The following is a 55,281-nucleotide window of genomic DNA, read 5'->3' as shown; positions in this document are numbered from 1 at the left end:
GGCCTGACCCTGGTCGCCCAGCAGGCCGCCCTGCACCGCGGTTCCGCCACCGCCACCACCCGCCCCGACTCCCCCGGCTGCCGCTTCGAGGTCCGCCTCCCACTGCTCCGCGACCACGCTCCGACCCCGGAACTCCCGTCTCCGCTCGCCTGGTTGGGCGCACCGGAGCAGCCGGCCGGGTAGTCCGGCCGAGGTTCCACAGGGTTTCCACAAGAAGCGCCCGTACGGTCGCCTGCACGGCCGGGCGGTCCGGCCGTGAGGTAGTGGGAAGGGGAGTGCCATGCGGATCAACCGGACGGTCGCGGCGGCCGGGGTGCTCGCGCTGGCGGGCGCACTGCTGGCGGCGGGGCCCGCGCAGGCGGCGAGCGGGACGGCGCCGAAGGGCGACGGGGCGAAGGCGATCTGCAAGCGGCTGCCGAAGACCGAGGAGCGGATCGACAAGGCGCTCACCCGCCTGCACGGGGACGCGACCGTGAACGGGTCGGTCGCCCGACTGGAGCAGCGGGTCGACAACGCCAAGAAGGCCGGCCACCCCGAGATCGAGAAGTACCTGAACGACCGCCTGACGGTCCGCCGCAGCCTGGTGTCGACCCTGGACGCCCGCAAGGCGGACCTGAAGTCGGTCGCGGACTGGTGCGCGAAGAACGCCCCGGCGGCCGCCAAGTGACCCGCCGCCCCGCCGCCACGGCCGCCCTGGCGGCGCTCACGCTGGCCGCGGCGGCCCTGCTGACGGCCTGCGGCCCGACCGCCGCACCCGCCGACGGCCCGGACAGCGCGCAGGTCCAGCAGATGCAGCAGAAGGTGGACGCGGCGGACAGCGCCGCCGCCCAGGCCGACGACAACGCCGGTCAGGACAACTGAGCCACGTCGAGAACCCCGACGGCCCGCACTCTCCCCGGAGCGCGGGCCGTCGGCCCGTCCGCCCGCATGCCCGGACGCCCGCATGCCCAGATATCCGCATGCCCAGATATCCACATGCCCGGATGACGAGACGGAATCGTCCACCGTTCGACCACCTGCGTGGCGGAACTTGACGCGCCGCCACCGGGTCGTGAAGCATCGGCGGCATGAACCCCGGCACCTTCCTGGTCTGCCGCCTGCACGTCGATCTGCGACGCCAGGCGAGCGACATGTGTGCCTGTTGACCTTCCCCGCCTGACCTCCGCGCGCATCCCCGTGAGTTGAACCGGGCCCTGCCGCGACCCCCCGCAGCACCCGCATCCGCCCGTTCGGCGGTGCGCCCTGCCGTCCCGTTCCCGCCGCCCGCCGTCCGCCGTTCCCCGGCGCCGGCCGTCGCGGCACATCCGGAGGAGAGCCATGCCCACCGATCTCGCCGCCCCCGCACCCCCGGAGGCCGGATCCGCCCGCCCACCGCTGTCGCCGAACGCGCTGCGCCGCCTCGTCCGCGACCTGGCCGAACGCCCGGAACGCTGGCTGCACCGGGTGCGACTGTCCGGAGAGGACCGCTGGTACGAGCGGCTGGAGCTGGCCCAGGACTACGAGGTGTGGCTGATCAGCTGGCTGCCGGGGCAGTCGACGGGGTTCCACGACCACGGCGGCTCGCGCGGGGCGTTCACGGTCGCGCTGGGCGAGCTGGAGGAGCTGGCGCTGGCCGGCCCGGAGCACGGCCTGACGGTGCGCCGACTGACCGCGGGCACCGAGCGGGCGTTCGGGCCGCAGTACCTGCACGATGTGCGCAACACCTCGCCGGGGCCCGCGGTGACGCTGCACGCGTACTCGCCGCCGCTGGCGCGGATGTCCCGGTACGAGCTGCGGGCCGGCGGCCTGGTGCGCACGGCGACGGAAGGACCGGAGCAGTGGTGACGACGGTGGACCAGTTGGTGGCGCGGGCCCGCGAGGGGATGGAGCGGCCCGGGCCGGAGCAGGCGTGGGCGGCGGTGACGGCCGGGGCCCGGCTGGTGGACATCCGTCCGGCGGCACAGCGTGCCCGGGAGGGTGAGATTCCGGGGGCGCTGATCATCGAACGCAACGTGCTGGAGTGGCGGCTCGACCCTACGGGCAGTCACCGAATTCCCGAGGCGACCGGACATGACGTGCCGTGGATTGTAGTCTGCTCGGAGGGCTACGCCTCCTCTCTCGCGGCCGCCTCACTAAGGGAGTTGGGGCTGTTCCGGGCGACGGACCTGGCCGGCGGGTTCGTGGCCTGGGCCGCGGCCGGCCTGCCCACCCGTTCGGTGGATCAAGGTTTGCGGTGATCGCGACCCGGGAAGCCGGACAGACGTATTCAGATCAGTGTTCGATAATCCGCTCGGCCATCGCTAGGACCCTTCCGTGATCAGATTCGAGGGCGCCGCCAAGCGCCACCCCGACGGCACGGTTGCCGTCCGAGGCCTGGACCTCGACGTACCGGCGGGCCGCACCACGGTCCTGGTCGGCCCGTCCGGCTGCGGCAAGACCACCATCCTGCGGATGGTCAACCGGATGGTGGTGCCGACCGGCGGCCGGGTCCTGCTGGACGGCGCCGACGTCGCCACCCTGCCGGCGGCGCAGCTGCGGCGCGGCATCGGATACGTCATCCAGCAGGCCGGGCTGTTCCCGCACCGCCGGGTGATCGACAACGTGGCGACGGTGCCCCGGCTGCTCGGCTGGGACCGCAAGCGGGCCCGGGCCCGGGCCGCCGAACTGCTGGAGCTGGTCGGCCTGCCGCCGGAGACCGCCCGCCGCTACCCGGCGCAGCTCTCCGGCGGCCAGCAGCAACGGGTGGGCGTGGCACGGGCGTTGGCGGCCGACCCGCCGGTGCTGCTGATGGACGAGCCGTTCAGCGCGGTCGATCCGCTGGTGCGCGCCGGGCTGCAGGAGGAACTGTTGCGGCTGCAGGCCGAGTTGGGCAAGACGGTGCTGTTCGTGACGCACGACATCGAGGAGGCGGTCCGGCTCGGCGACCGGGTGGTGGTGCTTCGCGAGCACGGCGAGATCGCCCAACTCGCGGATCCGCACACCCTGTTGACTGCTCCGGCGGACGCCGGGGTGGCCGCTTTCCTGGGCCGCGACCGGGGCTTGCGCGGCCTGGGCCTGCGCCCGGCCGCCGATGTCCCGCTCGCGAAGCTCGAACCTGTCCACGAAGGCTGGCAGTTGACGCTCGATCAGGACGGCCGCCCGGAGCACTGGCTGCACGACGGGCAGCGCCACCCGGTGCCGGTGTTCGCCCCGGCGCGGGACACCCTGCGCTCGGCGCTGGACGCGGCGGTGCTCTCCCCGTCCGGCCACGCCGTGGCGGTGGACGCCGACGGCCGGGCGATCGGCACCGCGAGCCGGGCCGCCGTGGTGGCCGCACTCGCCGCGCCGGGGACGCCGGAGCCCGACGCGCACGACTCGGGACCGCCCGCGTCCGACGCGCACGAATCCGGGGCGCACGGCTCGGGGGCGCACGGCTCGGGGGCGCAGGTGAACCATGCTGGACGGTGAGCCGCTGGTCCGCTGGCACTGGCTCGGCGACCACCTGGGCTACTTGGCCGGCCTGACGGGCGACCACGCGGTGATCGCGCTCGTCCCGGTGCTGATCGGCCTGCTGCTGGCGGTGCCGCTGGGCCTGGCCTGCACCCGCTGGCCGCGGCTGTACCAGCCGCTCGCGGCGGTGTTCAACGTGGTGTACGCGCTGCCCTCGCTGGCGGTGTTCGTGGTGCTGATCCCGTACACCGGGCTGGCCACCCGGGAGACGGTGATGGTGCCGCTGACGTTCTACGCGCTGGCGGTGCTGCTGCCGACCACGGTGGACGGGCTGCGGGCGGTGCCGGAGCCGGTGCGGCAGGCCGCCACGGCGATGGGCTACGGGCCGTGGCACCGGCTGGCCGCCGTCGAACTCCCGGCCGCCGTGCCGTACTTGATAGCGGGTCTGCGGGTCGCGGCGGTCTCCTCGATCTCGCTGGCGGCGGTCGGCGCGCTGATCGGCCGGGGCGGCCTCGGCTACCTGTTCGTGGACGGCTTCCAGCGGACCTTCCCGACCCCGATCCTGGCCGGGATCGTACTGGTGGCGCTGCTGGCGCTGGTCTGCGACCTGCTGCTGGTCGCGGCCCGCCGGCTGCTCGCGCCGTGGGCGACGGGGGTGGCGCGGTGAACTGGTTCGGCTGGCTGCACGACTTCTTCGCCGACCCGGCGCACCGGAGCGGGCCGGACTCGATCCTCGACCGCGTCCTGGAGCACCTGGCGTTCTCCGCCGAGGCGCTCCTCCTGGCTACCCTGCTCGCGGTGCCGCTGGGCCTGCTGATCGGCTACACCGGGCGCGGCCTGTTCCTGGTCACGGCGCTGACCGGCATCGCCCGCGCGCTGCCCACCCTGGGCCTGGTCACGCTGGCGGTGCTGCTCGCGGGCGTCGGCGACACCGCGGTGCTGCTCCCGCTGACGGCGCTGGCCGCGCCGCCGCTGCTGGTGGCCACCGCCGAGGGCATCCGCGGCACCGACCCGGACGTCCGCGACGCGGCCCGCGGCATCGGCCTGACGCACCCGCAGACGCTCTTCCAGGTGTGCCTGCCCGCCGCGCTGCCCACCCTGCTGGCCGGCGCCCGCACCGCGGCCGTCCAGGTGATCGCCACCGCCACCGTCGCGGCCTACGTCGGCCTCGGCGGCCTGGGCCGCTACGTCATCGACGGCCTCGCCACCCGCGACTTCCCCACCACCGTCGGCGGCGCCCTGCTGGTGGTGCTGCTGGCCGTCGCCGTCCAACTGCTGTTCGCCCTGCTCATCCGGTACGCGACGCCACGCGGCGCGCGCACCGCCCATGTTGACGAACCCGCGGGCTCCCCCGCACTTTCGAAGGAATCCATATGACGACCCGTCCGGTCCGAACCGCCGTCGCCGTCGCCGTGCTGATGCTCGGCGCGGCGGCCTGCTCCTCCTCCGGCGGGGGCGACCCACTGGCCGCGAAGTCCCCCGCCGCGCAGGGGGGTTCAGGGAAGACCGTGGTGGTCGGCTCGGCGAACTTCCCGGAGAACGTGCTGCTGGCGTCGATCTACTCGCAGGCGCTGCAGGCCAAGGGCGTGAAGGTCGAGGAGAAGTTCAACATCGGCAGCCGCGAGGTGCTGTACGGGCAGCTGCAGTCCGGCGCGCTGACGGTGCTGCCGGAGTACAACGGGGCCCTGCTGGGCTACCTGGACGCCAAGTCGACGGCGACCGGCAAGGATGCCGTGAACACCGAGCTGACGGCGAAGCTGCCGGCCGGGCTGGGGATCCTGGACTCCGCGGCGGCCGAGGACAAGGACTCGCTGACGGTCACCCAGGAGACCGCCGACCGGCTGGGCGTGAAGTCGATCGCCGACCTCGCGGGCAAGGCGCAGGACCTGGTGATCGGCGGCCCGCCGGAGTTCAAGTCGCGCCGCGAGCAGCAGTTCAAGGACGCGTACGGGCTGACCTTCAAGGAGTGGAAGCCCACCGCCGACACCACCGCCAACGCGCTCAAGGACGGCACCGTCCAGGTCGGCAACGTGTTCACCACCGACCCGAAGATCGTCCAGCTGAAGCTGGTGTCGCTGAACGACCCGAAGAACCTGTTCAGCTCGCAGAACGTCACCCCGCTGGTGAACAAGGCGGGCCTGGACGCCACCGGGACGGCCGCGCTGAACGCGGTCTCGGCGAAGCTCGACACCGCCGGGCTGACGGCGCTGATGAAGCGCGTCGCGGTGGACAAGGAGGACCCGTCGACGGTCGCCAAGGACTGGCTGAAGACCAACGGCCTGAACTGACCCCGCACCGCCCGTCGGCCCCGCACCCCGCTGTCCCGGGTGCGGGGCCGACGGCACGTCAGGACACCTGGTGGGACGGACAGTTAGGAGTCTTGACAGATGAGTGGTCCAGACCAACCATGGGAGCGTTGTTTTTCCCGACCGGAACGCATCGTGGGGGTGTGACCACCGGCCGGGGCTTCGTACGCCCCGCACCACCCCGGCACTCCCTGTACCAGGCCGAACACCCTTGCCCCGTGCCCGAACTGCGGCACGAGGCCATCCTCCCATGCCTGATGGAGCCTCGATGCGCCTTCACCGACCACTCCAAGCGCTGCTCGCGACGGGCGCGATGGCGGCCGCCTCGCTGGGGCTGATCTCCGCCCCCGCGCAGGCCGCCACCCCGCTGCCGCAGCGGGTCTTCGCCCCGTACTTCGAGTCCTGGACGGGCGAGAGCCCGGCCGCGCTGGCCTCCCAGTCCGGTGTCAAGCACCTCACCATGGCCTTCCTGCAGACCGCCGCCAAGGGCAGCTGCACCGCGCTGTGGAACGGCGACACCTCGATGCCGGTGTCCAACTCGACCTTCGGCGCCGACATCGCCACCATCCGCGCGGGCGGCGGCGACGTGATCCCGTCCTTCGGCGGCTACACCGCCGACAACACGGGCACCGAGATCGCCGACTCGTGCACCGACGTCAACCAGATCGCCGCCCAGTTCCAGAACGTCATCACCACCTACGACGTCTCCCGGATCGACCTGGACATCGAGGACAACTCGCTGACCAACACCGCGGGCATCGACCGCCGCAACAAGGCGATCAAGATCGTCGAGGACTGGGCCGCCGCCAACGGCCGCTCCATCCAGTTCAGTTACACCCTGCCGACCACCACCAGCGGCCTGGCCTCCAGCGGCCTCGCGGTGCTGAAGAACGCGGTCACCAACAACGCGCGCATCGACGTCGTCAACATGATGACGTTCGACTACTACGACAACCAGCCGCACGACATGGCCGCGGACACCCAGACCTCCGCGCAGGGCCTGTACAACCAGCTGGCGAAGCTCTACCCGAGCAAGACCTCCGCCCAGATCTGGGGCATGATCGGCATCACCGAGATGCCCGGCATCGACGACTTCGGCGCCGCCGAGACCTTCACCGTCGCCAACGCCACCACGGTCTACAACTGGGCCGTCTCCAAGGGCATCAACACGCTGTCCTTCTGGGCGCTGCAGCGCGACAACGGCGGCTGCGCCGGCACCGGCGGCCGTGACGACTGCTCGGGCATCGCGCAGAACAAGTGGGACTTCAGCCACATCTTCTCGCAGTTCACCAGCTCGACCACCCCGGCGAACGACTTCTCGGTCGCGCTGAGCCCGGCCACCGGCTCGGTCACGGCGGGCGCGTCCACCTCGGCGACCATCAACACGGCCGTCACCTCCGGCTCCGCGCAGGCCGTCAACCTGTCGGTGTCCACCGTCCCGGTGGCCGGCATCAGCGCCTCGCTGAGCGCCTCCACCGTCACCGCCGGCAACTCCGCCACGCTGAACGTCTCCACCACCGCGGCCGTCCCGAACGGCAGCTACCCGCTGACCGTGACCGGCACCGGGGCCGGCGGCACCCACTCGGCGACGTACACCCTGACCGTCACCGGCGGCACCACCGCCTCCGACTTCTCCCTCGCGCTCTCCCCCGCCGCGGGCAGCGTGCAGGCCGGCGCCTCCGCCACCAGCACCGTCAACACGGCCGTCACCGCCGGCACCGCCCAGACCGTGGGCCTGACGGTCTCCGGCGCTCCGGCCGGCGTCACCGCCACCGTCAGCCCGGCGAGCGTCACCGCCGGCGGCTCCGCCACGCTGAACATCGCCACCACCGCCTCCGCCGCCCCGGGCACCTACACCCTGACCGTCACCGGCACCGGCGCGGGCCGGACCCACACCGCGACCTACGCGCTGACCGTCACCGGCGTCACCCCGCCCACCGGCCTGGTCAACGGTGACTTCGAGACCGGCAACCTCGCCCCGTGGACCTGCCAGAGCGGCGCGGCCGTCGTCGGCAGCCCCGTCCACGGCGGTTCCAAGGCGCTCCAGGTCACCCCGACCGCCGGCGCCACCGGCGAGTGCGACCAGACCGTCACCCTCGCCCCGAACCACGCGTACACCCTGACCGCCTGGGTCCAGGGCCCGTACTCCTACGTCGGCGTCAGCGGCGGCGCCACCGCCTCCACCTGGGCCAACGGCACCGGCTGGACCAAGGTGAGCGTCCCGTTCACCACCGGCGCCTCCGGCACCGTCACGGTCTACCTGCACGGCTGGTACGGCCAGGGCGCGGTCTACGGCGACGACTTCTCCATCGCCTGACGCTCCGCCCGGCAGCTCACCTGACGCCTTCCCGGTGAAACGCCGCGCCCGGCCGGTGGCTCCTCCTCGCCACCGGCCGGGCGCGGCCGCGTCCGCGGTCAGCTCCTGGTCCGGTACAGCGGCAGGAAGGACACCAGCGCCAGCACCGAGCAGCCCAGCACGATCACGCCGAGGGCGGTCGCGGACGGGTGGCCGCCGACGCTGCTGAGCGGGGCGACCAGCGAGCCGCACAGGAAGCTGCCGGTGCCGAGCAGCGCGGACGCCGAACCGGCGGCGTGCGGGGCCATGGTGAGGGCCTGTCCGTTGGCGTTCGGCATGATCACGCCCATCGAGCCCATCAGCACCGCGAACGCGGGCCACACCCCGGCCAGGCCGGTGTCCCACACCGTGGTGCACAGCACCACGGCCACCCCGGCCGCCACCGCCACGGAGAGCGCGGAGACCAGCAGCACCGGGCCGGGGAAGCGCTGCACCAGCACCCGGCCGTTCAGCTGGGTGACGGCCAGCAGCGCGATCGAGTTGACGGCGAACACCAGGCTGTAGGTCTGCGGGGAGATCCGGTACACGTCCTGCAGCACCACCGACGAGCCGCCGACGTACGCGAACAGCGCGCCGAACGCGAAGGTGCTGGTGAGCAGGTAGCCGAGGAACGGGCGGTCGCGCAGCAGTCCGCCGATGGCGCGGACGGTGGTGCCGAGGCCGTCGCCGTGGCGGAGCTCGGCCGGCAGGGTCTCGCGGATGCCGAGCGCGGAGCCGACGGTGAGCAGCGCGCCGAGCACGGCCAGGACGAGGAACGTGCCGCGCCAGTCGGTGACGTGGAGCAGCTGGGCGCCGGCGACGGGGGCCAGGATCGGGGCGAGGCCGGATATCAGGCCCATGGTGGCGAGGAATCGTATCATCGGGACGCCTTCGAGCCGGTCGCGGACGATCGCCCGGGCGATCACCAGCCCCGCGGAGCCCGCCACGCCCTGCAGGGCCCGGCCGGCGATCAGCATCGGCATCGAGCCGGCGAGGGCGCACATCAGGCTGGCCGCGGTGTAGACGGCGAGACCCGCCAGCAGCGGGCGGCGCCGGCCGATCCGGTCGCTGAGCGGGCCGAACAGCAGTTGGCCGAGGGCCATGCCGAGCAGCGAGCCGGTCAGGGTCAACTGGGCGGCGGGCGCGGTGGAGTGCAGGTCCGCGGTGAGCTCGGGCAGGGCCGGCAGGTAGAGGTCGGTGGTGAGCGGCCCGAGCGCGGCGAGGCTGCCCAGGACGCCCACGGTGGCCGCCGCGAACGGGGCCTTGCCGTTCGCGGTGTCGGATCGGCCGGGGGCTGCGGGGACGGTCTGGTCGCCGTCGGCGTCGACGGTCGGGCCTGGCATGGTGCTCCTAGGGGTGGCGGGTATGCGCACCGTCCTATCGCATCCGCCCGGCCGCCCGGTAGGGCGGGTCCCGTCGTTCAGCGGACCGGCACGCCGCCGGGCCGGGCGCTGGCCACCACGGCCGCGTCCTGCCAGCCGTACAGCTGGTCCCCGACCAGCGCGACGTCGTACAGGCCGCAGTGCGCAGTGGCGCGCTGCGGGGTGTCGGTGGGAAACCAGTGCGCCCGCAGGTGGACCGCCCCGACCGGCCGGCCCTCCGTGCACCCGGCCGGCAGCGCCCGGTCCGGCAGCGTGGCCCGGATCAGCCGGTCGCCGTCACGGGTGTCCGTCAGGAACGCGATCCGCAGCGCCGTGTCCGGCAGCCAGGTCGGCACCCCGCTGTCCTCCGCCTTGGCCGCGGCGCCCGTCGGGTACCGCAGCGTCTGGTCCATCCGGTCCTGGGCCTGCTGGATCGCGGCCGGCGCGAGCATCACCATCAGCGCCGCAACAGCCGCTCCCCCCACCACCACCGCCGTCGCCTGCCGAGCGCCGCCCATCTCCGCCTGCCCTCCCGCCCGTGTCCCGTCCTTTCCATCCTCTCCGGGCCACTCCCCACCGACCATGCGCACCAGGTACCGAACCTCCTCGTCCCCGAGGCTGACCCCCCACCTCCGGCCCCCGACTTCCGACGGACCCCGCCCCACCCACAAGGGGGACCCCGCTCCCCGTCGCAGCGGCGCCCGCCGGGCGAGGACCACCGGGCCGTGGGCGTTCGGCGCGGCCGGATCCGCCCCGTGCAGAGGGGGCTCAGCGGAACTCGTGGACCACCTGGATCCTGCCCACCAGGTGCTGGTTGAACTCGTCCAACTCCTCGGCGGGAACCCACAGTTCGAGGATGGTCCGGCCGCCGGCCTGCTGGACGGGGTAGCGCTGGAGGAAGGCGGTCTCGACCTCGAAGCGGGTGACGTAGCCGACGCCGGACGCCGGGACGTTCCAGTCCCGGGCGATCCGGATCGCGTAGTCCTCGTTCATGACGGGGTAGAAGATCGGCTGCTCGGGCAGCCGCGGCGGCCAGGCGCGCCAGCCGGACGCGGCGACCAGGGCCAGCTCCTCGGGGCCGGTGGGGCGCCAGAGGGTGGTGGTCGGCTGCTGTTGCGTCGTCATGGCGCCACCGTAGGGGCGGCGCAGCGGCCGTGACCAGCGAATATCAGCGGTAGGCGGACTCGCCGGTGATGGCCTCGCCGAGGACCAGGGTGTGGATCTCGGAGGTGCCCTCGTAGGTGAGGACGGACTCGAGGTTGTTGGCGTGCCGCAGGACGGGGTAGGCGGTGGTGATGCCGTTGGCGCCGAGGATGGTGCGGGCGGTGCGGGCGATCTCCAGCGCGGTGCGGACGTTGTTGAGCTTGCCGAAGGAGATGTGCGCGGGCTGGGCCCGGCCCTCGTCCTTGAGGCGGCCGATCCGGACGGCGACCAGGTAGGCCTTCTCCAGTTCCAGGGCCATGTCGACGAGCTTCTGCTGGGTGAGCTGGAAGCCGCCGAGCGGGCGGCCGAACTGTTCGCGGTCGCGGGCGTAGTCGACGGCGGCCCGGTAGCAGTCGCGGGCGGCGCCGACGGTGCCCCACAGGATGCCGTAGCGGGCCTCGCCGAGCGAGGACAGCGGCGCGCGCAGGCCGCGGGCGTCGGGCAGCATCGCGTCGGCGGGCAGCCGGACGCCGTCGAAGGCGAGTTCGCTGGTGACGGACGCACGCAGGGAGAGCTTGCCGGGGATGTCGCGGGCGGTGAACCCGGGGGCGCCCTGCGGGACGAGGAAGCCGCGCACGCCGTCCTCGGTGGCGGCCCAGACCACGGCGACGTCGGAGACCGAGCCGTTGGTGATCCACATCTTGGCGCCGTCGAGGATCCAGTCGGCGCCGTCGCGCCGGGCCCGGGTGCGCATCGCGGCCGGGTCGGAGCCGACCTCGGGCTCGGTCAGGCCGAAGCAGCCGACGGCCCGTCCGGCGGCCAGCTCGGGCAGCCAGCGCAGCTTCTGCTCCTCGGAGCCGAAGGCGTGGATGGAGCGCATGGCGAGCGAGCCCTGCACCGAGACGAAGCTGCGCAGCCCGGAGTCGGCGGCTTCCAGTTCCATGCAGGCCACGCCGTACTCGGTGGCGGTGGAGCCGGTGCAGCCGTAGCCGTCCAGGTGCATGCCGAGGACGCCGAGCTTGCCGAGTTCGGGGGCGATCTCGCGGACCGGGAAGGTGCCGCGCTCGAACCAGTCGGCGAGGTGCGGCCGGATCTGCCGGTCGGTGAAGGCGCGCACCGTGTCGCGGATCAGCCGCTCGTCGTCGGTGAGCAGCTCGTCGACGCCGAGCAGGTCGAGCGGGTCGGGACGGCGGGAGGCGGATTGGGGCGTGCTGGCCATCGGGCGGGCTCCTCGGAGGGTTGCGGGGAACGGGGCTACCGAGGAGTATGCCGCCCGCCCGGCCCGGAGTCTTGACGCGGACAGAGCGAACTGATTCCCTGTCAGATCAGGAAACTTTCCTAACAGTTGAGCGGCCGGGCGGCCCCTCGCCCGGCCGCGTCCGCGACTCCCGGAACGGTGACCCATGGCCAAGCCCGCCCTCGCCCGCCCGCTCCTCGCCCTCGCCACCACCGCCGCCCTGGCGGCCGGCGCCCTCGCCCTGGCCCCCGCCGGCCAGGCCGCCTCGCCCGACCCGGTCGGCCTGAACGCCCCGTACGAGTACCTGGGTTGGGGCAGCCCGCAGAACCCCGTGCAGGTGATGCAGGCCACCGGCGCCACCCAGTTCACGCTGGCCTTCATGCTCTCCGACGGCGGCTGCAACCCGAAGTGGGACGGCTCCCGCGCGCTCACCGGCGGCAGCGACCAGAGCACCATCGACGCGATCCGCGCCGCCGGCGGCGACGTGCTGGTCTCGTTCGGCGGCTGGAGCGGCAACAAGCTGGGCGAGAAGTGCAGTTCGGCGTCCGCGCTGGCCGGCGCCTACCAGAAGGTGATCGACGCCTACCGGCTGAAGGCGATCGACATCGACATCGAGAACACCGAGGCCTCCGACGCGACGGTCCGCCAGCGGGTGATCAGCGCGCTGAAGACCGTCAAGGCCAACAATCCGGGCCTGAAGGTGTATGTCACCTTCGGCACCACGCCCACCGGCCCGGACTCCACCGGCACCGACCTGATCAAGAAGGGCGCGGCGGCCGGCCTCGCGGTGGACGGCTGGACGATCATGCCGTTCGACTTCGGCGGCCACAGCGGCACCATGGGCAGCGTCTCCACCAAGGCCGCCGACGGCCTGAAGAACGCGGTGGCGAGCGCCTACGGCTACGACTCGGCGACGGCGTACCGGCACATCGGGATCTCCTCGATGAACGGGAGGACCGACGAGTCCGACGAGACGGTCTCCACCGCCGACTTCACCACCGTCCTGAACTACGCCAAGAGCCACCACCTGGCCCGCTTCACCTTCTGGGCGGTCAACCGCGACCGCCCGTGCCCGTCCGGCACCTCCGCGGGCGACACCTGCAGCGGCATCAGCCAGTCCGCGTACGCCTTCACCAAGGTCGTCGCCTCGTACCACGGCTGAGCCCGTGTCGGCCGGTGCCGCCGTGGGGGGTGGCGCCGGCCGACACGCTGGTGCGGCGCGGCGGGAATGCCCGGCGGCCGTGGAAGGCTGACGGGACCAGGAGGTGTCCCACCATGGACAGCAGCAACGAGCAGGGCTGGCGGATCGAGCACGACTCGATGGGCGAGGTACGGGTGCCGGCGGCCGCCAAGTGGCAGGCGCAGACGCAGCGCGCCGTCGAGAACTTCCCGGTGTCCGGGCAGCGCCTGGAGCGCGCCCACATCGCGGCGCTGGCCCGGATCAAGGCAGCGGCCGCCGTCGTGAACGCGCGCCTCGGAGTGCTGGACGAGCCGGTCGCGGAGGCGATCCGGTCCGCGGCCGAGGAGGTCGCGGAGGGCGGCTGGGACGCCGAGTTCCCGGTGGACGTGTTCCAGACCGGCTCCGGCACCTCGTCGAACATGAACGCCAACGAGGTGATCGCCACCCTGGCGGGCGAGCGCCTGGGCCGCCCCGTGCACCCGAACGACCAGGTCAACGCCTCGCAGTCGTCGAACGACGTGTTCCCGTCCTCGATCCACATCGCGGCCACCGGCGCCGTGGTGCACGAGCTGATCCCGGCGCTGGAGCACCTGGCGGGGGCGCTGGAGGCGAAGGCCGGGGAGTTCGCCGAGGTGGTGAAGTCCGGCCGCACCCACCTGATGGACGCCACGCCCGTCACGCTCGGCCAGGAGTTCGGCGGCTACGCGGCGCAGGTCCGCTACGGCGTGGAGCGGCTGACGGCCGCGCTGCCCCGGGTCGCCGAACTGCCGCTCGGCGGAACGGCGGTGGGCACCGGCATCAACACCCCGGCCGGGTTCTCCGCCGCGGTGATCGCCGAGGTCGCCCGGGCCACCGGGCTGCCGCTGACCGAGGCCCGCAACCACTTCGAGGCGCAGGGCGCGCGCGACGGCCTGGTAGAACTGAGCGGCCAGCTGCGGACGATCGCCACCGGCTTCACCAAGATCGCCAACGATCTGCGCTGGATGGGCTCCGGCCCGCGCACCGGCCTGGCCGAGATCAACCTGCCGGACCTGCAGCCGGGTTCCTCGATCATGCCGGGCAAGGTCAACCCGGTGCTGCCCGAGGTGGTCCTGATGGTCGCCGCGCAGGTGATCGGCAACGACACCACCGTCACGGTGGCCGGCGCGAGCGGCAACTTCGAGCTGAACGTGATGCTCCCGGTGATCGCCCGCAACGTGCTGGAGTCGGTCCGCCTGCTGGCCAACGCGGCCCGCCTGCTGGCCGACCGCACCGTCACCGGCATCACCGCGAACGCCGAGCGCACCCGCGAGTACGCCGAGTCCTCGCCGTCCGTGGTGACTCCGCTCAACCGGTACATCGGCTACGAGGAGGCCGCGAAGGTCGCCAAGCAGTCCCTGGCCGAGCGCAAGACCATCCGTCAGGTCGTCGTCGAACGCGGCTACCTGGACCGCGGACTGCTCACCGAGGCCCAGCTCGACGAGGCCCTCGACGTCCTGCGGATGACCCGCCCGGCCGGGCGGGGCTGACCTCAGCGCCGCAGCCCCGCCTCCGCGGCGGCCGCGATGTCCGCCGTCGCCGGGTCGCCGTGGCGGCGCAGGTACCAGGCCAACCAGTGCAGGGAGTCGGCGAGTTGGGCGCGCTGGTGGCCGCGGGGCAGGTGGATCAGCTTGACCGCTTCGCGGACCAGCGCCGGTACGGGCTCGGTGTTGCGCAGCCGGGCCTCGCGGAGGGCGAGGTTGGTGAGCGCGTGCACCAGGCCGGTCAGGTGCGCGGGGCCGGCGAAGGGCAGCGACCGGTAGCGGGCGACGGAGCGGCGGGAGGCGTCCCGGGCCGCGCGGCGCCGCCTGCGGTCCGCGTACCGGATGCTCAAGTTGTTGAGCATCCGGGCGAGTTCGCGGTTCTCGCGCTCCCCGCCGGTCCGGTCCGCGACCGGTTCCTGGAGCTGCACCGCCTCCCGGGTGGCGGCCAGCGCCGCCCGGTGGCGGCCGAGCGCGGCGAGCCTGCTCCCGAGGGTGTCGAGGCTCTCGGCGAGCAGCGGCGCCACCGGCGCGCCGCGCTCGGCGAGTTCGGCCCGGTGCAGCCGGACGGACTCCTCCAGGACCCCGATCGCTTCCGCCGGGCGGCCGTCCCAGCCGAGCGCCAGGCCGAGGTCGTGCAGGACGGCGGCCAGCGTCGGCCGCGTCCGGACGTCGGCGGCCGGCAGCTGCCGGGCGAGCGCCAACGCCTGCCGGAACGCCGTCACCGCGCCCGCCGGGTCGCCGTGCTCCGCCCGGGCGTGCCCGTGCCGGGTCAACTCGGCGATTCTCAGCGGCTTTTCGCGTGCGGCGTCGGGCGCTGCCCGGTGCTGCCCCTGGGCTGCTCCGGGTTGCGGCGCGTCCGACCCGCCGTGCGCTGCTCCGGGTCGCGGCCGGTCCGACCCGCCGCGCGCCTCCCGTCGCGGTCGGCCGTCGGGGCCGACGCGGTAGCCCCGGGCGCGCAGCGCGGCGTCCAGGTGGGCGACCAGTTCGGGGTTCTGCCGGGCGGCCTGGCGGCGGGTGTCGGCGAGTTCCGCCAGGATCCGGTCCTGTTCGTGGTGGCGGCCGGTGTGCTCCAGTTGCTCGACCAGGCTGAGCAGCGCCGCCCAGTACGCGACCCGGTCCGGGCCGCGTCCGCCGCCCGCTGCCCGGTATCCCGCGACGGCCTCGTGGGCGACGTCCACGGCTTCCCGGTGGCGGCCGGCCTCGCCGAGGGCGATGCCCAGGTCGGCGAGGGCGGAGGCGAGTTCGAGGTCCCGCTCCGGGCCGGGGTGGCGGGCGGCGAGCCGGCGGCGCAGCGCGACGGCCTCGCGGGCGACCTCGACGGCCTCGGGGCGGGCGCCCGTCCCGGCCAGCTGGTTGGCCAGGTTCTCCAGTGCGGCGGCCGCCGGCGGCCCGAACGTCCGGAGGTCGTCGTCGGCCAACTCGCGGTAGTGGGCGAGTGCTTCGCGGGCGGGCGGCAGGGCGCGGGCGCGTTCGCCGCGGTGGCCGAGGGTCAGTGACTGCCGGTACAGCGCGGCGGCCAGCGCGGGCAGGTACTCCGGGCGGTCGCGCACCAACTGCCGTGCGGCGGACACGCATTCGGCCAGTGCGGCGTCCAGTTCGGCGGCCCGCGCCGGGTCGCCGAGCAGCGGGGCGCACCACCGGTGCAGCGCCTCCACCAGGGCGGGCAGCGCCGCGTCCCCGTCCCGCCGGACCTGGTGCCGGGCCGTCTCCACGGCCGCCCGCAGCTGCCGTTCCCGTTCGGTCATCCGGTCCTCCCCCGTGGCTCCACAGCGTGGCTGCCCGCCGGGCGCCCGCGCCATGCCGCCCCGCCCCGGGCTGTGACCGTTCCCCTACTCGCCGTTCACTTTCCGTCCACTGCGCCGGACACGGGTCCGCCCCGGCGGTCGGGCCGGGGCGGACGGGGAGGTCGCGCGACGATCAGTGGCGTCGTCGCGCCGCGCCGGAGGCTCCGGCGAACACCATGCCGACCGCGGCCAGCGCCAGCAGCGTCATGACGCCGCCGGTGATCGTGTTGGTCAGGATGGTCCGACGGATGTGCGCTCCGCCGTTGACGGCCCAGGGCGCGATGATCGTCCACACACCGATGACCGCGCAGGCCCAGGCGCGTGCGTGCGTGCGGCCCCATGCCGGGCCGTAGCCCGCCATCAGGACGGTGTAGGCGATACCGAGCACCAGGTTGCTGATGGCCAGGCCGGTGAAGCCGCTGAAGCCGACCACCCACGGCGAGATGGCGAGGAACAGACCGGCGCAGATCGCCAGCGCTTCCGTCCCCTGCCCTGCGGTCGTGGATGTCGCCCGTTCGGCGTGATCACGCATCTCCAGGATGTCCGGGTGATGCTCCATGCCCGACGGCAGCTGGGTAGACACCTGGATCACCTCCTCGTTGTCAGACCAATGCGAAACCACTTGGTCGCTACCCGGTCTGCGCGGAAACTAACGCTATCCGCCGGTTAATCCTTATTTTTTACTTATCACCCGATTTGAGGTACTTCTGCCCGCCTCTCCACCGCCTCCGGGCGCGCGTACGGTGGAGAACGGAGAGGTTCCCCATGTACTTCACCGACCGGACCGAAGCGGGCCGCGCACTCGCCGCCGCGCTGACCGACAGCCCCGCGCTGGGCGCCGACCCGCAGGGCCCCGTCGTGGTGGCGCTGCCGCGGGGCGGCGTGCCGGTGGCGGTGGAGGTGGCGGCGGCCCTGGGGGCGCCGCTGGACGTGTGCGTGATCCGCAAGGTCGGCACCCCGGGGCAGTCCGAGCTGGCGATGGGCGCGGTCGGCGAGGACGGCGCCCGGGTGGTGAACCAGACGGTGGTGGACGCGGTGGGCGTCACGCCCGAGGAGTTCGCGGCGGTGGAGGCCCGGGAGCGGGCCGAGCTGGCCCGCCGGGCGGCCGCGTACCGGGAGGGCCGGCCGCCGGTGCCGCTCACCGGGCGCACCGTGCTGGTGGTGGACGACGGGGTGGCGACGGGTTCGACGGCGCTGGCGGCCTGCCGGCTGGTGCGGGCCCGCGGCGCGTCCCGGGTGGTGCTGGCGGTGCCGGTCGCCCCGCACGACTGGACATCCCGGCTGTCCGGCGCGGCGGACGCGTTCGTCGCGGTGCACACCCCGTCCCGGTTCATGGCCGTCGGCGAGTTCTACCGGGACTTCCGGCAGGTCGAGGACGGCGAGGTGCTGGCCGCGCTGGCGCGGGCGGGCCGGCCGCGACGCCCGGAGGTGGACACCCACGAGCTGGCCTTCCCGACCGGCCCGGCCGCCATCGCGGTGCCCGAACACGCCGTCGGCGTCGTTCTGTTCGCGCACGGCAGCGGCTCCGGCCGGGGCAGCCCGCGCAACCGGCGGGTCGCCGAGCGGCTGCACCGGGAGGGCCTGGCCACCGTGCTGTTCGACCTGCTGACGCCGCACGAGGCGGAGGACCGCTGGAAGGTGTTCGACCCGGGCCTGCTGGGCGGCCGGCTCGCCGAGGCGACCCGCACCGTGCGCCACCACCCGCCGCTGACGGGCCTGCCGTTCGGCTACTTCGGGGCCAGCACCGGTGCGGCCGCAGCGCTGTGGGCGGCCGCCGAACCGGACACCGCGCCGGGCGCGATCGTCTCCCGGGGCGGCCGCCCGGACCTGGCGCAGGCCCGGCTGCCGCTGGTGACCTCCCCGACGCTGCTGATCGTGGGCGGCGCGGACGGCGAGGTGGTGGAGTTGAACCGGCAGGCCCGCTCCGAGCTGCGCTGCGAGAGCGCCCTGCAGATCGTCCCCGGTGCGAGCCACCTGTTCGAGGAGCCGGGGGCGCTGGAGACGGTCGCCGACCTGGCCGCGCAGTGGTTCGCCGGGCACCTCGCGGTGCGTCGACCGGGCGACGATCGGGCGGGTCGTTGAGCAATCCGCCCAGTCGGACCCGCCCCGAGCTGCTCACCTTGTACACATTGAGCAGCCGGAATCGGACCTGTTGCCCACCTCACCGAGCAGGAGGAAGCTCCTCGCAACCGACTCGACGTGGAGGAATGCACCGATGACCGCCGACGCCGCTGTTGAACTGACGCCCGAGGAGCTGCAGGCCGGACTGACGGCCGAGCAGCTGCGCACTCTGGTGGGCCTGGTCGAGTACGACGCCTCGACCGACCCGTTCCCGGTGACCGCTCAGGACGCCGTCGTCTTCGTGGTCGGCAACGCGACCCAGACGGCGCAGTTCTACCAGGCCGTGTTCGGCATGGAGCTGGTCGCCTACTCCGGTCCGGAGACCGGCCGCCGCGACCGCAAGGCCTTCGTGCTGCGCTCCGGCTCCTGCCGCTTCGTGATCAAGGGCGGTGTGCTGCCGGACAGCCCGCTGCTGGACCACCACCGCCGCCACGGCGACGGCGTCGTCGACCTGGCGATGGAGGTCCCGGACGTGGACAAGTGCATCGAGCACGCCCGCGCCCAGGGCGCCACGATCCTGGAGGAGCCGAACGACGTCTCCGACGAGCACGGCACCGTCCGCCGCGCCGCGATCGCCGCGTACGGCGAGACCCGGCACACCCTGATCGACCGCTCCCGCTACACCGGCCCGTACCTGCCGGGCTACATCGCCAAGGAGTCCACGGTGGTCCGCCCCGAGGGCGCGCCGAAGCGGCTGTTCCAGGCGCTGGACCACGCGGTGGGCAACGTCGAGCTCGGCAAGATGGACGAGTGGGTGTCGTTCTACAACCGGGTGATGGGCTTCGTGAACATGGCGGAGTTCGTCGGCGACGACATCGCCACCGACTACTCGGCGCTGATGTCGAAGGTGGTCGCCAGCGGCAACCACCGGGTGAAGTTCCCGCTGAACGAGCCGGCGATCGCGAAGAAGAAGTCGCAGATCGACGAGTACCTGGAGTTCTACACCGGCCCGGGCTGCCAGCACATGGCGCTGGCCACCAACGACATCCTCACCACCGTCGACGTGCTGCGTTCGCGCGGCGTCGAGTTCCTGAACACCCCGGACTCGTACTACGACGACCCGGAGCTGCGCGAGCGGATCGGCAAGGTCCGGGTCCCGATCGAGGAGCTGAAGTCGCGCGGCATCCTGGTGGACCGCGACGAGGACGGCTACCTGCTGCAGATCTTCACCAAGCCGATCGGCGACCGGCCGACCGTGTTCTACGAGTTCATCGAGCGGCATGGTTCGCTGGGCTTCGGCAAGGGCAACTTCAAGGCGCTCTTCGAGGCGATCGAGCGCGAGCAGGACCGGCGCGGCAACCTCTGACGGGCGGCAGGAACCAGGGCGACGAGGGAGAAGCGGGACGATGGCGTACTACCGGCAGCTGGGCTCGGTGCCGCCCAAGCGGCACACCCAGCACCGCACCCCCGAAGGGGGCCTCTACTACGAGGAGTTGATGGGCGAGGAGGGGTTCTTCTCGGACTCCTCGCTGCTGTACCACCGGCACATCCCGTCGGCGGTGACGGCCGCCTCGGTGTGGGAGCTGCCGGACCAGTCCACCACCGCCAACCTCCCGCTGCTCCCCCGTCACCTGAAGCTGCACGAGCTGTTCCCCGGCCAGGAGTGGAAGTCGGCGGACGTCGTCGGCGGCCGCCGGCTGGTGCTCGGCAACGCGGACGTGCGGATCTCCTACGTCGCGGCCGGCGCGCCCAGCGAGCTGTACCGCAACGGGCTGGGCGACGAGTGCGTGTACGTCGAGTCGGGCGCCGCCGTGCTGGAGACGGTCTTCGGCTCCCTGACCGTCGGCCGGGGCGACTACGTGATCATCCCCCGGGCCACCACGCACCGCTGGGTGCCGACCGGTGACGAGCCGCTGCGCGCCTACTGCATCGAGGCGAACAGCCACATCACCCCGGCCCGCCGCTACCTCTCCAAGTACGGGCAGCTGCTGGAGCACGCCCCGTACTGCGAGCGCGACCTGCGCGGCCCCGAGGGCCCGCTACTGGTCGAGGGCGGCGAGGTGGACGTGCTGGTCAAGCACCGCGGCCCGGGCGGCGTGGTCGGCACCCGCTACACCGTGCCGAACCACCCGTTCGACGTGGTGGGCTGGGACGGCTGCCTGTACCCGTACGCCTTCAACATCGCGGACTTCGAACCGATCACCGGCCGGGTGCACCAGCCGCCGCCGGCCCACCAGGTGTTCGAGGGCAACAACTTCGTGATCTGCAACTTCGTGCCGCGCAAGGTGGACTACCACCCGCTGTCGATCCCCGTCCCGTACTACCACGCGAACGTGGACAGCGACGAGGTGATGTTCTACTGCGGCGGCAACTACGAGGCCCGCAAGGGCTCCGGCATCGGACAGGGGTCGATCTCGCTGCACCCCGGCGGCCACACCCACGGCCCGCAGCCGGGCGCGTACGAGCGCTCGATCGGCGTGGAGTTCTTCGACGAGCTGGCGGTCATGGTGGACACCTTCCGCCCGCTGGAGCTCGGCGAGGCCGCCACCGCCAGCGAGGACCCGAACTACGCATGGACCTGGGCGAAGCGATGAACGTACCCGAGCTGTACCGGGGGCTGTTCGACGACGCGGCGGTCTTCCCGCCCGGCGACCTGCCGCTGGCCGAGGCCGTCCCCGCGCACCTGGCGCACCGCGCCGCACCGTACGCGACGGCGGTCGGCCCGCTGCTCGCGCCGGTCGACAAGCTGGCCGAACTCACCCTGCTGGCACCGGAGTTCCCGATCGTGGTGACGGTGCCGACCGGCCGACTGGCGGACGCCCTGAAGGCCGCGGCCGGGCTGCCGCTGGCGGGCGTCGAGTACGTGGCCGGCGAGGACGTCCGGGCGGCGGTGGCGGAGCTGGACGCGCTGCTGCCGGACGGCGTCGGTGCGGCCGTCGAGGTGCCCCGCGCGGTCTCGCCGGACGCCCTCGACGCCCTGGCCGGCACCCGTTACCGCGCCAAGTACCGCACCGGCGGCCTGAGTTTCGCGGCGTTCCCGAGCGTCGCCGAGCTCGCCGGGTTCCAGGTGGCCTGCGCCGAGCGCGAGCTGCCGTACAAGTGCACGGCGGGCCTGCACAACGCCGTCCGGCACACCGACCTGGGCACCGGCTACGAGCACCACGGCTTCCTCAACGTGCTGCTGGCCGCCGGAACTTCGGACCGGGAGCAGGCCACCGAGCTGCTCGCCGAACGCGACGGGGCCCGGCTGGCGACGGCCGTGCAGTCGCTGACGGAACACCAGATCGCGCGGATCCGTGCCGCGTTCACCGCCTTCGGCACCTGTAGCATCGCCGAGCCGTTGGAAGACCTCGCCCGACTCGGCCTCCTGGAGAACCCGTGACCACCACCTGGCTCGATCTGCCCGCGGACTCGCCGTTCGGCGTGCACAACCTCCCCTACGGCGTGTTCACCGCCGACGACCGGCCCGGCCGGCGGCGGATCGGCGTCCGGATCGGCGACCGGGTGCTGGACGCCGGCGCGGCCGCCCGGGCGGTCGGCAGCCCGTCCGAGCTGCTCGACGCCGAGACGCTCAACCCGCTGATGGCGGCGGGCCGTTCGACCTGGCGCGAGGTGCGCGCGGCGCTCAGCGAGTGGCTCACCGACGCCGCCCACCGCCCGGCCGTCGAGCCCTGCCTGCTGGAGCTGGCGGACGTCTCGCTGCACCTGCCGTTCGAGGTCGCCGACTACGTCGACTTCTACGCCTCCGAGCACCACGCCACCAACCTGGGCAAGATCTTCCGCCCGGGTTCGGAGCCGCTCACCCCGAACTGGAAGCACCTGCCGATCGGCTACCACGGCCGCTCCGGCACCATCGTGGTCTCCGGCACCCCGGTGACCCGCCCGCACGGCCAGCGCAAGGCCCCCGCGGACCCGGCGCCCTCATTCGGGCCGAGCCGCCGCCTCGACATCGAGGCCGAGGTCGCGTTCGTGGTCGGCACGCCCAGCACCATGGGCACGCCGGTGGCGCTCGCCGACTTCGCCGAGCACGTCTTCGGCGTCTGCCTGCTCAACGACTGGTCGGCGCGCGACATCCAGGCCTGGGAGTACGTGCCGCTCGGCCCGTTCCTCGGCAAGTCCTTCGCCACCTCCCTCTCCCCCTGGGTGGTGCCGCTGGAGGCCCTCCAGCACGCCCGGGTCGCCCCGCCGGCCCGCGACGTGGAGCCGCTGCCGTACCTCGACGACCGGGACGCCGAGCCCTGGGGCCTGGACCTGGCGATCGAGGTCGCGCTCAACGGCCGCACCGTCTCCCGCCCGCCGTTCGCCACCATGTACTGGACCGCCGCCCAGCAGCTGGCCCACCTCACCGCGAACGGCGCCAGCCTGCGCACCGGCGACCTGTACGCCTCCGGCACGGTCTCCGGCCCCGAGCCGGACACCCGCGGTGCGCTCATCGAACTGACCTGGAACGGCGAGCACCCGCTGAAGTTCCCCGACGGCACCGAGCGCACCTTCCTGGAGGACGGCGACGAGGTGTCCATCAGCGCCACCGCCCCCGGCCCGGGGGGGCTGCGGGTCGGCTTCGGCGAGGTCACCGGGCAGATCGTCGGCTGATCTGTCCCTCCGTGGGCTGCGGGTGCGTCAATCACGCACCCGCAGCTCGCCGCTGTTCGGGTGAGATTGCGGGACGTCGAACCCGTCCCCCGCTAGAAGTTGACGCGACATCACGCGGCCCGGCTCCCCGAGCCGGCCGCGACCGTTCGCAGACGACTCGCTGCCGGAGGACCCGATGATGAAGCTGCGCACCCTGGTCTGCGGAGCCGCGCTCGCAGCCGCCAACCTGCTGATGCCCGCCGCCCCGCAGGCCCAGGCGTTCCCGTCCGCCCCGCACCCCGTGAAGCTCTGCGGCTTCGCCTCGCAGCCGGTCGCCCCCACCGGGCCGGTGCTGCTCACCACCCCGCTGCACCCCTGCTGACCCTGCGCCCCCGGCCGCCCCACCGGCCCGGTACCGTGCACGGGAAGATCGTCGTACTTTCCGGACGGGAGCGGAGACAGTCATGGTGATGGACACCCCGCAGGACGTGCTGATCGACCGGGTCGGCCGCACCGGCCGGATCACCCTCAACCGCCCGCGCGCCCTCAACTCCCTGACCCACGGCATGCTGGAGACCGTCCGCGCCGCCCTGGACGCCTGGGCCTCGGACGACCGGATCTCCGCCGTCCTGCTCACCGGCGCGGGCGAGCGCGGACTGTGCGCCGGGGCCGACATCCGCGCCATCCACGACGACGCCAAGCTCGGCGGCGCCGGCGGCCGGGCGTTCTTCCGCGTCGAGTACCCCCTCAACGAGCTGATCTCCCGCTACCCCAAGCCGTACCTCGCGCTGATGGACGGCATCACCATGGGCGGCGGCGTCGGCCTCTCCGCGCACGCCGCGACCCGGATCGTCACCGAACGCTCCACCGTCGCCATGCCCGAGACCCGGATCGGCCTGGTCCCCGACGTCGGCGGCAGCCGCCTGCTCGCCCTCGCCCCCGGCGAGCTCGGCACCCACCTCGCCCTCACCGCCGCCACCATGACCGCCGGCGACGCCCTGCACTGCGGCTTCGCCGACCACTTCGTCCCGTCGGCCGCGCTGCCCGCACTGCTCTCCTCGGACGACCCCGTCGCCGCTCTCGCCCCGCTCACCGGGACCGCCCCCGCCTCCGAACTCGCCCGGCAGCGCGAGTGGATCGATCACTGCTACGCCGCCGACAGCGTCGAGGAGATCCTGGAGCGCCTCCGGGCCACCGGCCTGCCCGAGGCCAAGGAAGCCGTCGAGCAGCTCCTCGGCAAGTCCCCCACCATGCTCAAGGTCACCCTGGCCGCGCTGCGCCGGGCCCGCACGCTGCCCTCGCTGGCCGCCACCCTGGAACAGGAGTACCGGATCTCCTGCGCCGCCCTCGCCCACCACGACCTGGTCGAAGGCATCCGCGCCCAGGTCGTCGACAAGGACCGCGACCCGCGCTGGAGCCCCGCGTCGCTTTCCGAGGTCACCGCCGCTGACGTCGCACGTTTCTTCACCACGCCCGAAGGCGGCGACCTGCGACTGCCGAGGTGACCATCGTCTCGCCTGTCGAGACTGGCATCCGGGGCGGCGTTCCGAGATCGTATCCACCGTCAGTGTTCCGCTCAGCGTGGAGAGGATTTGCGGCGATGACCGAGTACGAGACGATCCTGGTGGACCGCAAGGGCCGGGTCGGCATCATCACCCTCAACCGCCCCAAGGCGCTCAACGCGCTCAACAACCAGTTGATGACCGAGGTCGTCGCGGCCGCCAAGGCCTTCGACCGCGACCCGGAGATCGGCTCCCTCGTGATCACCGGCTCCGAGAAGGCCTTCGCCGCGGGCGCCGACATCAAGGAGATGCAGGACAACCGCTTCCCCGACGTCTACCTCGACGACTGGCTCGGTCCCTGGGACGAGCTCGGCCGCCTCCGCAAGCCCGTCGTCGCCGCCGTCGCCGGCTACGCCCTCGGCGGCGGCTGCGAGCTGGCCATGCTCTGCGACATCCTGATCGCCGCCGACACCGCGAAGTTCGGCCAGCCCGAGATCAAGCTGGGCGTCATCCCCGGCATCGGCGGCTCCCAGCGCCTCACCCGCGCCGTCGGCAAGGCCAAGGCCATGGACCTCTGCCTCACCGGCCGCATGATGGACGCCGAAGAAGCCGAGCGCGCCGGCCTGGTCTCCCGCATCGTCCCCGCCGACCAGCTCCTGACGGAGGCCCACGCCGTCGCCGAGACCGTCGCCGCGATGTCGCTGCCCGCCGCGGTGATGATGAAGGAGTCCGTCAACCGCGCCTTCGAGACCACCCTCGCCGAGGGCGTCCGCTTCGAACGCCGCCTGTTCCACGCCGCCTTCGCCACCGCGGACCAGAAGGAAGGCATGTCCGCCTTCGCCGAGAAGCGCCCGGCCTCCTTCACCAACAAGTAGCCGCCGCACCGGCACGTCGAAGCCCCGCCGGGCGGAGGCGACTTCGAGGAGTCGCCTGCCCGACGGGGCTTCGCTGCGCACCGCTCCGGCTCCGGCGGACCTGTCAGACCGCCGTGGCCCGTACGCTCACAGGATCACCTCGGGGATGCCGGTGTCCTGCCGGGGGCCGCTCAGAAGTGGATCATCCACTGGAAGGCGTTGTCCGCGCTGCTCACGTGCATGCCGCTGCGGGTGCCGTAGGCGAGCTTGTTGTTCCAGTTGTACTCCTCCACGTCGAAGGAGCCGTCGGAGTAGACCGCGTTGACGTAGGCGACGTGGCCGTAGATGACGCCGTCGCTCGCCCGGTGGACGTCGTTGACGGCGATGGCGCCGACGGACGGGGTGGTGTTGACGGTGATGCCGAGGCGACGGGCCGCGTCGTCCCACTGCGCCGCGTTGCCCCAGATGGTGCCGCCGTAGGAGTTGCTGAAGTTCGGAACACCGAGACGGCTGGCGACGCGGTAGGCCGCGAAGGCGGTGCAGTTGTTGGCGGCGAAGCCACGGGTCCCGCCGTCGAAGTCGTTGGTGGCGTTCTCGTTGCTGCCGCTGCCGCCGCCGCCGATGAACTGGTGCGAGGCGTTGTTGTTCTTCAGCGTGGAGTTGAGGTTGCCCTTGGCACCGGGGGCGAAGTCCTGGTAGGAGCCCGCGTAGCCGCTGTTGAAGTAGACGCGGACGGTCTGGCCGGAGCGGTTCCACACCGACGCGGCGTTGTTCTTGATGCAGACGCCCTGGCCGTTGCCCGCGCTCTTGAAGTCGTAGCAGGAGGGCTGGGTGGTTCCGTAGTCGCCGAGCGAGCCGGTGAAGTCGGAGATCGAGCCGGCGTTGTCGCTGTTGAAGTAGTAGCAGAACTCGCCGGAGTCGCAGGATCCGTCGCGGGACGCGGCGAAGGCGGGGGTGGCCCCGATCAGGGGAACGGCCAGGGCCAGCGTGGTGCCGGCGACGGTCAGGATGTTGCGTATCTTCTTCACTGCTGACTCTTCTCGTGGTGTGTCGTCGAACGCTGCGTGGTCGACCGGTGCGCGGTCGTGCTCGGGTGGAGCCGCGCGCGGTCAGTGGGTGCGCTGGTACTGCTCCCAGGTCTGGATGGTGATCCGCTGGCCGTCGTCGGCGCCGTGGTTGGCCAGACCGTTGAAGCCGAGGTAGTAGTCACCCACCTGGTTCTGGGCCTGGGTGGCCAGGTCGGTGTCGTTGATCGCCACGGCGTGGATGTGCCACGGCCAGTTGCCCTGGGTGGGGTTGCGGACCCAGGCGGCGAACCCGACCTGACGCAGCACCAGGGCCACGTTGTTGCGGGTGGCGCTGGTCATGCCGTCCACGTTGATGTCCACGACGCCGCCGCCGTCGTGGGTGCCCGCGGAGGTCGGGTCGCCACCCGGGTTGTACGAGCCCTGGTCCAGGGTCAGGTGGAAGCCCAGGAGGCGCTCGGCCTCGGTGAGCATGTTCTGGGTGCGGGTGTTGACGGTGTATCCGTCGCGCTGGAGCTTCGCGCCGGGACCGATCTGGTGGGTCAGGGTGTACCGGCCCTGCCCGAGCGAGGTGAGCGAGGTGGCGCCGGGCAGCCCGTTGGCGTCCAGGCCGCTGAAGCCGAGGGAGCGCTGGTAGGCGGCGTAGGCGGTGGTGGTGCTGGTGCCGAAGTACCCGTCCACCCACTGGGCGGCGAGGAAGCCGCGGGCCTGCAGGGCCTGCTCGACGGCCAGGACCGAGTCGTGGGCGCCCGGGGTCTGCGTGCTGTCGGCGCGGCGGGGGTCGATCTGGGCGGCCAGCACGGTGGCTTCCATGTCCACCACGGGCAGCACGGTGGCGGCGCTCTGCGGCGGCGAGGTGGTGGCGTGGGCCGGTGCGGCGCTCAGCACCAGGCCGCTCAGGACGGCGACGGCCGCGAGCAGCCGGGTGGCGGTGTTCCGGGTCTTGGTGGCGGTTGCCATGCGGTGTTTCCTTCTTGTTCGGTGGAGGATCGGCCCCTGTCCCGCCCGGTGCCGGCACCGGGCGGGACAGGGGTCCGACGGCCCGCGGCGCACCGCTGCCCGATCGACCCGGCCGGCGTCGGAGAATGCGCCGGGCGGTCGTCGACAGCCGCCCCGGGGCCCGGTGTTGCAGGGCTCGCCGGTGGGCGGAGCGGTCAGCAGCGGGTGTCGGTCTTCGCGACGACGTCGTAGCGCGTGTCCGGCCACGGGCCGTAGCCGTTCCAGCCCATGGCCTGGGTGCACTCCGCCAGGGTGTCGGCGCCGGAGGACCAGATCTCCACCATGTTGCTGTTGCACTGGACGTCACGGATGGTGGTGCCGGTGAGGATGGTCGTGCACGCGTTCCAGCTGCTGTGGGTGTCGCGGTAGCCCTGCCACACGTACAGGTAGGAGTAGTTCTTCCCGCAGCCCTTGTACTGCTTGACGGACGCCATGGTCTGCCCGTCGACGTTGAGGTAGGCGGTGGTGCCGATCTGGGTGACGCTGGAGCAGCTGGCCGCGAGGGAGGCGCTGGGGGCGGTGGGCGCGGTGGTGGCGTTGGCGACGCCGGGCACAGCCGCGAACATCGGCACGGCGAGGGCCGTGGCAGCAGCGATCTTGGTGAGCATGCGCATGGTGAGCAATGTCCTTTCGGAAAAGGGGGGTTGGGAGGAGGTGCCCGCCGACCGCACCCGGGGACTCCAGGGCGCGCGAACACCGGCGGACGGGTCGGGGAACCCCGTGACGACCGCCGCACCGGCCGTCGGGGCTGTCGCTCTCGGGCGCGTTGCTTCCCGAGCGGACGTCAGGTGCCTTGGCGCTCCGCGGAGTTCGGTCGGAGGCAGGCAGTCGGTGGTCGATCTCCGGGCGCGGCCGTACGCGGGCGGCCGGCCGGGCCCCGGGCCCGGCTCGCGGAGGTCTCAGGTGAGGGAGAGGCGCCAGCCGCGCAGGGCCGGCACTTGCTGCAGGGCGCGTTCGCAGACGCTGCGCAGGTTCGCGGCCGCCGCATCCGGAGAATCCGCGATGATCGCGGCGGCGATGCGGCACCGGTCGAGGTCGACGCGGGTGCGGATGTGTTCCACGCGGTCCGCGCGTCGGCAGTGGAGCCAGATCAGATCGGTGACCGCCCCAGCGGCCAGCCTCGGTGGCACCGGGTCAGAACAGGTGAGAGTCACCGCGACCAGGTGCACGGGGTCCGGTCAGCTCTGCGCGGGCGGCGCGGCAGGAGCGATGTCCCAGTCGAAGCCCGTGCTGGCGGCGGTGCGTTGGCCCCCCGAGCGGTCGGCGGAGGCGCCGGCCGATGCGCCGGAACCCAGGCCGACGGTGAATGCGAAGACCAGGCCGGTGCAAACGATCCGTATAGAGCGGGCCACGACTGTTCCCTCCTGTTTCGTAACCATGGTGCGCGCGTGGGCGGTTCGCGGAACTCGTCCCGGTCAATGCAGTGCTTTCCGCGCCGATGGGGAAGATCTTGCCTTCCGGGGCAACGCGATGTCACGACTTCAGAGGTGGCACCAAGTCACTCGGCAACTACGTGCCAGATCATTTCGTCTGCGGAAAGCATTGCATCGCCGACCGCAGCGAAGCGATGATGATGATCATCGACCCGGGGGAGGGCCGCGTGTTGCAAGCACTCGGATTGAACGCACTGACAGAGACCGTCTACAGGACCCTGCTGGCCGAGCCGGACAGAGGGGTCGAGCAGATCGCCGCCAAACTGCACCTGTCGGAAGCGGAGGTACGGGAAGCACTCGACGAACTGCTGGAACTGACGCTGCTGCGCCCCGCGAGCGACTCCCGCACCCTGCGGGCCGTCAGCCCGGAAGTCGGACTGATCAGACTGCTCGCCCACAACCAGAACCAACTGCTCCACCGCCAGCAGCAATTGGAGACCGCCCGGACCGCGATCGCGGCCCTCTCCGCCGAGTACACCGACCGGCGGCTCGACGACGAGATGGTCGTGCGGCTGGACTCCCTCGAAGCCGTCCGCGACCGCCTGGAGGAACTCGCGGCGACCGCTGCCGAGGAGTGCCTGTCGCTGATGCGCGGAGGCGCCGTCCGCCCCGACTCCATCCAGGCCGGCAAGCACCCCAACCAGATGGCGCTGGAGCGCGGAGTGGCCATCCGCAGCATCTTCCAGGAGAGCTTCCGCAACGACCCCGACACCCTGCGCTATGCCCGCTGGTTGGCCGATCTGGGCGGCTCGACCCGGACCGTGCCCATACTCCCGATGCGGCTGGTGATCGTCGACCGCAGCATCGCACTGATCCCGAGCGACCCCAGCGACGGCCGCCGCGGCGCACTGGAACTGCACGGCCCCGCCCTCGTCCAGCCGTTGTGCGCCCTGTTCGAGGAACTGTGGCGCAACGGCGCCGACTTCGGTCAGCAGCCCGCACCCCGCGACGACCAGGACCTCACCGGGTCCGAGCGCGCCCTGCTGCAACTGCTGGGCCAGGGGCACACGGACGAGTCCGCCAGCCGGAAGCTGGGCCTGTCCTTGCGGACGGTGCGTCGAATGATGAAAGACCTGATGAATCGCCTGGGCGCCGAAAGCCGCTTCCAGGCCGGGGCCCAAGCCGTCCGGAAGGATTGGCTGTGAACCCGGGAAGCCGTCCGCAATCCGCCGGCGAAATATAGATTTTCGCGGTTCGGGAAACGGAGCGGACCGGTCCGACTTCGACCGTGCCTTCCTTATTGGGCGAATTGTGATCCGTTCCGCGAAAGCGGTATCCGAAGGCCGCGGTTCCGGCGCGGGGTGAGCGGCGCGGGGATCAGTCCTGCCGGAAATCGACCACCCGGTCGGTGCGGTCGACGTCCACGTGGACCGGGCCCCCGGGTGCGGGGTAGGTGAAGCGCCGCCGGCCGCCCACGCCGCCGTGCGGGTCGAACTTCGGTTCGCCGGGGGCGACGCGGCCGGCGGCCCACTGGGCGAGGAAGCGGTCGGCGGCCTCGCGGGCCTGCTGGTCGGTGGCGGGGCCGCTCTCCGTCTCGGCGGGGAGGAAGCCGCCGTCGACCGCGCGCAGCAGGCCGGACGGCCAGTCGAGGACGAAGCCCTGGCGGTCGAGGGTGACGACCAGTTGGTTCGTCCCGGGGCCGAGCAGCTCGTGCTGCACGGCGACCACCCTCGCCCCGGGGCCGAACAGCAACTCGGCGTCACCGTAGGCGAGTTCGCGTTGCGGTCCGGTGGCCCCGGACATGCCGGTGGCGGCGGTCGGCTCCAGCACCATGAACTGCAGGGTCAGCACCGGCGCTCCGAGGGCGACGGCCATCGCGGAGCCGAACGCCAACTCCCGCCCGCCGAGCCGCATCCGCCGCCGCTGGACGAGCCGCACCGCGCAGCCGAGCACGACTCCCGCCAGCCCGCCGAGCGCGTTCGCGGCGAGGTCGCCGCCGTCGCAGGCCCGGCCGAGGAACGGCAGCAGGCCCTGGACGGTCTCGGTGACGCCGGCCAGGGCCAGGACGCCGACGGCGACCACCGCGGGGCGGCCGAAGGCGAGGACGGCGAGCAGCCCGATGGGGGCGTACATCAGCAGGTTCAGCCGGCCCGGTTCCCCGTTCAGGGTGAAGTCGAGGGCGGAGCCCCAGGCGCAGGACGAGTCCTGGGTGCCGCCGAGGCCGGTGGGGTACAGGGTGGCGGTCGACTCGCCGGCCAGGGCGACGGCGAGCAGCGCGATGGACCATCGCGGCAGGCCGCGCCGCGCGGCGAGCGCCCAGGCCCAGGCGCCGAGCGGCAGGGCCAGGACCAGGAAGGCCGGGATCAGGCCTGCGTTGCCGTTCAGGATCGCGCTGATCATCGACGCCTCGTCAGTTCCCTTCGCAGCGCCCGGGGTTTGGGCCGCCGTTCACTGGATGATACGAGCCAGTCCGGCCCGGGTGGCCGCGACGACGATGTGGTCGCCGGGGACGAGGCGGCGGGAGCGGTCGGCGAAGTTCCACTGGTAGGCGTCGGCGCGGCGGTGCAGGCGGACGGCGACGACGCGGACGCCGCCGGAGGCCTCCAGGTCGCCGGTGTTCCGGCCCTCCAGGGCGGAGCCCTCCTCCACGGTGAGTTCGGCGACCAGCAGGACGTGGCGGAACACCGAGAGGGTGCCGAGGACCTCCCGGCCCATCAGGGCGGCGGCGAAGGCGGGCGCGGCCAGGTAGGAGACCGAGCGGGAGGCGACGTTGCCGAGGGTGGCGTACACGTGGTGGGCGAAGTCGTCGTCGAACAGGCGGACCACGATGCGGACTTCGGGGCGGACGGCGCGGGCTTCGAGGGCGGCTTCCAGGTTGGCGGCGTCGTCGGAGGTGACGGCGGCGACGGCGCGGGCGTGCTTGACCCGGGCCTGCTTGAGCTGGGCCTCCAGGGGGCCTTCGCCGATCAGGACGGGGATGCCGAGGGCGCGGGCGGCGGCGATGCCGCGGGCGTTCGGGTCGCGTTCCAGGCAGACCACGGGCAGGCCGGTGCCGTGGACCAGGGTGGCGACCCGGGTGCCGACGTTGCCCAGGCCGACCACGATGACGTGGTCGCGGGTGCGGGAGCCGGGCGGGCGGGGCAGGCCGCGGCGGCCGCTGGCGAGGGCCTCGACCGCGATGGCGGTGACCAGTGGCACGAAGGTGATGCCGCAGAAGGTGATCAGCACCTGGGCGGCCCGGGCCCACGGGTCGCCGAGCGCCTGGTCGGTGGGCAGGTCGGGCTGGGCGGCGCCGGCCGCGTCCAACAGGGTGGAGTAGAGCGTCCAGCCGAGGCCGGGCGGGTGCTGGGTGCGGTAGTAGAGCACGGCGGCGCCGACCACGATCGCGGCGAACGCGGTGATCAGGATGACCCGCAGCCGGGTGTTGGTGAAGTACTTGAGGCTGTCCAGCAGCCACCACTTGACCCTCTTGCCGAGCGGCTGGCGGAGGGCCGGTTCGGCGTCGAGGGGCTGCAGGGCGGCCAGGCCGCCGGGTTCGCGGGCGGGGGCCACGTCGGGGCGGCCGAGTTCGATCGGGCCCTCGCCGCTGCCGAAGCGTTCGGCGATCCGGATGAAGTCGGCGGCCCGGCCGCCGGTGTCGGGCAGCAGGCGCAGCTGGGACAGGTCCTGCGGGTCGATCCGGTCGGCGACCAGGCACAGCTGGTTGCTGTGGATGTCCTCGTCGTAGGCGACGTACAGGTGGCGTCCGCCGACCTCGACGGAGTGCGGGCGGCCGAGGGCGCCGTTGGCGAAGGCGGGCGCGGCGGTCGCGGAGGCGGACAGCGCCGCGCAGTTGGGGAGCAGCTTCTCCAGGTGCTCGCCGAGCCGCTGGTTGAAGATCCGCAGCACGATCCGCACCCCGTGGTTGCGGTTCTCGGCGGCCAGCGCGGCGTGGATGTTCTCCTGGTCGGTGCCGTCCATCAGCGCGATGCCGCGGGCCCGGTCGACGCCGGCCGCCTCGAGCGCCTCGCCGGTCAGCGTGGAGTACTCCAGCACGGCCGCGACACCGGGCAACTGTGCGATGGCGGGCCCGTGTTCGCGCGAGCGGTCGGGCACCACGGCGACTACCGGCACCTCGTACTGCTCGGTGAGTTCGAGGACCAGCCGGTGCGCGAGCGAGTTGCCGCCGCAGACGATGTAGTGGCCCTCGATCGACCCCGCTCCGCCGCTGCTCGGCCCGGCCCCGCCGCTGTCCGCTCCGGCCCCGCTGCTGCCCGGTCCGGCCCCACTGGTGCGTGTGTCCCCCGCGTCGGCGGCGTCCTGTGGGCTCCCCCGCCCCTGATCCGTCATAGCGTCAGATGGTAGACGCCCCGTCAGGACCCCCGGGTGAACGGACGGTATCGGATCCGCACGCGGGGGACTGCCCCGTTCGGCGGATTCCGCCGCGCCCGGGGGTGGGGCGGGAGTCGAGGGTGGTGGGTGAAATCCGTGTTCCGCAGCGGCACCTCGGAGGAGCCATGGCAGACCCTTATCGGACCGACGACCGCCCCGGGACGGTCGGACCGTTCCAGCAACTGGCGCGGATGGCCTGGCAGGCGGTGCTGACGGGGGGTCTGATCTCGCTGGCGCTGGGCATCGTGATCCTGGTCTGGCCGAAGCAGACGCTGTGGGTGGTCGGGGTGCTGTTCGGCGTGTACCTGGTGGTGATCGGCATCGTGCAGCTGGTCGCCGCGTTCGGCACGCACGTCTCGACGGCGCTGCGGGTGCTGGCGTTCGTCAGCGGCGCGATCTGCGTGCTGCTGGGGTTGCTGTGCTTCCGCTCGGCCGCCCAGTCGATCCTGCTGCTGGCGCTGTGGATCGGCATCGGGTGGCTGTTCCGCGGCATCACCCACCTCGCCGCGGTGGCCTCCGACCCGCTGATGCCGGCCCGCGGCTGGCAGGGCTTCATCGGCACGCTGTACCTGCTGGCGGGCATCCTGCTGATGGTCTTCCCCGCCCACTCGATCACCGCGCTGGCGATCCTGGCGGCCGTCTCGCTGCTGGTGCTCGGCCTGACCGAGATCGTCGCGGCCCTGCAGATCCGGCGCGGCGCGAAGCTGTACCCGCGCGAGCTCTGACACCCCGCGGGGCCCGCCCGGAGACGCTCCGGGCGGGCCCGCTGTCGGCTGCCGGCTACCGGCTACCGGCTACCGGCTACCGGCTACCGGCTACCGGCTACCGGCTACCGGCTACCGGCTACCGGCTACCGGGCGAGGGTGGGCCGCTCCGGGGCCAGCGAGTTGCCGGCCGGGATGCGGCCGCAGTCGCTGGGCGCGCTCTTCCCGGCGAACCGGTCGTTCAGGTAGGCGACCGCGGTGGGCGCCCAGGGGACGGCGGCACCGAGGTGGCTGAGCAGGTCGTACTGCTGGTAGGCGATCCGGCCGTTGCCGGTGGCGCAGTACTGCCGGGCCAGCGCGCGGACGTCGCCGGCCACCATCACGCCGTCCCCGGTGCCGATGCCGGGCAGGTTGCTGTACGTGCCCTCCAGCACGCCGGCGTTGCCCTGGGCGAGGTAGCCGGGGACGGTGGGGGTGGCGGCCGAACCGAGGTTGACCTTGTTGACGGCGGCCAGGAACGGGGGGACGGAGTTCGGGTCGCCGTACTCCGGCCTGGCGAGCTTCTTCCAGGTCAGCCCGGGGTACTGGCCGAGCGCGTTGACGATCGAGGCGTTCTGCATCTTCGCGTACACCTGCTTGCCGTAGTCGCTCAGGTACGGCGTCAGGTCGAGGTCGTAGGCGCGGGCCACGCCGATGATCGCCATCGGGATGACGCCCGGCCAGACCACCCCGCCGTCCACGTACTTGAGGTTGTGGGCGGGGTCGACCAGCAAGCCGCCCTCGGCGAAGCCGACCAGGCGGCGGTTGACGTCCGGCGCGTAGCCGGGGGCGAGGGCGGCGGCCCAGTTGGTGGCGATCGCGCCGCCGGAGTAGCCGAGCAGGCCGAACCGGGTGTTCGCGTCCATGCCGGTCGCCCCGGAGGCGGAGGCGGCGCGGATCGAGTCCAGCGTGGTGGTGCCGTACTCGGGCCCGGCGGCGAAGTCGGCGCTCTGGCCCTCGGTGTCGGGGATCACCACGTCGTAGCCCTGGAGCAGGAACGGCACCACGAACAGCGCCTCCGCGTTGGGGATCGCCCCGCCCAGCGTGAGGCCGCCGGCGATCGCCCGGGACGGGCCGTCGGCCGGGTTCAGCGAGTCGTAGAACGACTGGTACGACACCGCCCTCGACCCGTCGCTGCCCAGGCCCCGCACCACCGTGGTCACCCCGGCGGACGGGCGGCCCTGCGCGTCGGTGGTGCGGAACAGCAGCTGCACGGCCTGCACCGGGGTCGGAATGCCCAACAGGTGGTACGCCAGGGTGCGGGTCTTCAGCACGGTGCCGGGGGCCAGCGAGGACAGCGGGGTGCTGCCGTCGTAGGCGTAGAACCCGTCGGTGGCCGCCGCGGCGGGGGCCGCGACGGCGGTGACGGTGGGGGCCGCGGTGGCGAGAGCGGCGGCGGCGAGGGCGGTGGCGATCGTCCGGGCGACGGCTCGGTACATGGCTCTCCCGTTTCTGACGGTGTCCGACTTGGGGGCCGGAGGCGCGACCTGGTGGGGGCGAGTGGGGGGATCGCGCGAGTTACCTACGGGTAGGTAACCTCCGGGGAAACCATCATGAACGCGTCGCCCCGCCACGTCGCCGGGCCGCTGCACAGAGATTCGCGAGGTGGATTGTGACCGCACCCAACGTCCGACTCTCCGCCCCCGAACCAGAGTTCGGCGGCACCCCGGCCCACCTGCGGCTGCTCGCCCTGACCCCCGGGCTCGCCGTCGAAGTGATGACCCGGCTGCTGGACCGCCTCCCCGCCTACCACGCACTGCCGCCCGAACAGCTCCGCGGCGAGATCACCCGTCAGGTCGAGCGCGGCATCCGGGCGTTCGTCGACGTCCTGCGCACCGGGCAGCTGCCCGGCGAGGACGAACTCGACCGGATCCGCGAGTCGTCCGCACGACGGGCCGACGAAGGCGTCCCGCTGGAATCCGTGGTCGGCGCCTACCACCTCGGCGCGCAACTGTGCGCCGCCCGCCTGCTCGCCGAGGCCTCCCCCACCGACCTGCCCGACATCGCCACCGCGCAGGACCGCCTGCTCGGCTGGCTACGGGCCGTCAGCTGCGCCGTCGCCACCGGCTACGTCCAGGAGCGGCAGGCCGCGCTCGGCGACGAACAGGTCGCCCGGCAGGCCCTGCTGTCCCGCCTGCTGGAGGGCGGCGACCCGCGCACCGCCGCCGACCGGGCCGGCATCCGGCTGCCCGCCCGCTACGTCGTGCTCTCGCTCGCGATCGGCCCGCACCCCGACGAGACCCGCCCCGGCGTCAACCGCTCGGTCGTCGCCCGACGAAAGCTCCGCCGCCTGCGCGCCGAGCTGGAGCGCCGCCACCCGGACGGCGTCCCGCTGGCCGCGCTGGCCGACGACGGGGGGACGATCCTGCTGCCCTCCGGCACCTTCGAACGGGACGTGCTCACCGCGCTGGTCGAGCGCCTGGCCAGGGCGTGCGGCGCGCCGCTGGTCGTCGGCGCGACCACCGCTGCGCCCTCGGCGGTGGCCGACGCCGTCCAACTGGCCACCGAGGTCCGGCAGATCGCCGACGCGACCGGCCGCGGGCCCGGGCTCCACCTGCTCGACGACGTCCTGCTCGCCCACCAGCTCAGCCGCCCCGGGCCGGCCCGCGACGCACTCGCCGCGATCCTCGCGCCCCTCACCGACCGCCCCGAACTCCTCGAAACCCTCCGCACCTTCCTCAGCTGCGGCCTCGACCGCCGCCGCACCGCCGCCCGCCTCCTGGTCCACCCCAACACCGTCGACTACCGCCTCCGCCGCACCGCCGCCCTCACCGGCCTCGACACCGTCCGCGGCCCCGACCTCCTCACCCTCCACGCCGCCCTCACCGCCCACGAGACGAGCACCGCGCACGCCACGAGCCGGAAGGACCACGACGAGGGGAGGCGGTGACGGCGCCGCAAGCAAGGCGTAGAACACCGAGAGGCGTCAGGCAGCCGCGGTCACTCCGGCCACGGCGAGCAGCAGGACCGCCGAGATCGCGGACAGGCGGCGGGCCGCGGTGGGGGTGATGGTGAGGCGGGCGGTGACGAGCACCGCGCACGCCACGAGCCGGAAGGACCACGACGAGGGGAGGCGGTGACGGCGCCGCAAGCAAGGCGCAGAACACCGAGAGGCGTCAGGCGGCCGCGGTCACTCCGGCCACGGCGAGCAGCAGGACCGCGGAGATCGCGGACAGGCGGCGGGCCGCGGTGGGGGTGGTGGTGAGGCGGGTGGCGAGGCGGGCGGTGGTGAGGGCCACGGCGGTGTAGATGGTGGCGCAGCACAGGACGTTGACGGCGCCGAGGGCGGTGACCTGGGCGGCGACGGGGAGGGTGGTGCCGGGGGTGACGAACTGGGGGACGAGGGAGAGGTAGAGGAGCAGGCCCTTGGGGTTGAGCAGGGCGGTGAGCAGGGACTGGCGCAGGACCACGGAGGTGGGCTGCGGGCGGGCCGCGGTGAGGGCGTCGGCGGGGCCGCCGCGGCGCAGGGTGAGCAGCATGGTGACGGCCAGGAAGGCCAGGTAGCCCGCGCCGGCCAGGCGCAGCGCGGGGAGCAGGGCGGGCAGCGCCCGCAGCGCGGCGGCGAGGCCCGCGGCGGAGAGCAGGGTGTGCACGGCGTAGCCGGCGCAGACGCCGGCGACGGCGGTGAGGGCGGCGGTTCGGCCCTGGCCGAGGCCTCGGGCGGCGATGTAGAGCCAGTCCGGTCCGGGGGTGCAGACCAGCAGCAGGTCCACGCCGAGGAAGAGCAACAGGGCGTGCGGGTCCATGGCACCTTCGGTTTCGGGTTCGAGGGGGGTCGGGGCGACGTCCTGGACGCTATCCGTCCGGCGCTGGCAGCCGATGTCCCGTTTTCGCTGGTCAGCCCCCTCGTGGGGCAGAATGTTGCGCCATGGACCGCCTCGACCGCAGAATCCTCCACGAGCTCCAGCAGGACGGCCGGCTCACCAACGCCGAACTCGCCGACCGGGTGGGGCTGACGCCGTCGCCGTGTCTGCGCCGGGTGCGTCAGCTGGAGCAGCAGGGCGTGATCCGCGGGTACCGCGCGCAGCTCGATCCGGTGGCGGTCGAACGCGGGTTCCAGCCGTTCGTGACGGTGGTGATGCGGCACGAGGACCGGTCGACCGTCGCCGAGTTCGAGCGTCGGGTCGCGGAGCTGCCGGAGGTGGTGGAGGCGCACCGGCTGTTCGGCGACCCGGACTACCTGCTGCGGGTCGCGGTCGCGGACCTGGCCGCGTACGAGCGCTTCGTCACCGATGTGCTGTCCGGGCTGCCGGGCATCGCGCAGGTGCACTCGCACCTGACGATGAAGCAGGTGAAGGCCGACGCGGGCATCCCGGTGCAGCGCGGCTGACGGGGGTCAGTCGCCGGGGAGCTGGTCCATCCGGCGCAGCGAGTGGTAGTGCGCCACGGTCGGCGGGTGTTCGAGTTCGTGGAGTTCGCCCTCGGACCAGACCGGGCGGATCTTCCACATCGGGCCGGCGTAGGCGCGCAGGGCCTCCTCGTCGCGCCAGCGGGTGATCATCTGGACCCGGTGGTCGCCGTCGGCCAGGGCCCGCAGGAGTTCGCCGCCGAGGAAGCCGTCCCATTGGTCGAATTCGGGCAGGACGATCGAGGCGAGCCGGGCGCAGAAGTCCTCGACCCGGAGTGGGGAGACCTGGGCCTCCCAGATTCGAATGATCATCTCGGCCTCCTCGACTGAACCCGGCCTTTCTGACCATTATCGGACCTGACCGTGTTCCGACAGCTCGGCCCGGTCCGGGGCCGCCCGCACCCGCCGGGATCCGTTCGGACCGCCGCCGATTGCCGCCGGTGCGGTGCGGGCCAAGACTCGGCGGTGGACCCGTACGGCGAGAGGAGCCCGACATGGCGGTCTGCGTGGTGTGCCAGAACGACTACTGGCTTTCCTTCGAGGTCAAGACGATCACCGGAGACACCTACGTCTTCGACAGTTTCGAGTGCGCGATGGAGAAGCTGGCGCCGCGCTGCGAGCAGTGCACGGTACGGATCGTCGGCCACGGCGTCGAGGTCGCCGGCCGGTTCTTCTGCGGCGCGCACTGCGCCCGGACGAACAGCGTGCTCGGCGCCGAGGTCCGCGACGCGGTGGGCGCCCACCCGTCCTGACCTGCGACGTCCGAGCACGGAGGGGCGGCCGCCCCCGAGGCGGTCGCCCCTCCGTGCTGTCCCGGGAGCGGCTCAGAAGGTGAACCGCAGCGCGCGCACCCGGTGGTCGAAGGACGACGGGACGAGTTCCGGCTCGGCGGTGGAGCGGATCTCCGGCAGCCGGGTGAGCAGTTCGCGCAGCATGGTGCGCATCTCCTGGCGGGCCAGGTGCGCGCCCAGGCAGAAGTGCGGGCCGCCGCCGCCGAAACCCAGGTGCGGGTTGGGCGAGCGGGTGATGTCGAAGGCCTCCGCACGGTCGAACACCGCCTCGTCGCGGTTGGCGGAGCCGTAGAACAGCACCACCTTGTCGCCGGCCGCGAGCCGGATCCCGGACAGCTTGTGGTCGACGGCGACGGTGCGGCGGAACTGCACGATCGGCGTCGAGTGGCGGACGATCTCCTCCACCGCGCCGCCCAGGTGCGCGTCCGGGTCGCCGAGCAGCAGCGCCCGCTGCTCGGGGTGGACGGTCAGCAGGTGCAGGCCGTGGGCGAGGGCGTTGCGGGTGGTCTCGACGCCGGCGACCAGCAGCAGGGAGAAGAACGCGCCCAGTTCGCGGGAGCCCAGCCGGCGGCCGTCCACGTCGGCGGTGACCAGGGCGGAGATCAGGTCGCCGGTCGGGCGGCGGCGGCGCTCCCGGCCCAGCGCGGCCACCGTCAGGTGCATCGCTGCCAGCGCGTGCAGCCCGCGGCCGGGCACCCGCAGCCCGCGCCGGGTGACGCCCGCCGACGCGGACGCCCGGTTAATCCGGGCCAGGATGCTGCGGCGCTGCTCCTCGGGGATGCCCATCATCGAGCAGATCACCTGGTACGGGAGCTCCCCGGCGACGGCGGCGACGAAGTCGGTGGGGCGTTCGCGCTCCAGCCGGTCCACCAGGCGGGCGGCCGTGCGCGCGATGTCCTGCTCGACCTCGGCGAGCAGCCGGGGCGTGAACGCCCGGCCGACCACCCGGCGCAGGTCGGCGTGCCGGGGGTCGTCCAGGTTGACCATCGAGTCGCCGAACACCGCCCGCACCCAGCGGGCGGGCTCCGGCGAGGTCACCCCCGGCCCGGAGAGGTACACCTCGGGCGACCGGCTGGCGGTCATCACGTCGGCGTGCCGGACCAGCGCCCAGCACCGCCGCCCCGTCGCCCGGTCGGTGAAGGCCACCGGCCCCGGGCGTTCCCGCAGCCGGGCGAACGCCTCGGCGCGCAGCTTCTCGGGGAGCCGCCAGAACGCGGGGTCGCCGAGGTCAATGCCGCGCGGGGCGGCGTCCACGGATACGGGCATGGGGACGTTATCGCGCAGTCGGTGACTCTGCGTCAAATCCTCGTCAACGCTCGGTGAAGGTTCCGGTCACCTCCGGCGCGGGTCCACGACTCAGGGCTGCTGGTAGGGGTTCGCCTGCGGCTGCTGGTACGGGTTCGCGTAGGGCTGCTGGTAGGGGTTCTGCGGGTACGGGTTCGGCGGATACGGGTGGGCCGGATGGCCGTCCGCCGACGGGTGTGCGCCGTTCGGGTCGTCGTCGGGGCCGTCGTCGGGGCCGTCGGACGGCGCTTCCCCGGCGGGCTCCTCGTGCGGGGCGATCTCGCGGGCCAGCAGGGTCGCGCCGGCCACCGCACCCGGCATCGCCAGGACGGTCAGCACCGGGATCAGGAACAGCAGCACCAGTCCGGCGCCGAAGCCGACCGCCATCGACGTCCGGGAGCGCAGCAGGCGCAGCCGCTGCTTCTGGGCCAGGCCGCGCTTCTGCAGCGGCGTGCCGGTCAGTTCGACGGTCAGGAAGAAGCCGGAGACGCAGACCCCGATCACCGGGACCACGGTCTGGCCGACCACCGGGATGAACCCGCAGAGGAACAGCAGGACGCCGAAGCCGGCGGCGCGCAGCAGCACCGCGAGGCTGTCCTTGGCGCCGGTCCACAGTTCGCGCCACAGCGGCAGGTCGGGGCCCTGCGGACCGCCGCCCTCGGTCTCCTCGACCTTCGCCGACAGCGACTCGTAGAACGGCTCGCCGATCAGCAGCGTCACCGCCGTGAAGGTCAGCATCGCCAGCAGTCCGCCCATGCCGACGGCGGCCGCGCCGACCGCCACCCGGACGGTGTCCCGCCACGGCTCGGACCAGTGGTCGGCGAACGGTGTCGCCCAGGCCGCCAGGTCGCCCGCGTAGACGATCAGCACGGCCAGGACGGCCAGGTAGCCGACCAGGGTGATCAGCGCCGGGATCAGCCCGAAGCCCCACCAGCGGCCGTGCCGCGCCACCCACCGCTGCCCGTTGAACAGGAATCGCAGTCCCGCCCCGAAATCTCGCATTCCCGCACCTTAAAGGAACCGTCAACTCGCCCGGACACCCGGCCGGTTCCGGTCCTCCGCCGACCCGACCGCCGCCGACCCGGCCACCGTCCGTCCGGCGGGGACCGGCCCCGTCGCGGTTCGGCCGACGGCCGCCGACGCGCCGAGGGTGGCGGCGGCGAGGGCGCCCCACAGGGCGAACGGGCCGACCGCGGCGAGGGCGGTGATCACGGCCGGGGAGACGGCCAGGCCGAGGCCGGTGGAGAGCTGGAAGCGGGCCAGCGCGCGGCCCAGCACCGGCGGCGGGGCCAGCGCGGTGACCAGCGCGGTGGCGCTGCCCGCGTACAGGATCTCGCCGAGCGTGCACGGCACCGAGACCAGGGCCACCGCGAGCGGCCCGAACGGCGCCGCCAGCAGGAAGCCCAGGTAGCTCGCGGCCAGCACCACGCCGGACAGCGCCAGCACCGTCCCGCGCGACCAGCGGGCCGCCGCCCAGCCGGTGAGCGGCAGTTGGAGGGCCACCACCAGCACCGTGTTGAGCACGAACACCGCGGCCGACCAGGCCGGGGAGGCGTGCAGCACCGTCACCAGGACGAGGGGCAGCGCCACTTCGGGCACGTTCAGGCAGAAGACGTACACCACGTTCGCCAGCAGCACGGTGCCCAGCGCGCGCCCGGTCGCCGTCGGCGCGTGCTCGGCCGTCCGGGCGGACGGGGCGGCCGTCACCCGCACCGAGCGGGCCAGCAGGGCCGCCGCCAGGAATCCGGCGCCCGAGACCGCCGCGAGCGCCCGCAGCGCGGGGGCGCCGCCGCTCAGGCAGACCGTCGCCAGCAGCGCGCCCGCCCCGAGGCCGGCGTTGCGGACGGCCCGGCCGGCGGCGAGCGCGGCGTCCCGCAGCCGGTCCTCGGCGACGGTGGCGACCAGCGCCGCGTGCGCGGCGGGCCAGGCCTGGTTGCCGACGCCCAGGATCAGCGCCGCCGCCGCGAACAGCACCGCGTTCCCGCGCGGCGCGGCCAGCAGCACCACGACACCGGCCACCCGCACCAGCATCGACGCGGCCACCGCCGTGCTGCGCGCGCCGCGGTCCAGCCAGCGCCCCAGCGGCGGCATGGCGGCCAGCCCGGCGACGATCCCGACCGTCATCGCCAGGCCGGTGGCGGCCGCGCCGAGTCCGAGCACCGTGATCCCGTACAGCAGCAGGAACGGTCGCAGCAGCCCGGTGCCGAGGGCGTCCACCGCCAGCGCCACCGCGTAGCGCGCGCCGCCGACGGCCCGGACGAGTTGACGGGGCGTCGGGCGGGGCGCGGTGATCGTTGTCATGCGGCCCACCGTGGAGGCCGGGCCGGGCCTCGGTCACGCCGGTTGACGTTCCCCGTCAATCGGGGAAGGGCGGCCGGGGCGCGCCGGGGGCGCGCGGGAGCACGGAGATGCGCCCTCGACGGGTGACGGGCGGCGGGCCATCCTCGACGGGTGTGCGGATCGCCCGTGCGCCTCGATCCGTGAAGGAGCCCTCGTGGAGCGTCAGTCGGAGAACGGGCCGACCTCGCTGAACCGTCCGTTGAAGTGCCCGGTCGACCACTCGCTGCTCGTCCTCGACCCGACCGGGCGGGACCGCGACGCCGAGAGCGCCGAGCTGATCGCCCGCGGGCCCGCCACGCCGGCCGACATCCTCGGCGTGCAGGTGTGGGCCGTCTCCGACCCCGACGTGCTGGAGGACCTGCTCAGGGACCCGCGGGTCTCCAAGGACGGCAGGCAGCACTGGCCCGACTACGGGCCGGTCGCGGCCGGCTGGGCGCTGACCCTGTGGTTGACGGCCCGCAACATGTTCTCCGCGTACGGCGAGCGCCACCGCCGACTGCGCCGCATGGTGAGCTCGGCCTTCACGCCGCGCCAGGTCGCCGCGCTGGGCGACGCCATCGAGGAGATGACGACCACGCTGCTCGACGCGGCCGCCGCCGCGGGCGCCGACGGCTCGCCGGTGGACCTGCGGGAGCACCTGGCCCGCCCGCTGCCGATCCTGGTCATCGCCCGGCTGCTCGGGCTGCCCGACGAGCTGCGCGACGGCTTCCGCCACCACGTCGACGGGGTCTTCGACACCACCCTCACCCCGGAGGAGTCCGAGGCCAACAACGCGGCGTTCTTCGCGATGATCGCAACGCTGGTCGCCCTCAAGCGCGAGCAGCCCGGCGACGACATGACCTCGCTGCTGATCGTCGCCCGCGACACCGAGGGCGACGGCAGCGCCCTCACCGAGGAGGAACTGCTCGGCACCGTCGTGCTGATCGTCTCCGCCGGCTTCGAGACCACCGTCAACCTGATCGACAACGCCATCACCCTGCTGCTCACCCACCCCGACCAGCTCGACCTGGTGCGCACCGGCAAGGCGGGCTGGGACGACGCGGTCGAGGAGGCGCTGCGCCGGGAGGCGCCGGTGGCGCACCTGCCGCTGCGGTTCGCGCTGGAGGACATCGAGCTGCCGGGCGGCGTGACCGTCCGCGCGGGCGAGGCGATCCTCGCCTCCTACGCGGCCGCCGGCCGCCACCCCGCGCGGCACGGCGACACCGGCGCGGTCTTCGACGTCACCCGGGCGGTCAAGGACCACCTCGCCTTCGGGTACGGCCCGCACTTCTGCCTCGGCGCGCCACTGGCCCGGCTGGAGGCCCGCACGGCGCTGAGCGCGCTGTTCGAGCGGTTCCCCCGTCTGGCGCTCGACCCGGCCGTGGCGCTGGAGCCGGTCGACTCGCTGATCTCCAACGGGCACCGCACCGTGCCGGTCCTGCTGGCGGGCCCGGCGCAGCCCTGACCCCGGACGTGTTCGGCCGGGCGGGGAGGATGGGCGGGTGACCCTGCGCATCGACCTGACCGGGACGCCGCCGGAGCGGATCCGGTTTGCCGTCTCCCCGCTCGCCGAACTCACCGCGATGCTGCACGTGCTGGCCTCGCCCGAGCACCATCCGCCGTACGCCGGGTGGGCGGCCGGCGTGCGGGCGGGCCTGCGCCCGGAACTCGCGGACCGGCTGCACGAGGCCGAGTTCCTGTGGCGCTCCTCGCGCGCCGACTTCCTGGTGCCCGCCCGGCCCCGGGCGACCCTCGCCGCCGAACTCGACGACCTCGACCGGATCGACGACGACCGGTACGTCCGGGCCGCGCTGATCACCACCTGCGGCTCCAACCGCCTCGCCTTCGTCGGCGGTTCGCCCCTGCACGACCCGGACGCCCGCACCGACGCGCTCGACCGCGCGCAGGCCCGCGGCCCGCGGCAGGAGGCGTTCGCCGCCCGGCTGCTGGCCGACCCGCGGGCCGTCCGGGCCCGGGTCCGGGACACCCTGGAGCAGTGCGCGGAGGCGTTCTTCGACGCCGAGTGGCCGGCCCTGGCCGCCCGGCTCGGCCAGGACGTCCGGGCCAAGGCCGAGCTGACCCGCCGCCAGGGCCTGTCCGCCGCGCTCGACGAAGTGTCCGCGGCCGTCGCCCTCACCCCCGACGGCGGCTCGCTCGTCCTCGACAAGCTCCAGGACAACAGCACCGCCGCCGGCGCCGCGGGCGTCACCTTCCTGCCCAGCGTCTTCGGCCACCCCCACCTGGTCGCCGTCCACGCCCCGGGCTGGCAGCCCGTCGTCCAGTACCCGGCGGCCGGCGGGGAGCACGCCGCCACCGTCCCGCTGGACGCCGTCCGGCTGCGCCTCGACGCCCTCGCCCACCCCGTGCGGCTGCGTCTGGTCCGCAGCCTGGCCCGCGGCCCGCACACCACCTCCGAGCTCGCCCGCGCCTGGGACCTCACCGCGCCCGAGGTCTCCCGTCACCTCGCGGTGCTGCGCCGCGCCGGTCTGCTCACCGCCCACCGGCGCGGCCGCTACGTCCACCACGGTCTCGACCTCACCGTCACCGCGGCGCTCGGCGCCGACCTGCTCGCCGCGGTGCTGCGCTGAGCGGTGGGCTACCGGGCCAGGTCGAGCCGGGCCATCAGCTCCCGCAACGCGGGGGCGCACCGGTCGCTGTCGGCGGCGGTGATCCAGGCGAGCTCCGCGATCTCCGCGCCGGGGGTGGGCGCGCCTTCGGCGGGGCCGGTGTAGCACCGCATGCGCAGCCGGACGCCGGGGCGGCCGTGGGCCGGGGCCTCGACCGTGTGGGCGTGGGCGAGGTCCTCGGGGGTGCAGGTCAGTCCGAGTTCCTCGCCCAGCTCCCTGGCCAGCGCCCGGGCCGGGGTCTCACCGGGTTCGAGCTTGCCGCCGGGGAGGTAGAAGGCGTCCTTGCCGTGGGTGCGGACGGCCAGCAGGCGCCGGTCGCGGACGCAGATCCAGCCCACGGAGTCCAGCACCGCCTCGTCCGCCGCCGGGGCGGTCTCCCACTTGGGCGTGGGCGGCCGCCAGCGCTCGACGGCGTCGAGCAGGGCGTCGGGGTCCGTCTCGGCGATCAGGTTCCGTAGGGCGGGGCGGACGAAACCGGTGTCGACCAGGTGGTCGGCGAGCCCGGTCAGGGGCTGCCAGAATCCGGGCGGGCCGAGCAGTGCGACGGGCTTGGCGTGGAGTCCGAGCTGCTGCCAGGTCCACGCCTCGAACAGCTCCTCCAGGGTGCCGGTGCCGCCCGGGAGCGCGACGAACGCGTCGGCGGCCTCGGCCATCGCGGCCTTGCGCCGGTGCATGTCCTCCACCACGTGCAGGCGGGTCAGGCCGCGGTGGGCGATCTCCTTGTCCGCCAAGGCCTTCGGCATGACGCCGACCACCTCGCCGCCGGCGGCCAGCGCGGCGTCGGCCAGCGCGCCCATCAGTCCGACCCGGCCGCCTCCGTAGACGATGCCGATGCCCCTGCGGGCCAGCGTGGCGCCCAGTGCGGCGGCCAGGGCGGCGTACTCGGTGCGGGTGCCGGCGGCGGATCCGGCAAAGACTGCGAAGCGCATCAATCCTCCAAATGCGACGCGACGTCGCGTCGCATTCTGGCAGGCTGGGCTCCATGACCACCTCCCGCCCCACCCCCTCTCCCCCGTCCGCGCCACCCAAGGGGCCCCGGAGCCGCGAGCGGGTGCTCGACGCCACGCTCGCCCTGCTCGGCGAGGCCGGGTACGCACGACTGACCGTCGAAGGAGTGGCGAGCACCTCGGGCGTGCACAAGAGCACCCTGTACCGCTGGTGGCCCGACAAGGCGGCCCTGGTCGCGGACGCCCTGGCCTCCCGCATGGACACCGGCCCGGTACCGGACACCGGCAACACCCGCGACGACCTGACCACCTGGCTGCGCGGCACCATCGCCAACTACACCGCCACCCCCGCCGGCGCGACGATGCCCGCCCTGATCGCCGACCTCTCCGGCCGCCCCGGCGCCCTGGAGGCCTTCCGGTCGGCCTTCCTCACCGAACGCCGGGCCAACTGCGCCGCCGTGGTCCGCCGCGGCGTCGACCGCGGCGACCTGCCCGCCGACACCGACGTCGAACTGTTCATGGATGCCCTGGCCGGAGCGGTCTTCTACCGCCGGCTCGTCACCGGGCTCCCCATCGACGACGGGCTCCCCGAGCGCCTCGTCCGCATCCTCGGCCTGTCCTGACCGACCGTCGATCCTCGGTTACGGCCGCCGCGCCCCGAACACTCGATCGAGCGAAGTGCGCCCTGGGTGCGGTGTACGTGCGCGGGAGCGGGTAGACCGGTCGCGGACTGAGGAGGTGGCCGGTGACGGTCTCGACGGAGCAGGCACAGGAGTGGCTGACGGTCGCGGTGGCGGAGGCGCGGCTAGGGCTGGCCGAGGGCGGGATCCCGATCGGGGCCGCGCTGTTCGGCGCGGACGGCGAGTTGCTCGGGCGCGGCCACAACCGCCGCGTCCAGGACGGCGATCCGTCGATGCACGCGGAGACCGCCGCCTTCCGCGCCGCCGGCCGCCTGCGCGGCTACCGGGACACGGTGATGGTCACCACGCTCTCCCCGTGCTGGTACTGCTCGGGCCTGGTCCGGCAGTTCGGCATCGGACACGTGGTCATCGGCGAATCCACCACCTTCACCGGCGGCCACCACTGGCTCGCCGAACACGGCACCGGAATCACCCGGCTGGACGACCCCGAGTGCGTACGCCTGATGACGGACTTCATCGCCGCCCGCCCCGACCTCTGGCAGGAGGACATCGGCGCATGACCCGCGACGCGCTCAGAAACTCCGCACGATGAACCACGCCGCAACCCCCAGCACCGCCAGCACCCCACCGACCGAGATCGCGCGACCGACGCCCTCGTGCACCTTCTCGCCGATGACGTTGCCGGCGATGCCGACCAGCGGCGCGCCAAGGACGATCAGAACAATGCCGATCACGTGGTTCACCATGACCGCGCTCCCCCCGGAGGATCATTCCCGCAGTGATCCGGAAGCAAGATCGTAGATCCGCACCGCCCGATCGGGAAGGCGAACATCCACGGCCCTGCGCCCACCCTCCGAACGACCGTGCCCGCCGCTGCGCGAAATCGCACAACGACGGGCACGGGGTTGAGTCCTGGCGCTGCGTCAGCTCCGCACGGAGGCCACGGCTGCCCCCAGCGCCTCCTTGATGCGCGGCCCGAGCCGGGCGAACCCGAGCTCCTTCATCGCCGCCCGCAGCAGCTCGTCGTCACTCCGCTCGGTCCCGTCCGCGTCGAACCACGCCACCAGCGCGACCAGTTCCTCCGCGGAGTAGCCGGTGATCGGCTTACCGGGAGTCAACTCCGGCTTGACGGGCGCCGCGCCTGCGAGAGGCTCGGCAACGGCCTCGACGGCGGGCTCCGCCTCGGCCTCGACGGCCGACTCGGCAGCGACGTCCGCGACCGGCTCGGCCTCGGGCTCGGCCGCGACCACAGGCTCCTCGACGACCGCAGCCTCAGCCTCGGCGACGACGTCCGCGACCGGCTCCGCCTCGACGACAACCTCCGGCTCGGCGACGGCCTCCGCGGCCGACTCCGACTCAGCCTCGACAACCGGCTCGACCTCGGGCTCCGCGGCAACCTCCGGCTCGGCCTCAACCGCAGCGGCGGGTTCCTCGACGACCTCGGCGACCGGCTCAACAACCGCCTCGACCTCGGCGACCGCGACCGGCTCCGGCTCGACCTCAACCGCCAGCTTTTCGGCGACCTCGGCAACCGGCTCAACAACCGCCTCAGCGAACGGCTCCGACTCGACCTCAGCGACAACCTCCGCCGAAGCCTCAGTCACCGCCTCGGTCTCAACCTCGGTGTCAGCCTGCTCGGCGACCGGCTCGGCCTCGGGCTCCGCGGCAACCTCCGGCTCGGCCTCAACCGCGGCGGTGGATTCCTCAACGACCTCGGCGACCGGCTCAACAACCGCCTCGACCTCGGCGACCGAATCGGCCTCGGGCCCCACGGCAACCTCGGCCTCAGCCTCGGCGACGGTCTCCGCGACCGGCTCCGCCTCGACCTCGGCAACCGGCTCAACAACCGCCTCAGCGACCGGCTCCGACTCGACCTCAGCGACAACCTCCGCCGAAGCCTCAGTCACCGCCGCGGCCTCAACCTCGGTGTCAGCCTGCTCGGCGACCGGCTCGACCTCGGGCTCCGCGGCAACCTCCGGCTCGGCAACGGCTTCCACCGTCGGCTCAGCCTCAACCACAGCGGCAGGTTCCTCGGCGACCGGCTCAACAACCGCCTCGACCTCGGCGACCGCGACCGGCTCCAGCTCCGGCTCGACCTCAACGACCGACTCCGACTCGGCCTCGGTGACAGCCTCCGGCTCGACCTCGACCGCCACCGCAGCAACCTCGGCGTCCTCTTCGGCGACAACCTCCGCCGGAGCCTCAGCCACCGCCTCGACCTCGACCTCGGCGTCAGCCTGCTCGACCTCGGCCTCGGCCGCCGTCTCGACGGCAGCCTCAACAACCGCCTCCGGCTCGACCTCAGCAGCCGGCTCCTCGACCGCAGCCTCAGCCTCGACCTCGACGGCCGTCTCGGCCGGGCTCTCGTCCGTCGCCGGTCGCGGCCCCGCCGCCAGTGCCGAGCGGGCGGACTGGTGACGGTCGTAGGCGGCCAGCGCAGCGTCCTTGTCGGCCTGACGCTCCGTCAGCTCGTCCAGCAGCTCCGTCAGCCCCTGCTCAGCGAGTTCGAGGCGGAGCTGGCGGAGGGCGGAGAGACGGTAGAGGGTGCCTTCGTCGGCGGCCAGGCGGTCGACGAGGTCGGCGAGTTCGCCCAGCGGGAGGGAGTCGAGGGCGCGCTCGGGGAGCAGTCGGGTGAGCGAGCGGACGGCGTCGGCGAGCGACTCGACGACGTTCGCGGTCTCGGTCAGCAGGGCCCCGTCCACGGGCACGGAGGGTCGCGAGGAGCCCGCCGCGGCGTCGGCCGCGAGGGCCTGCCAGTCGCGGTGGGCCACCGTCGCGGCGACCAGCGCGGCGTGCAGCTCGGCGCGGTTGGGGGCGCGGGTGCCGGCGGGGGTGAGGGCGCGGGCCTGGCTGCGGAGGGCGCGGCGGCGGGCCCAGCCGAGCTTGATGCCCTCGTACTTGCGGTAGCCGCTGTTGCCGGTGGCGGCCGCGAGTTCGGGCAGGTCGTGCTGGTAGGCGTCGGTGCGGAGGACGGCGGAGGTGGCGTGGACGCGCTGGAGCAGGTCCAGCAGGGTGGTGAGGCCGCCGAGGGTGTCGGGGATGCGCAGGCCGGCCTTGTCGGCGATGGCGTTGGCGGCCTTGCCGACGGCGCGGGTGTCGCGGCTGCGGAGTTCGGCGAGGACGGTGGACGCGGCGCGGGCGTCCTCGGGGCCCTTGAGGGTTTCGGCGGCTTCGAGCCAGGGGTTGGTCTCGTGGTTGAGTGTGAAGCCGCCCTGGTCGGCGAACCGGCCGAGCTCCTCACGGGTGCTCTGGCGGGTCTCGCCGTCCGTCGCGGACGCGGTCTCGGACGCGGCGTCGTCGGCGTCGTTCAGGGTGCGCACTGTCATGTGAAGTCCGGTTCGTGGCGTGTGGCGGGCAGGGGCGCGGGTGGGGTGGTTGCGGCGGCGGTGGCGTCGCGGGAGGCCAGAATACGGGTGCGCGTTCGACGCTTGCACGCACCTGACCCCGTGAATTGCCGGGCCGCGCCGGACCGGTGGCGGCGGGCCCGGGCCCGGTCGCGTGGTCCGTACGGTAGGGATCGGCACCGACAGTACGCCCTTCCCGGGTGGCGGGCGGGAGTTGGGTCGGATCACCGGCGGGCTCCGGGCGCTTCGGGGGCGAGGTGGCGCAGTTCGGCGAGGCCGATGGGGCGCTGGTAGTCGCGCAGCGGGGTGCGGTGCCACCAGGCGCCGGTGTCGCGCAGTTCGGGGCCGGTGGTGAAGCGGTAGCGGTACAGGCGGGCCCGGACGAGGGCGGGCGGCGTGTCGGGGAACGGGTTGCGGCGCAGCAGCCGCAGGGTGTCGGGGTCGTTGACGAGAAGCCGGGCGAGCAGCGGCAGGAACCAGCCGCGGGCGTAGGCGGGCGAGATCGCGGCGAACCACATCAGCCAGTCCAGGCGGAGGTGGTAGGGCGCGAACTGCCTTGGCAGTCGACGCAGTTCTCCGGGCTTGCCGCGAAAGTGGTACTCCCGCCAGCCGTGGGCGCCGTCCTGGTCCCGGGTGCCTTCGAGGACGATCTCGTGGCGCACCCGGTTGACGGAGCCGAACGCGCCGTAGGTGTTGACGAGGTGGAGCGGGTCGAAGGATCGGTTCATCTGCTGCCGGGGGGAGAGCAGGTTGCGGACGGGCTGCCAGGAGCGGACCAGCACGAGCAGCGTGTAGGCGGCCACCAGGGCCTGGTACCAGGCGGGTTGGGCGGGGTAGTGCGGGTCGGGGGCGATCGGCAGGACGCGGCGCAGGGTGCCGGTGTCGAGGGCGCCGAGGGCGAGGGCGACGGTGAGCCAGTTCAGCCAGGCGAAGTTGCCGGAGGCGATCAGCCACAGCTGGGTGGCGACCATCAGCAGGGCGGCGTCCGAGGCGATCGGCTGCGGGAGGAACAGGCCGAACGGGACGACGAGTTGGACGAAGTGGTTCGCTGCGGCCTCGGCCTTGTGCAGGGGCCGGGGCAGGTGGTGGAAGTACCAGCTGAGCGGCCCGGGCATGGGCTGGGTCTCGTGGTGGTGGTAGAGGCAGGTGAGCTTGCGCCAGCAGGCGTCGCCGCGCCATTTGATCAGTCCGGCGCCGAACTCGACGCGGAACAGCAGCCAGCGCAGCAGCCACATGCCGAGGACGGGCGGCGCGGTGTCGGCATTGCCGAGGAACACGGCGAGGGCGCCGGCTTCCAGCAGCAGGGATTCCCACCCGAAGGCGTACCAGGTCTGCCCGACGTTGACGATCGACAGGTAGAGCGCCCAGGCGAGCGCCCAGAGGGCCATCGCGGCGGCGAGCGGAACCCGGTCGGCGAGGCCGGCGAGCAGGGCGGCGGCGAGTGCGGCGCCGGTCCAGGCCACAGTGGCGTAGAGGCGGTCGCTGTAGTGCCAGTGGAACAGGCTCGGGGCGTGCCGCAGCGGGACGCGGGCGACGAAGCGCGGGATCGGGAGCAGGCCGCGGGTGCCGAGCAGGGCGCGGAACTGGCGTGCGGCGGCGAGGAATCCGCACAAGTAGACGAGGGCGAGCAGGCGCAGGAACAGCTCGCGGGCGAGCCGGTACTCGGGGGCGGCGAACCATGCCATCCGGCCGCTCCTCGGGTCGGCTGCGCTCGGGCCGCCACCATGCCTACCATCCGCGGCGGCCGGGGCGGGGCCGGTTGGGGGTGCGGTGGTGCGCCGGTTCATCCGGTCGGCCCTGCCCGGCGTGCGCGATCGGGCTTCTGCCCGTATCGGCCGGTGAAACCCCCTGCCGGTCGCGGGCGGAGTGTGGTGTCATTCCGCCGAACCCTGTCAGGAGCAAGAGAAGGAGACGCCCATGTCCGCCACCTCTCCGCAGTCCGCCGCCGAACCCGACTGTCCGCCCACCGACGGCTCGCCCGGTCCCGGCGACCGCCCGGCCGGGCTGGGGGCGGCGGTCTGGGCGGCGCTCGGCATCGTGTACGTGGTGTGGGGGTCGACCTATCTGGCGATCCGGGTGGTGGTGGAGACCATGCCGTCGCTGCTGTCCGGCGCGCTGCGGTTCGCCGCCGCCGGGCTGCTGCTGGCGGTGGGTCTGGCGGCCCGTCGCGGGATCGGGGTGCTGCGGGTGACGTGGCGTCAGTTCGCCTCCGCCGCACTGGTGGGCGTGCTGCTGCTGACCGGCGGCAACGGCATGGTGGTGCTCGCGGAGAAGACCGTCCCGTCGGGGCTGGCGGCGCTGATGGTGGCGAGCGTGCCGCTGTGGGTGGTGCTGCTGCGCCGGGCGTTCGGGACCAGGACCGACCCGGCCACGCTGGCGGGCGTGCTGCTCGGTCTGGTGGGCCTGGCGGTGCTGACCGCGCCGGGCCTGACCGGCCAGGTGGGGCTGACCGGCCTGGTGCTGGTGGTCATCGGTGCGGTGGTGTGGGCACTCGGCTCGGTGCTGGCCGGCCGACTGCCGCTGCCGGCCGACCCGTTCGTGGCGAGCGTGTACGAGATGCTGGCGGGTGCGGTGGGCGCGCTCGCGCTGTCGTTCCTGCGCGGCGAGCCGGGCGACTTCGACCCGGCGGCGGTGTCCACGGCGTCCTGGGTCGGGCTGGGGTACCTGGTGCTGTTCGGCTCCATCGTCGCGTTCACGTCTTATGCCTGGCTGTTGCAGCGCGCACCGCTGCCGCTGGTCGCCACCTACGCGTACGTCAACCCGGTGGTGGCCGTGTTCCTCGGCTGGCTGCTCCTCTCCGAGGCCCTGACCTGGCCGATCATGCTCGGCGGCGCGATAGTCGTCGGCGGGGTGTTCCTGGTGGCCCGCAACGCCCGCTGAACGCGACGCGGACCGACCTCGCTCGATGCCTTCAAGAAGGTAACGACTTGCCTCACCCTCCCCGGGCGATGATTTACTTCTTGACGACACATGACGGGTGGGCTTGACTCCCCTTCACTCTCGCCGCAAGGACGCGGCGCTCTCAGGGAGGCACCACCCACCATGAATTCGATGACGCGTCGACTCGTCATCGGCACGGCCGCCGTGTCGATGACGCTGTCGCTTGCCGCCTGCGGGGGCGGCAAGAACACGTCCTCGGGCAACCAGGCGATCGGCCTGCTGCTGCCCGAACGCGCTTCCTCCACCCGGTACGAGGCGTTCGACAAGCCACTGATCGAGACCGCCGTCACCGGCCTGTGCACCAAGTGCACCATCGACTACGCCAACGCCGACGGCGACGAGAAGGCGCAGAAGCAGCAGTTCGACGCGCTGCTCGCCCGCGGCGTCAAGGTGATCCTGCTCGACCCGGTGAACGCCGCCGTCACCGCGCCGTGGGTGGACGAGGCCACCAAGAAGGGCACCAAGGTCATCGCGTACGACCGGCTGGCCGCCGGCAACGTCGCCGCGTACATCTCCTTCGACAACAAGCGCACCGGCGAACTGCAGGGCCAGGCCCTGCTGGACGCGCTCGGCGGCCGGGCGGCCGGCGCCGAGATCGTGATGATCAACGGCGCGGAGACCGACCCGAACGCCGCCGACTTCAAGGCCGGCGCGCACCACGCGCTGGACGGCAAGGTCAAGCGGGTCGCCTACGAGCAGTCCGGCGAGTGGAAGCCCGAGGTGGCCGCCGCCAAGGTCGGCGAGGCGATCAACAAGCTCGGGAAGAACGGCTTCCAGGCCGTCTACTCCGCCAACGACGGCATGGCCGGCGCGATCATCGACGAGCTGCACAAGGCCGGACGCACCGACGTCCCGGTCGGCGGGCAGGACGCCTCGCTGGACGCCGTCCGCCGGGTCCTCACCGGCGAGCAGGCGTACACCATCTACAAGCCGTACCAGCCGGAGGCCGAGGCCGCCGCCAACATGGCGGTCTACCTGGTCAAGGGCATCGACGTCACCTCGGTGGCCGCCACCATCACCGACTCGAACGGCAGCCAGATCCCGTCCATGCTGCTCAGCCCGGTGGTCGTCACCAAGGCGAAGGTCGCCGAGACCATCGTCGCGGCCGGCCTGTACAAGGCCGAGGAGATCTGCACCCCGCAGTACGCGCAGGCCTGCCGGGCCGCGAACATACCCGGCGCCTACTGACCGGAACGGGCCGCGCGACTCCGCTGTGCGGGGGTGTCCCGCGGCCCGCTCGGCCCGCTCTCCGGTAGGCGGCCCCGGCGGCGGCCGCGAGGTCACAGGACGGCGGCGAACCGGGGGCCCGGTACCCAAGCGTCCGTTCGCCGTGGTCCACTGGGCACCTTGCCGAGCGAGGGGAGCGTGCGACATGATCCTGGACCTTGACCTGCAGACCGACTACTTCCGGGCTGCCGACGAGACGGCCGTGCGAACGGTGCTGGCCGACAAGGAGGGGAAGCCCGCGGAGGCGTTCGAATCCGTGCGGGCCAAGCGGATCGATCCGACCACCGTGCTGCGCCGGCTGGTGGCCGCCGTGGAGACCAAGGAGTTCGAGGCCGGCGGCGCGCCGGACCGCTCGATCTGGCCTACCGGGCCGCAGCCCTGGGTGACGGAGGAGGGGTCGGTCACCGAGGTAGACCGGGAGGACCCGTGGATGACCGGGCCCTGGGTGGTGGAACTGCCCGACGAGACCCGCGACATCCTCGCCACCATCGAGCGCAAGCGGCTGCCCGAACTCGCCGCCCGCTGGGCCCGCGCCGAGGAGCTCCGGCCGCTGGCGACCGCCGAACTCGTCCAGCTGATCCACCGCCTGGGCGTCCTGGCCCGCCGTGCCCAGAAGGCCCAGCAGCACCTGTACTGCGCCCTCTCCGGCTGACTCCGCTTGTCCGAACTCGAGTTCTTCCGCGCCCCGAACGCCGCCGCCGTCCTCACCACCCTCGGCGGCGGCCCCGCGCTGCCCGCCTTCGACGGCCTGCGCGCGCGCCTCACCGACCCGGTCGACGTCCTGCTGCTGATGGAGGAGCTGGTCGTCGACGGGCCGGACCCGTCGCTGATCACCGGTCTCATCTGGCCGGAGATCGACCCGGCCGCGTACGGCTGCTTTCTGTCCAACGCGCCCCACTTCGGGGAGCCGTGGACGTACGGGATCAACCCGGCCGTCCGCGACGCACTGGCCGCCGCGAGCCCGGCCGGGCTCGCCGCGCTGCGGCCGTACCAGGGCGTCGAACCGCCTGCCGCCGCGCTCGAACAGCTCTCCGCGATGGCCGGGTTGGCCCGCCGC

General features: G+C 73.3%; 56 protein-coding genes (2 of these 56 running past the window's edge). 33 read left to right on the top strand and 23 right to left on the bottom strand.

Going from position 1 to position 55,281, the window contains the following annotated elements; translation table 11 throughout:
* From CG736_RS21375 to CG736_RS21325, 10 genes are all read left to right on the top strand, one after another.
* Positions 1–183: the 3' portion of a sensor histidine kinase KdpD gene (locus CG736_RS21375; protein ID WP_100587796.1), read on the top strand. It extends 1,269 nt beyond the left edge of the window; 183 of the gene's 1,452 nt are visible here — the last part of the coding sequence; its start codon lies beyond the left edge, outside the window; the stop codon is at positions 181–183.
* A 97-nt stretch (positions 184–280) separates the two neighbouring features.
* Positions 281–667 (top strand): hypothetical protein, encoded by a 387-nt coding sequence (locus CG736_RS21370; RefSeq protein ID WP_100587795.1) that lies wholly within the window; start codon positions 281–283, stop codon positions 665–667.
* Positions 664–861 (top strand): hypothetical protein, encoded by a 198-nt coding sequence (locus tag CG736_RS21365; protein ID WP_100587794.1) that lies wholly within the window; start codon positions 664–666, stop codon positions 859–861. Before CG736_RS21370 ends, CG736_RS21365 begins: the two co-directional genes overlap by 4 nt.
* Before the next feature lie 456 nt (positions 862–1,317).
* On the top strand, positions 1,318–1,824 hold the full coding sequence (locus CG736_RS21355; RefSeq protein ID WP_100587793.1) for a cysteine dioxygenase family protein: 507 nt from the start codon (positions 1,318–1,320) through the stop codon (positions 1,822–1,824).
* A complete protein-coding gene (locus CG736_RS21350) occupies positions 1,818–2,216 on the top strand; it encodes a rhodanese-like domain-containing protein (RefSeq protein ID WP_369880233.1) in 399 nt (132 codons plus the stop codon). Before CG736_RS21355 ends, CG736_RS21350 begins: the two co-directional genes overlap by 7 nt.
* A gap of 76 nt (positions 2,217–2,292) precedes the next feature.
* Positions 2,293–3,426, top strand: a complete 1,134-nt coding sequence (locus tag CG736_RS21345; RefSeq protein ID WP_100587792.1) for an ABC transporter ATP-binding protein — start codon at positions 2,293–2,295, stop codon at positions 3,424–3,426.
* The gene (locus CG736_RS21340) at positions 3,413–4,075 is read left to right on the top strand and encodes an ABC transporter permease (RefSeq protein WP_100587791.1); all 663 of its coding nucleotides are present in this window, start codon (positions 3,413–3,415) and stop codon (positions 4,073–4,075) included. The genes CG736_RS21345 and CG736_RS21340 overlap by 14 nt, the downstream gene beginning before the upstream one ends.
* A complete protein-coding gene (locus CG736_RS21335) occupies positions 4,051–4,785 on the top strand; it encodes an ABC transporter permease (protein WP_232734101.1) in 735 nt (244 codons plus the stop codon). The genes CG736_RS21340 and CG736_RS21335 overlap by 25 nt, the downstream gene beginning before the upstream one ends.
* Positions 4,782–5,696: an ABC transporter substrate-binding protein gene (locus CG736_RS21330; RefSeq protein WP_100587790.1), complete on the top strand. Its 915-nt coding sequence runs from the start codon at positions 4,782–4,784 to the stop codon at positions 5,694–5,696. Before CG736_RS21335 ends, CG736_RS21330 begins: the two co-directional genes overlap by 4 nt.
* Before the next feature lie 286 nt (positions 5,697–5,982).
* Entirely contained in the window at positions 5,983–8,031 is a 2,049-nt protein-coding gene (locus CG736_RS21325; protein WP_100587789.1) for a carbohydrate binding domain-containing protein, read from the top strand.
* A gap of 98 nt (positions 8,032–8,129) precedes the next feature.
* Here CG736_RS21325 and CG736_RS21320 read toward each other — a convergent pair whose 3' ends face one another.
* The 4 genes from CG736_RS21320 to CG736_RS21305 all read right to left on the bottom strand — a co-directional run bounded on the left by CG736_RS21320 (position 8,130) and on the right by CG736_RS21305 (position 11,772).
* Positions 8,130–9,392: a multidrug effflux MFS transporter gene (locus CG736_RS21320; RefSeq protein ID WP_100587788.1), complete on the bottom strand. Its 1,263-nt coding sequence runs from the start codon at positions 9,390–9,392 to the stop codon at positions 8,130–8,132.
* Between the two features lie 77 nt (positions 9,393–9,469).
* Positions 9,470–9,928 carry a hypothetical protein gene (locus tag CG736_RS21315; protein ID WP_157815685.1) on the bottom strand — a complete coding sequence of 153 codons (459 nt, stop codon included), beginning with the start codon at positions 9,926–9,928 and terminating at the stop codon, positions 9,470–9,472.
* 250 nt (positions 9,929–10,178) lie between these two features.
* Entirely contained in the window at positions 10,179–10,535 is a 357-nt protein-coding gene (locus tag CG736_RS21310) for a hypothetical protein (protein ID WP_100587786.1), read from the bottom strand.
* A 43-nt stretch (positions 10,536–10,578) separates the two neighbouring features.
* Positions 10,579–11,772: an acyl-CoA dehydrogenase family protein gene (locus tag CG736_RS21305; protein WP_100587785.1), complete on the bottom strand. Its 1,194-nt coding sequence runs from the start codon at positions 11,770–11,772 to the stop codon at positions 10,579–10,581.
* A 184-nt stretch (positions 11,773–11,956) separates the two neighbouring features.
* Here CG736_RS21305 and CG736_RS21300 point away from each other — a divergent pair, with 184 nt between their 5' ends.
* Both CG736_RS21300 and CG736_RS21295 read left to right on the top strand, forming a co-directional pair.
* A complete protein-coding gene (locus tag CG736_RS21300; protein ID WP_100587784.1) occupies positions 11,957–12,952 on the top strand; it encodes a chitinase in 996 nt (331 codons plus the stop codon).
* 113 nt (positions 12,953–13,065) lie between these two features.
* The gene (locus CG736_RS21295; RefSeq protein ID WP_100587783.1) at positions 13,066–14,478 is read left to right on the top strand and encodes an aspartate ammonia-lyase; all 1,413 of its coding nucleotides are present in this window, start codon (positions 13,066–13,068) and stop codon (positions 14,476–14,478) included.
* A gap of 2 nt (positions 14,479–14,480) precedes the next feature.
* Here the strand turns inward: CG736_RS21295 and CG736_RS21290 are convergent, their stop codons facing one another.
* Positions 14,481–16,217 (bottom strand): tetratricopeptide repeat protein, encoded by a 1,737-nt coding sequence (locus CG736_RS21290; RefSeq protein WP_157815684.1) that lies wholly within the window; start codon positions 16,215–16,217, stop codon positions 14,481–14,483.
* Positions 16,218–16,389: 172 nt separating this feature from the next.
* The gene (locus tag CG736_RS21285) at positions 16,390–16,839 is read right to left on the bottom strand and encodes an SPW repeat protein (RefSeq protein ID WP_100587903.1); all 450 of its coding nucleotides are present in this window, start codon (positions 16,837–16,839) and stop codon (positions 16,390–16,392) included.
* Positions 16,840–17,021: 182 nt separating this feature from the next.
* Between CG736_RS21285 and CG736_RS21280 the strand changes: the two genes are divergently transcribed.
* From CG736_RS21280 to CG736_RS21245, 8 genes are all read left to right on the top strand, one after another.
* On the top strand, positions 17,022–18,338 hold the full coding sequence (locus tag CG736_RS21280; RefSeq protein ID WP_100587781.1) for a phosphoribosyltransferase family protein: 1,317 nt from the start codon (positions 17,022–17,024) through the stop codon (positions 18,336–18,338).
* A 133-nt stretch (positions 18,339–18,471) separates the two neighbouring features.
* On the top strand, positions 18,472–19,683 hold the full coding sequence (gene hppD, locus CG736_RS21275; protein WP_100587780.1) for a 4-hydroxyphenylpyruvate dioxygenase: 1,212 nt from the start codon (positions 18,472–18,474) through the stop codon (positions 19,681–19,683).
* Positions 19,684–19,723: 40 nt separating this feature from the next.
* Positions 19,724–20,911, top strand: a complete 1,188-nt coding sequence (locus CG736_RS21270; protein WP_043911007.1) for a homogentisate 1,2-dioxygenase — start codon at positions 19,724–19,726, stop codon at positions 20,909–20,911.
* Positions 20,890–21,699 carry a hypothetical protein gene (locus tag CG736_RS21265; RefSeq protein ID WP_232734100.1) on the top strand — a complete coding sequence of 270 codons (810 nt, stop codon included), beginning with the start codon at positions 20,890–20,892 and terminating at the stop codon, positions 21,697–21,699. Before CG736_RS21270 ends, CG736_RS21265 begins: the two co-directional genes overlap by 22 nt.
* A complete protein-coding gene (gene fahA, locus CG736_RS21260; protein ID WP_100587779.1) occupies positions 21,696–22,910 on the top strand; it encodes a fumarylacetoacetase in 1,215 nt (404 codons plus the stop codon). Before CG736_RS21265 ends, fahA begins: the two co-directional genes overlap by 4 nt.
* A 178-nt stretch (positions 22,911–23,088) precedes the next feature.
* The gene (locus CG736_RS21255) at positions 23,089–23,271 is read left to right on the top strand and encodes a hypothetical protein (protein ID WP_152644992.1); all 183 of its coding nucleotides are present in this window, start codon (positions 23,089–23,091) and stop codon (positions 23,269–23,271) included.
* An 88-nt stretch (positions 23,272–23,359) separates the two neighbouring features.
* Positions 23,360–24,394, top strand: coding sequence for an enoyl-CoA hydratase/isomerase family protein (locus CG736_RS21250; RefSeq protein ID WP_100587901.1), 1,035 nt, complete (start codon positions 23,360–23,362; stop codon positions 24,392–24,394).
* A 95-nt stretch (positions 24,395–24,489) separates the two neighbouring features.
* On the top strand, positions 24,490–25,266 hold the full coding sequence (locus tag CG736_RS21245; RefSeq protein ID WP_100587778.1) for an enoyl-CoA hydratase: 777 nt from the start codon (positions 24,490–24,492) through the stop codon (positions 25,264–25,266).
* Positions 25,267–25,436: 170 nt separating this feature from the next.
* On the opposite strand, the gene CG736_RS36405 is transcribed toward CG736_RS21245, so the two are convergent.
* The 5 genes from CG736_RS36405 to CG736_RS36395 form a co-directional block, all read right to left on the bottom strand.
* The gene (locus CG736_RS36405) at positions 25,437–26,273 is read right to left on the bottom strand and encodes a CHAP domain-containing protein (protein WP_157815683.1); all 837 of its coding nucleotides are present in this window, start codon (positions 26,271–26,273) and stop codon (positions 25,437–25,439) included.
* 81 nt (positions 26,274–26,354) lie between these two features.
* Positions 26,355–27,230, bottom strand: a complete 876-nt coding sequence (locus tag CG736_RS21235) for a peptidoglycan-binding protein (RefSeq protein WP_100587777.1) — start codon at positions 27,228–27,230, stop codon at positions 26,355–26,357.
* Between the two features lie 194 nt (positions 27,231–27,424).
* Complete coding sequence (locus CG736_RS21230) at positions 27,425–27,883, bottom strand: hypothetical protein (protein WP_100587776.1); 459 nt, start codon at positions 27,881–27,883, stop codon at positions 27,425–27,427.
* Between the two features lie 285 nt (positions 27,884–28,168).
* Entirely contained in the window at positions 28,169–28,330 is a 162-nt protein-coding gene (locus CG736_RS36400) for a hypothetical protein (RefSeq protein ID WP_157815682.1), read from the bottom strand.
* A gap of 117 nt (positions 28,331–28,447) precedes the next feature.
* A complete protein-coding gene (locus tag CG736_RS36395) occupies positions 28,448–28,621 on the bottom strand; it encodes a hypothetical protein (RefSeq protein ID WP_157815681.1) in 174 nt (57 codons plus the stop codon).
* 86 nt (positions 28,622–28,707) lie between these two features.
* On the opposite strand from CG736_RS36395, the gene CG736_RS21225 reads away from it, so the two are divergent.
* Positions 28,708–29,847, top strand: coding sequence for a helix-turn-helix transcriptional regulator (locus CG736_RS21225; protein ID WP_232734099.1), 1,140 nt, complete (start codon positions 28,708–28,710; stop codon positions 29,845–29,847).
* A gap of 172 nt (positions 29,848–30,019) precedes the next feature.
* On the opposite strand, the gene CG736_RS21220 is transcribed toward CG736_RS21225, so the two are convergent.
* Entirely contained in the window at positions 30,020–31,042 is a 1,023-nt protein-coding gene (locus tag CG736_RS21220; protein ID WP_100587775.1) for a VanZ family protein, read from the bottom strand.
* Positions 31,043–31,090: 48 nt separating this feature from the next.
* On the bottom strand, positions 31,091–32,971 hold the full coding sequence (locus tag CG736_RS21215) for an NAD(P)-binding protein (RefSeq protein ID WP_100587774.1): 1,881 nt from the start codon (positions 32,969–32,971) through the stop codon (positions 31,091–31,093).
* 167 nt (positions 32,972–33,138) lie between these two features.
* On the opposite strand from CG736_RS21215, the gene CG736_RS21210 reads away from it, so the two are divergent.
* Positions 33,139–33,738, top strand: a complete 600-nt coding sequence (locus tag CG736_RS21210) for an HdeD family acid-resistance protein (protein WP_100587773.1) — start codon at positions 33,139–33,141, stop codon at positions 33,736–33,738.
* Between the two features lie 125 nt (positions 33,739–33,863).
* Here the strand turns inward: CG736_RS21210 and CG736_RS21205 are convergent, their stop codons facing one another.
* Entirely contained in the window at positions 33,864–35,195 is a 1,332-nt protein-coding gene (locus CG736_RS21205; protein WP_100587772.1) for a lipase family protein, read from the bottom strand.
* Between the two features lie 173 nt (positions 35,196–35,368).
* Here CG736_RS21205 and CG736_RS21200 point away from each other — a divergent pair, with 173 nt between their 5' ends.
* Positions 35,369–36,646, top strand: coding sequence for a CdaR family transcriptional regulator (locus CG736_RS21200; RefSeq protein ID WP_232734098.1), 1,278 nt, complete (start codon positions 35,369–35,371; stop codon positions 36,644–36,646).
* A 226-nt stretch (positions 36,647–36,872) separates the two neighbouring features.
* Here the strand turns inward: CG736_RS21200 and CG736_RS21195 are convergent, their stop codons facing one another.
* Entirely contained in the window at positions 36,873–37,502 is a 630-nt protein-coding gene (locus CG736_RS21195; protein WP_100587770.1) for a LysE family translocator, read from the bottom strand.
* Positions 37,503–37,624: 122 nt separating this feature from the next.
* On the opposite strand from CG736_RS21195, the gene CG736_RS21190 reads away from it, so the two are divergent.
* Positions 37,625–38,086, top strand: a complete 462-nt coding sequence (locus CG736_RS21190; RefSeq protein WP_043910985.1) for an Lrp/AsnC family transcriptional regulator — start codon at positions 37,625–37,627, stop codon at positions 38,084–38,086.
* Between the two features lie 6 nt (positions 38,087–38,092).
* On the opposite strand, the gene CG736_RS21185 is transcribed toward CG736_RS21190, so the two are convergent.
* Positions 38,093–38,416, bottom strand: a complete 324-nt coding sequence (locus CG736_RS21185; protein ID WP_100587769.1) for an antibiotic biosynthesis monooxygenase — start codon at positions 38,414–38,416, stop codon at positions 38,093–38,095.
* A 182-nt stretch (positions 38,417–38,598) separates the two neighbouring features.
* On the opposite strand from CG736_RS21185, the gene CG736_RS21180 reads away from it, so the two are divergent.
* Positions 38,599–38,856 (top strand): hypothetical protein, encoded by a 258-nt coding sequence (locus CG736_RS21180; protein ID WP_043910983.1) that lies wholly within the window; start codon positions 38,599–38,601, stop codon positions 38,854–38,856.
* Between the two features lie 72 nt (positions 38,857–38,928).
* On the opposite strand, the gene CG736_RS21175 is transcribed toward CG736_RS21180, so the two are convergent.
* From CG736_RS21175 to CG736_RS21165, 3 genes are all read right to left on the bottom strand, one after another.
* Positions 38,929–40,161, bottom strand: a complete 1,233-nt coding sequence (locus CG736_RS21175; RefSeq protein ID WP_100587768.1) for a cytochrome P450 — start codon at positions 40,159–40,161, stop codon at positions 38,929–38,931.
* 90 nt (positions 40,162–40,251) lie between these two features.
* Positions 40,252–41,181 (bottom strand): EI24 domain-containing protein, encoded by a 930-nt coding sequence (locus CG736_RS21170; protein WP_100587767.1) that lies wholly within the window; start codon positions 41,179–41,181, stop codon positions 40,252–40,254.
* A 21-nt stretch (positions 41,182–41,202) separates the two neighbouring features.
* Entirely contained in the window at positions 41,203–42,480 is a 1,278-nt protein-coding gene (locus CG736_RS21165; protein WP_100587766.1) for an MFS transporter, read from the bottom strand.
* A 238-nt stretch (positions 42,481–42,718) separates the two neighbouring features.
* Here CG736_RS21165 and CG736_RS21160 point away from each other — a divergent pair, with 238 nt between their 5' ends.
* Both CG736_RS21160 and CG736_RS21155 read left to right on the top strand, forming a co-directional pair.
* The gene (locus tag CG736_RS21160) at positions 42,719–43,963 is read left to right on the top strand and encodes a cytochrome P450 (protein WP_100587899.1); all 1,245 of its coding nucleotides are present in this window, start codon (positions 42,719–42,721) and stop codon (positions 43,961–43,963) included.
* 37 nt (positions 43,964–44,000) lie between these two features.
* Positions 44,001–45,086, top strand: a complete 1,086-nt coding sequence (locus tag CG736_RS21155) for a DUF5937 family protein (protein WP_100587765.1) — start codon at positions 44,001–44,003, stop codon at positions 45,084–45,086.
* An 8-nt stretch (positions 45,087–45,094) separates the two neighbouring features.
* Here CG736_RS21155 and CG736_RS36390 read toward each other — a convergent pair whose 3' ends face one another.
* Positions 45,095–46,054, bottom strand: coding sequence for a TIGR00730 family Rossman fold protein (locus tag CG736_RS36390; RefSeq protein ID WP_157815680.1), 960 nt, complete (start codon positions 46,052–46,054; stop codon positions 45,095–45,097).
* Between the two features lie 53 nt (positions 46,055–46,107).
* Between CG736_RS36390 and CG736_RS21145 the strand changes: the two genes are divergently transcribed.
* Both CG736_RS21145 and CG736_RS21140 read left to right on the top strand, forming a co-directional pair.
* Complete coding sequence (locus CG736_RS21145; protein WP_100587764.1) at positions 46,108–46,695, top strand: TetR/AcrR family transcriptional regulator; 588 nt, start codon at positions 46,108–46,110, stop codon at positions 46,693–46,695.
* A gap of 122 nt (positions 46,696–46,817) precedes the next feature.
* Entirely contained in the window at positions 46,818–47,273 is a 456-nt protein-coding gene (locus CG736_RS21140; protein WP_100587763.1) for a nucleoside deaminase, read from the top strand.
* Between the two features lie 12 nt (positions 47,274–47,285).
* Here the strand turns inward: CG736_RS21140 and CG736_RS36385 are convergent, their stop codons facing one another.
* The 3 genes from CG736_RS36385 to CG736_RS21130 all read right to left on the bottom strand — a co-directional run bounded on the left by CG736_RS36385 (position 47,286) and on the right by CG736_RS21130 (position 51,742).
* A complete protein-coding gene (locus CG736_RS36385) occupies positions 47,286–47,459 on the bottom strand; it encodes a hypothetical protein (protein ID WP_157815679.1) in 174 nt (57 codons plus the stop codon).
* A gap of 177 nt (positions 47,460–47,636) precedes the next feature.
* Complete coding sequence (locus CG736_RS21135) at positions 47,637–50,147, bottom strand: hypothetical protein (protein WP_157815678.1); 2,511 nt, start codon at positions 50,145–50,147, stop codon at positions 47,637–47,639.
* Positions 50,148–50,281: 134 nt separating this feature from the next.
* Positions 50,282–51,742: a lipase maturation factor family protein gene (locus CG736_RS21130; protein ID WP_100587761.1), complete on the bottom strand. Its 1,461-nt coding sequence runs from the start codon at positions 51,740–51,742 to the stop codon at positions 50,282–50,284.
* A gap of 232 nt (positions 51,743–51,974) precedes the next feature.
* On the opposite strand from CG736_RS21130, the gene CG736_RS21125 reads away from it, so the two are divergent.
* The 4 genes from CG736_RS21125 to CG736_RS21110 form a co-directional block, all read left to right on the top strand.
* Complete coding sequence (locus CG736_RS21125; RefSeq protein ID WP_100587760.1) at positions 51,975–52,937, top strand: EamA family transporter; 963 nt, start codon at positions 51,975–51,977, stop codon at positions 52,935–52,937.
* 162 nt (positions 52,938–53,099) lie between these two features.
* Positions 53,100–54,185: a sugar ABC transporter substrate-binding protein gene (locus CG736_RS21120; protein ID WP_100587759.1), complete on the top strand. Its 1,086-nt coding sequence runs from the start codon at positions 53,100–53,102 to the stop codon at positions 54,183–54,185.
* 184 nt (positions 54,186–54,369) lie between these two features.
* Positions 54,370–54,876, top strand: coding sequence for a hypothetical protein (locus CG736_RS21115; protein WP_100587758.1), 507 nt, complete (start codon positions 54,370–54,372; stop codon positions 54,874–54,876).
* 6 nt (positions 54,877–54,882) lie between these two features.
* On the top strand, positions 54,883–55,281 hold the 5' portion of the coding sequence (locus tag CG736_RS21110; protein ID WP_100587757.1) for a hypothetical protein. 51 nt of this gene lie beyond the right edge of the window; the window shows 399 of its 450 coding nt (coding positions 1–399); the start codon lies at positions 54,883–54,885; its stop codon lies beyond the right edge, outside the window.

Source organism: Kitasatospora sp. CB02891 (assembly GCF_002803145.1).
Classification (GTDB): Bacteria; Actinomycetota; Actinomycetes; order Streptomycetales; family Streptomycetaceae; genus Kitasatospora; species Kitasatospora griseola.
Note: the sequence above shows the minus strand (reverse complement) of the source record. Positions and strands in the feature narration are given on the sequence as shown.

Excerpts from the sequence above, each read along its gene's own strand:
- CG736_RS21310 (WP_100587786.1), bottom strand. The coding sequence starts at position 10,535 with ATGACGACGCAACAGCAGCCGACCACCACCCTCTGGCGCCCCACCGGC.
- CG736_RS21145 (WP_100587764.1), top strand. The coding sequence starts at position 46,108 with ATGACCACCTCCCGCCCCACCCCCTCTCCCCCGTCCGCGCCACCCAAG.
- CG736_RS21265 (WP_232734100.1), top strand. The coding sequence starts at position 20,890 with ATGGACCTGGGCGAAGCGATGAACGTACCCGAGCTGTACCGGGGGCTG.
- CG736_RS21125 (WP_100587760.1), top strand. The coding sequence starts at position 51,975 with ATGTCCGCCACCTCTCCGCAGTCCGCCGCCGAACCCGACTGTCCGCCC.
- CG736_RS21230 (WP_100587776.1), bottom strand. The coding sequence starts at position 27,883 with ATGCGCATGCTCACCAAGATCGCTGCTGCCACGGCCCTCGCCGTGCCG.
- CG736_RS21295 (WP_100587783.1), top strand. The coding sequence starts at position 13,066 with ATGGACAGCAGCAACGAGCAGGGCTGGCGGATCGAGCACGACTCGATG.
- CG736_RS21225 (WP_232734099.1), top strand. The coding sequence starts at position 28,708 with ATGGGGAAGATCTTGCCTTCCGGGGCAACGCGATGTCACGACTTCAGA.
- CG736_RS21185 (WP_100587769.1), bottom strand. The coding sequence starts at position 38,416 with ATGATCATTCGAATCTGGGAGGCCCAGGTCTCCCCACTCCGGGTCGAG.
- CG736_RS21195 (WP_100587770.1), bottom strand. The coding sequence starts at position 37,502 with ATGGACCCGCACGCCCTGTTGCTCTTCCTCGGCGTGGACCTGCTGCTG.
- CG736_RS21180 (WP_043910983.1), top strand. The coding sequence starts at position 38,599 with ATGGCGGTCTGCGTGGTGTGCCAGAACGACTACTGGCTTTCCTTCGAG.
- CG736_RS36385 (WP_157815679.1), bottom strand. The coding sequence starts at position 47,459 with ATGGTGAACCACGTGATCGGCATTGTTCTGATCGTCCTTGGCGCGCCG.
- CG736_RS21255 (WP_152644992.1), top strand. The coding sequence starts at position 23,089 with ATGAAGCTGCGCACCCTGGTCTGCGGAGCCGCGCTCGCAGCCGCCAAC.
- CG736_RS21175 (WP_100587768.1), bottom strand. The coding sequence starts at position 40,161 with ATGCCCGTATCCGTGGACGCCGCCCCGCGCGGCATTGACCTCGGCGAC.
- CG736_RS21300 (WP_100587784.1), top strand. The coding sequence starts at position 11,957 with ATGGCCAAGCCCGCCCTCGCCCGCCCGCTCCTCGCCCTCGCCACCACC.
- CG736_RS21305 (WP_100587785.1), bottom strand. The coding sequence starts at position 11,772 with ATGGCCAGCACGCCCCAATCCGCCTCCCGCCGTCCCGACCCGCTCGAC.
- CG736_RS21120 (WP_100587759.1), top strand. The coding sequence starts at position 53,100 with ATGAATTCGATGACGCGTCGACTCGTCATCGGCACGGCCGCCGTGTCG.
- CG736_RS21370 (WP_100587795.1), top strand. The coding sequence starts at position 281 with ATGCGGATCAACCGGACGGTCGCGGCGGCCGGGGTGCTCGCGCTGGCG.
- CG736_RS21220 (WP_100587775.1), bottom strand. The coding sequence starts at position 31,042 with ATGATCAGCGCGATCCTGAACGGCAACGCAGGCCTGATCCCGGCCTTC.
- CG736_RS21250 (WP_100587901.1), top strand. The coding sequence starts at position 23,360 with ATGGACACCCCGCAGGACGTGCTGATCGACCGGGTCGGCCGCACCGGC.
- CG736_RS21290 (WP_157815684.1), bottom strand. The coding sequence starts at position 16,217 with ATGACCGAACGGGAACGGCAGCTGCGGGCGGCCGTGGAGACGGCCCGG.
- CG736_RS21130 (WP_100587761.1), bottom strand. The coding sequence starts at position 51,742 with ATGGCATGGTTCGCCGCCCCCGAGTACCGGCTCGCCCGCGAGCTGTTC.
- CG736_RS21340 (WP_100587791.1), top strand. The coding sequence starts at position 3,413 with ATGCTGGACGGTGAGCCGCTGGTCCGCTGGCACTGGCTCGGCGACCAC.
- CG736_RS21170 (WP_100587767.1), bottom strand. The coding sequence starts at position 41,181 with ATGCGAGATTTCGGGGCGGGACTGCGATTCCTGTTCAACGGGCAGCGG.
- CG736_RS36390 (WP_157815680.1), bottom strand. The coding sequence starts at position 46,054 with ATGCGCTTCGCAGTCTTTGCCGGATCCGCCGCCGGCACCCGCACCGAG.
- CG736_RS21165 (WP_100587766.1), bottom strand. The coding sequence starts at position 42,480 with ATGACAACGATCACCGCGCCCCGCCCGACGCCCCGTCAACTCGTCCGG.
- CG736_RS21210 (WP_100587773.1), top strand. The coding sequence starts at position 33,139 with ATGGCAGACCCTTATCGGACCGACGACCGCCCCGGGACGGTCGGACCG.
- CG736_RS21235 (WP_100587777.1), bottom strand. The coding sequence starts at position 27,230 with ATGGCAACCGCCACCAAGACCCGGAACACCGCCACCCGGCTGCTCGCG.
- CG736_RS21215 (WP_100587774.1), bottom strand. The coding sequence starts at position 32,971 with ATGACGGATCAGGGGCGGGGGAGCCCACAGGACGCCGCCGACGCGGGG.
- CG736_RS21280 (WP_100587781.1), top strand. The coding sequence starts at position 17,022 with ATGTACTTCACCGACCGGACCGAAGCGGGCCGCGCACTCGCCGCCGCG.
- CG736_RS21115 (WP_100587758.1), top strand. The coding sequence starts at position 54,370 with ATGATCCTGGACCTTGACCTGCAGACCGACTACTTCCGGGCTGCCGAC.
- CG736_RS21245 (WP_100587778.1), top strand. The coding sequence starts at position 24,490 with ATGACCGAGTACGAGACGATCCTGGTGGACCGCAAGGGCCGGGTCGGC.
- CG736_RS21270 (WP_043911007.1), top strand. The coding sequence starts at position 19,724 with ATGGCGTACTACCGGCAGCTGGGCTCGGTGCCGCCCAAGCGGCACACC.
- CG736_RS21325 (WP_100587789.1), top strand. The coding sequence starts at position 5,983 with ATGCGCCTTCACCGACCACTCCAAGCGCTGCTCGCGACGGGCGCGATG.
- CG736_RS21315 (WP_157815685.1), bottom strand. The coding sequence starts at position 9,928 with ATGGGCGGCGCTCGGCAGGCGACGGCGGTGGTGGTGGGGGGAGCGGCT.
- CG736_RS21355 (WP_100587793.1), top strand. The coding sequence starts at position 1,318 with ATGCCCACCGATCTCGCCGCCCCCGCACCCCCGGAGGCCGGATCCGCC.
- CG736_RS21320 (WP_100587788.1), bottom strand. The coding sequence starts at position 9,392 with ATGCCAGGCCCGACCGTCGACGCCGACGGCGACCAGACCGTCCCCGCA.
- CG736_RS21190 (WP_043910985.1), top strand. The coding sequence starts at position 37,625 with ATGGACCGCCTCGACCGCAGAATCCTCCACGAGCTCCAGCAGGACGGC.
- hppD (WP_100587780.1), top strand. The coding sequence starts at position 18,472 with ATGACCGCCGACGCCGCTGTTGAACTGACGCCCGAGGAGCTGCAGGCC.
- CG736_RS21205 (WP_100587772.1), bottom strand. The coding sequence starts at position 35,195 with ATGTACCGAGCCGTCGCCCGGACGATCGCCACCGCCCTCGCCGCCGCC.
- CG736_RS21330 (WP_100587790.1), top strand. The coding sequence starts at position 4,782 with ATGACGACCCGTCCGGTCCGAACCGCCGTCGCCGTCGCCGTGCTGATG.